This window comes from Streptomyces sp. AgN23 (assembly GCF_001598115.1).
Lineage (GTDB): Bacteria > Actinomycetota > Actinomycetes > Streptomycetales > Streptomycetaceae > Streptomyces > Streptomyces antimycoticus.
In genome coordinates, this window is sequence record NZ_CP007153.1 from 2,925,556 (window position 1) to 2,983,226 (window position 57,671).

47 protein-coding genes and 3 rRNA genes (2 of these 50 only partly in view) are annotated in these 57,671 nt (G+C 70.5%); 12 read left to right on the forward strand and 38 right to left on the reverse strand.

Features of this window, described 5'->3' with window-relative positions:
- The 10 genes from aroH to AS97_RS12835 all read right to left on the reverse strand — a co-directional run.
- Positions 1-44, reverse strand: partial view of a chorismate mutase gene (aroH, locus tag AS97_RS12790; protein ID WP_059146885.1) — the start only. The gene continues 319 nt to the left of window position 1, outside the view; only the first 44 of its 363 coding nucleotides appear in the window; its start codon is at positions 42-44; its stop codon lies beyond the left edge, outside the window.
- A gap of 183 nt (positions 45-227) precedes the next feature.
- Positions 228-1,340 (reverse strand): pseudouridine synthase, encoded by a 1,113-nt coding sequence (locus tag AS97_RS12795; RefSeq protein ID WP_125761097.1) that lies wholly within the window; start codon positions 1,338-1,340, stop codon positions 228-230.
- On the reverse strand, positions 1,340-2,020 hold the full coding sequence (gene scpB / locus AS97_RS12800) for an SMC-Scp complex subunit ScpB (RefSeq protein WP_059146883.1): 681 nt from the start codon (positions 2,018-2,020) through the stop codon (positions 1,340-1,342). Before scpB ends, AS97_RS12795 begins: the two co-directional genes overlap by 1 nt.
- Entirely contained in the window at positions 2,017-3,162 is a 1,146-nt protein-coding gene (locus AS97_RS12805) for a ScpA family protein (protein WP_312847024.1), read from the reverse strand. The genes scpB and AS97_RS12805 overlap by 4 nt, the downstream gene beginning before the upstream one ends.
- A 515-nt stretch (positions 3,163-3,677) precedes the next feature.
- Entirely contained in the window at positions 3,678-4,256 is a 579-nt protein-coding gene (locus AS97_RS12810; protein ID WP_079059635.1) for a hypothetical protein, read from the reverse strand.
- Positions 4,241-5,407 carry a ParA family protein gene (locus AS97_RS12815; protein WP_079059634.1) on the reverse strand — a complete coding sequence of 389 codons (1,167 nt, stop codon included), beginning with the start codon at positions 5,405-5,407 and terminating at the stop codon, positions 4,241-4,243. The genes AS97_RS12810 and AS97_RS12815 overlap by 16 nt, the downstream gene beginning before the upstream one ends.
- 408 nt (positions 5,408-5,815) lie before the next feature.
- Positions 5,816-6,931 (reverse strand): alanine dehydrogenase, encoded by a 1,116-nt coding sequence (ald, locus tag AS97_RS12820; RefSeq protein WP_125760355.1) that lies wholly within the window; start codon positions 6,929-6,931, stop codon positions 5,816-5,818.
- 199 nt (positions 6,932-7,130) lie between these two features.
- On the reverse strand, positions 7,131-9,167 hold the full coding sequence (locus AS97_RS12825) for a tetratricopeptide repeat protein (protein WP_247204802.1): 2,037 nt from the start codon (positions 9,165-9,167) through the stop codon (positions 7,131-7,133).
- A gap of 489 nt (positions 9,168-9,656) precedes the next feature.
- The gene (locus AS97_RS12830; protein ID WP_059146879.1) at positions 9,657-10,283 is read right to left on the reverse strand and encodes an NUDIX hydrolase; all 627 of its coding nucleotides are present in this window, start codon (positions 10,281-10,283) and stop codon (positions 9,657-9,659) included.
- Positions 10,284-10,361: 78 nt separating this feature from the next.
- On the reverse strand, positions 10,362-12,017 hold the full coding sequence (locus tag AS97_RS12835) for a CTP synthase (RefSeq protein WP_059146878.1): 1,656 nt from the start codon (positions 12,015-12,017) through the stop codon (positions 10,362-10,364).
- 418 nt (positions 12,018-12,435) lie between these two features.
- Here AS97_RS12835 and AS97_RS12840 point away from each other — a divergent pair, with 418 nt between their 5' ends.
- Positions 12,436-14,244, forward strand: a complete 1,809-nt coding sequence (locus AS97_RS12840) for a glycoside hydrolase family 15 protein (RefSeq protein ID WP_059146877.1) — start codon at positions 12,436-12,438, stop codon at positions 14,242-14,244.
- A gap of 45 nt (positions 14,245-14,289) precedes the next feature.
- On the forward strand, positions 14,290-16,029 hold the full coding sequence (locus AS97_RS12845) for a PucR family transcriptional regulator (protein WP_247204346.1): 1,740 nt from the start codon (positions 14,290-14,292) through the stop codon (positions 16,027-16,029).
- A 339-nt stretch (positions 16,030-16,368) separates the two neighbouring features.
- On the opposite strand, the gene AS97_RS12850 is transcribed toward AS97_RS12845, so the two are convergent.
- The 6 genes from AS97_RS12850 to AS97_RS12875 all read right to left on the reverse strand — a co-directional run bounded on the left by AS97_RS12850 (position 16,369) and on the right by AS97_RS12875 (position 23,525).
- Complete coding sequence (locus AS97_RS12850) at positions 16,369-17,541, reverse strand: glycoside hydrolase family 64 protein (RefSeq protein ID WP_059146876.1); 1,173 nt, start codon at positions 17,539-17,541, stop codon at positions 16,369-16,371.
- 110 nt (positions 17,542-17,651) lie between these two features.
- A complete protein-coding gene (locus AS97_RS12855) occupies positions 17,652-18,812 on the reverse strand; it encodes a glycosyltransferase family 4 protein (RefSeq protein ID WP_086710527.1) in 1,161 nt (386 codons plus the stop codon).
- Between the two features lie 149 nt (positions 18,813-18,961).
- The gene (gene recN, locus AS97_RS12860; protein WP_210564913.1) at positions 18,962-20,707 is read right to left on the reverse strand and encodes a DNA repair protein RecN; all 1,746 of its coding nucleotides are present in this window, start codon (positions 20,705-20,707) and stop codon (positions 18,962-18,964) included.
- Positions 20,708-21,235: 528 nt separating this feature from the next.
- Positions 21,236-22,147: an NAD kinase gene (locus AS97_RS12865; RefSeq protein ID WP_059147011.1), complete on the reverse strand. Its 912-nt coding sequence runs from the start codon at positions 22,145-22,147 to the stop codon at positions 21,236-21,238.
- 125 nt (positions 22,148-22,272) lie between these two features.
- Entirely contained in the window at positions 22,273-23,163 is an 891-nt protein-coding gene (locus tag AS97_RS12870; RefSeq protein WP_059146874.1) for a TlyA family RNA methyltransferase, read from the reverse strand.
- A 113-nt stretch (positions 23,164-23,276) separates the two neighbouring features.
- On the reverse strand, positions 23,277-23,525 hold the full coding sequence (locus AS97_RS12875; protein ID WP_247204803.1) for a hypothetical protein: 249 nt from the start codon (positions 23,523-23,525) through the stop codon (positions 23,277-23,279).
- 302 nt (positions 23,526-23,827) lie between these two features.
- Between AS97_RS12875 and AS97_RS12880 the strand changes: the two genes are divergently transcribed.
- The gene (locus AS97_RS12880) at positions 23,828-24,175 is read left to right on the forward strand and encodes a sterol-binding protein (protein WP_125760629.1); all 348 of its coding nucleotides are present in this window, start codon (positions 23,828-23,830) and stop codon (positions 24,173-24,175) included.
- Between the two features lie 48 nt (positions 24,176-24,223).
- Here the strand turns inward: AS97_RS12880 and AS97_RS12885 are convergent, their stop codons facing one another.
- From AS97_RS12885 to AS97_RS12900, 4 genes are all read right to left on the reverse strand, one after another.
- The gene (locus AS97_RS12885; protein ID WP_185930178.1) at positions 24,224-25,051 is read right to left on the reverse strand and encodes an ABC transporter ATP-binding protein; all 828 of its coding nucleotides are present in this window, start codon (positions 25,049-25,051) and stop codon (positions 24,224-24,226) included.
- Positions 25,052-25,228: 177 nt separating this feature from the next.
- Positions 25,229-26,293, reverse strand: coding sequence for an iron chelate uptake ABC transporter family permease subunit (locus tag AS97_RS12890; protein ID WP_059146871.1), 1,065 nt, complete (start codon positions 26,291-26,293; stop codon positions 25,229-25,231).
- Entirely contained in the window at positions 26,290-27,339 is a 1,050-nt protein-coding gene (locus AS97_RS12895) for an iron chelate uptake ABC transporter family permease subunit (protein WP_125760633.1), read from the reverse strand. The genes AS97_RS12890 and AS97_RS12895 overlap by 4 nt, the downstream gene beginning before the upstream one ends.
- A gap of 106 nt (positions 27,340-27,445) precedes the next feature.
- Positions 27,446-28,483: an HAD-IIA family hydrolase gene (locus AS97_RS12900; RefSeq protein ID WP_059146869.1), complete on the reverse strand. Its 1,038-nt coding sequence runs from the start codon at positions 28,481-28,483 to the stop codon at positions 27,446-27,448.
- Between the two features lie 76 nt (positions 28,484-28,559).
- Between AS97_RS12900 and AS97_RS12905 the strand changes: the two genes are divergently transcribed.
- On the forward strand, positions 28,560-29,921 hold the full coding sequence (locus AS97_RS12905) for a DUF1015 domain-containing protein (RefSeq protein ID WP_125760637.1): 1,362 nt from the start codon (positions 28,560-28,562) through the stop codon (positions 29,919-29,921).
- A gap of 72 nt (positions 29,922-29,993) precedes the next feature.
- Here the strand turns inward: AS97_RS12905 and AS97_RS12910 are convergent, their stop codons facing one another.
- From AS97_RS12910 to AS97_RS12935, 6 genes are all read right to left on the reverse strand, one after another.
- Positions 29,994-30,947, reverse strand: coding sequence for a tetratricopeptide repeat protein (locus AS97_RS12910; RefSeq protein ID WP_247204347.1), 954 nt, complete (start codon positions 30,945-30,947; stop codon positions 29,994-29,996).
- Positions 30,932-32,239 carry a hypothetical protein gene (locus AS97_RS12915; RefSeq protein WP_247204348.1) on the reverse strand — a complete coding sequence of 436 codons (1,308 nt, stop codon included), beginning with the start codon at positions 32,237-32,239 and terminating at the stop codon, positions 30,932-30,934. Before AS97_RS12915 ends, AS97_RS12910 begins: the two co-directional genes overlap by 16 nt.
- Positions 32,240-32,420: 181 nt before the next feature.
- Positions 32,421-32,537 (reverse strand): 5S ribosomal RNA (rrf, locus tag AS97_RS12920).
- A 110-nt stretch (positions 32,538-32,647) separates the two neighbouring features.
- Positions 32,648-35,768 (reverse strand): 23S ribosomal RNA (locus AS97_RS12925).
- A 259-nt stretch (positions 35,769-36,027) separates the two neighbouring features.
- Positions 36,028-37,554 (reverse strand): 16S ribosomal RNA (locus AS97_RS12930).
- Together the 16S, 23S and 5S rRNA genes form the textbook arrangement of a ribosomal RNA operon.
- Positions 37,555-38,081: 527 nt before the next feature.
- Positions 38,082-38,744 carry a DNA-3-methyladenine glycosylase gene (locus tag AS97_RS12935; protein WP_086711168.1) on the reverse strand — a complete coding sequence of 221 codons (663 nt, stop codon included), beginning with the start codon at positions 38,742-38,744 and terminating at the stop codon, positions 38,082-38,084.
- A gap of 168 nt (positions 38,745-38,912) precedes the next feature.
- Here AS97_RS12935 and AS97_RS12940 point away from each other — a divergent pair, with 168 nt between their 5' ends.
- Positions 38,913-39,695 (forward strand): sporulation protein, encoded by a 783-nt coding sequence (locus AS97_RS12940; RefSeq protein WP_059147120.1) that lies wholly within the window; start codon positions 38,913-38,915, stop codon positions 39,693-39,695.
- A gap of 99 nt (positions 39,696-39,794) precedes the next feature.
- Here AS97_RS12940 and AS97_RS12945 read toward each other — a convergent pair whose 3' ends face one another.
- Positions 39,795-40,121, reverse strand: coding sequence for a barstar family protein (locus tag AS97_RS12945; RefSeq protein WP_236670345.1), 327 nt, complete (start codon positions 40,119-40,121; stop codon positions 39,795-39,797).
- Between the two features lie 86 nt (positions 40,122-40,207).
- On the opposite strand from AS97_RS12945, the gene AS97_RS12950 reads away from it, so the two are divergent.
- Both AS97_RS12950 and AS97_RS12955 read left to right on the forward strand, forming a co-directional pair.
- Positions 40,208-40,747: a YbhB/YbcL family Raf kinase inhibitor-like protein gene (locus AS97_RS12950; protein WP_210564914.1), complete on the forward strand. Its 540-nt coding sequence runs from the start codon at positions 40,208-40,210 to the stop codon at positions 40,745-40,747.
- A gap of 106 nt (positions 40,748-40,853) precedes the next feature.
- Positions 40,854-41,357: an HNH endonuclease gene (locus AS97_RS12955; protein WP_059147123.1), complete on the forward strand. Its 504-nt coding sequence runs from the start codon at positions 40,854-40,856 to the stop codon at positions 41,355-41,357.
- A 105-nt stretch (positions 41,358-41,462) separates the two neighbouring features.
- Here the strand turns inward: AS97_RS12955 and AS97_RS12960 are convergent, their stop codons facing one another.
- From AS97_RS12960 to AS97_RS12970, 3 genes are all read right to left on the reverse strand, one after another.
- Complete coding sequence (locus AS97_RS12960) at positions 41,463-42,422, reverse strand: SPFH domain-containing protein (RefSeq protein ID WP_059147117.1); 960 nt, start codon at positions 42,420-42,422, stop codon at positions 41,463-41,465.
- A 152-nt stretch (positions 42,423-42,574) separates the two neighbouring features.
- Positions 42,575-43,048, reverse strand: a complete 474-nt coding sequence (locus AS97_RS12965) for an NfeD family protein (RefSeq protein WP_236670344.1) — start codon at positions 43,046-43,048, stop codon at positions 42,575-42,577.
- Positions 43,049-43,082: 34 nt separating this feature from the next.
- Positions 43,083-43,892 carry an ABC transporter ATP-binding protein gene (locus AS97_RS12970; RefSeq protein ID WP_059147116.1) on the reverse strand — a complete coding sequence of 270 codons (810 nt, stop codon included), beginning with the start codon at positions 43,890-43,892 and terminating at the stop codon, positions 43,083-43,085.
- 92 nt (positions 43,893-43,984) lie between these two features.
- Here AS97_RS12970 and AS97_RS12975 point away from each other — a divergent pair, with 92 nt between their 5' ends.
- Positions 43,985-44,788 (forward strand): hypothetical protein, encoded by an 804-nt coding sequence (locus AS97_RS12975; RefSeq protein ID WP_059147115.1) that lies wholly within the window; start codon positions 43,985-43,987, stop codon positions 44,786-44,788.
- A 289-nt stretch (positions 44,789-45,077) separates the two neighbouring features.
- Here AS97_RS12975 and AS97_RS12980 read toward each other — a convergent pair whose 3' ends face one another.
- The 3 genes from AS97_RS12980 to AS97_RS12990 form a co-directional block, all read right to left on the reverse strand.
- Positions 45,078-45,317 (reverse strand): chaplin, encoded by a 240-nt coding sequence (locus AS97_RS12980; RefSeq protein WP_059147114.1) that lies wholly within the window; start codon positions 45,315-45,317, stop codon positions 45,078-45,080.
- Positions 45,318-45,455: 138 nt separating this feature from the next.
- Positions 45,456-46,100 carry a response regulator transcription factor gene (locus AS97_RS12985; RefSeq protein WP_086710824.1) on the reverse strand — a complete coding sequence of 215 codons (645 nt, stop codon included), beginning with the start codon at positions 46,098-46,100 and terminating at the stop codon, positions 45,456-45,458.
- Positions 46,093-47,256, reverse strand: coding sequence for a GAF domain-containing sensor histidine kinase (locus tag AS97_RS12990; RefSeq protein WP_197049196.1), 1,164 nt, complete (start codon positions 47,254-47,256; stop codon positions 46,093-46,095). Before AS97_RS12990 ends, AS97_RS12985 begins: the two co-directional genes overlap by 8 nt.
- A gap of 442 nt (positions 47,257-47,698) precedes the next feature.
- Here AS97_RS12990 and AS97_RS12995 point away from each other — a divergent pair, with 442 nt between their 5' ends.
- Complete coding sequence (locus tag AS97_RS12995) at positions 47,699-48,466, forward strand: transglycosylase SLT domain-containing protein (RefSeq protein ID WP_059147111.1); 768 nt, start codon at positions 47,699-47,701, stop codon at positions 48,464-48,466.
- 190 nt (positions 48,467-48,656) lie between these two features.
- Here the strand turns inward: AS97_RS12995 and AS97_RS13000 are convergent, their stop codons facing one another.
- Positions 48,657-51,359, reverse strand: coding sequence for an FHA domain-containing protein (locus AS97_RS13000; RefSeq protein WP_210564916.1), 2,703 nt, complete (start codon positions 51,357-51,359; stop codon positions 48,657-48,659).
- Positions 51,360-51,582: 223 nt separating this feature from the next.
- Here AS97_RS13000 and AS97_RS13005 point away from each other — a divergent pair, with 223 nt between their 5' ends.
- On the forward strand, positions 51,583-53,043 hold the full coding sequence (locus AS97_RS13005) for a streptophobe family protein (RefSeq protein ID WP_210564917.1): 1,461 nt from the start codon (positions 51,583-51,585) through the stop codon (positions 53,041-53,043).
- A 124-nt stretch (positions 53,044-53,167) separates the two neighbouring features.
- Positions 53,168-54,403 (forward strand): phosphoserine phosphatase SerB, encoded by a 1,236-nt coding sequence (gene serB / locus AS97_RS13010; RefSeq protein WP_059147108.1) that lies wholly within the window; start codon positions 53,168-53,170, stop codon positions 54,401-54,403.
- A 138-nt stretch (positions 54,404-54,541) separates the two neighbouring features.
- On the opposite strand, the gene AS97_RS13015 is transcribed toward serB, so the two are convergent.
- The 4 genes from AS97_RS13015 to AS97_RS13025 form a co-directional block, all read right to left on the reverse strand.
- Positions 54,542-55,060, reverse strand: coding sequence for a histidine phosphatase family protein (locus tag AS97_RS13015; protein ID WP_059147107.1), 519 nt, complete (start codon positions 55,058-55,060; stop codon positions 54,542-54,544).
- Between the two features lie 116 nt (positions 55,061-55,176).
- Positions 55,177-55,395 (reverse strand): hypothetical protein, encoded by a 219-nt coding sequence (locus AS97_RS13020; protein WP_059147106.1) that lies wholly within the window; start codon positions 55,393-55,395, stop codon positions 55,177-55,179.
- Between the two features lie 151 nt (positions 55,396-55,546).
- Entirely contained in the window at positions 55,547-55,663 is a 117-nt protein-coding gene (locus AS97_RS48560; RefSeq protein WP_014059746.1) for an SGM_5486 family transporter-associated protein, read from the reverse strand.
- A gap of 101 nt (positions 55,664-55,764) precedes the next feature.
- Positions 55,765-57,183: a CynX/NimT family MFS transporter gene (locus tag AS97_RS13025; protein WP_247204349.1), complete on the reverse strand. Its 1,419-nt coding sequence runs from the start codon at positions 57,181-57,183 to the stop codon at positions 55,765-55,767.
- A 140-nt stretch (positions 57,184-57,323) separates the two neighbouring features.
- Between AS97_RS13025 and AS97_RS13030 the strand changes: the two genes are divergently transcribed.
- Positions 57,324-57,671 carry the 5' portion of a FadR/GntR family transcriptional regulator gene (locus AS97_RS13030; protein ID WP_086705664.1) on the forward strand. It continues 327 nt past the right edge of the window, so 348 of the gene's 675 nt are visible here — the first part of the coding sequence; its start codon is at positions 57,324-57,326; its stop codon lies off the right edge, out of view.

The following is a 57,671-nucleotide window of genomic DNA, read 5'->3' on the forward strand; positions in this document are numbered from 1 at the left end:
TCCCGCTCCAGCTGGACCGCCCCGCGGACCGCTCGTACCGCCACGTCTCGCTCCCTGTGCGCGCTGTGCCTGTCGTGCGTCGGGCGCGGCCGCGTCGTCGGCCGCACTCCCGATCAGCGTAACGAGCGGGTCCGACAGGCTCCCGGGGCGACCGCTGGGCGAGACGCGGCGGGCCGCCGACGGCCGGGGCCGTCAGCGCTCCCGGGCCTCAAAGGGGCCCGCAGTCCTCAGAGGTCGACCTCGCGCATCAGCATGCCGACCTCGGTGTTGGTCATCCGGCGCAGCCAGCCGGACTTCTGGTCGCCGAGCGCGATCGGGCCGAAGGCCGTCCGCACCAGCTTGTCGACCGGGAAGCCGGCCTCGGCGAGCATCCGCCGCACGATGTGCTTGCGGCCCTCGTGCAGGCTCACCTCGACCAGATAGTTCTTGCCGGTGTTCTGCACCACACGGAAGTGGTCGGCGCGGGCGTAGCCGTCCTCCAGCTCGATGCCGCTCTTGAGCCGCTTGCCGAGGTCGCGCGGGAGCGGGCCCTGGATGGCGGCGAGATAGGTCTTCTTCACGCCGTAGCGGGGGTGGGTGAGGCGGTGGGCCAGCTCACCGTGGTTGGTGAGCAGGATGATGCCCTCGGTCTCGGTGTCGAGCCGGCCGACGTGGAAGAGCCGGGTCTCGCGGTTGGTCACATAGTCGCCCAGGCACTGGCGGCCGTCGGGGTCCTCCATGGTGGAGACGACACCGGCGGGCTTGTTCAGCGCGAAGAAGAGGTACGACTGGGTGGCCACGGTCAGCCCGTCGACCTTGATCTCGTCCTTCTCGGGGTCGACGCGCAGCCCCTGCTCGGTCACGATCTTGCCGTTGACCTCGACCCGGGCCTGGTCGATCAGCTCCTCACAGGCGCGGCGCGAGCCCATCCCGGCGCGGGCGAGGACCTTCTGCAGCCGCTCACCCTCCACCTCGCCGAAGGTCTTGGGCAGCGCGACCCGCGGCTTGTCGTGGCGGGCGCGGTTGCGCTCCTCCATCTGCGCCTCGTACTCGCGCGGGCGGGCCGGGGCGTTCGGCTTGCGGCCGCGGCCGCCGACGCCCTTGGGGGCACCGCTCTTGGCCGCGCCGCCCTTGGGGCCTCCCTTGGGGCCTCCCTTGGGGCCGCCCTGGGAGCCTCCCTTGGGACCCGCCTTGGGGCCGGGGCCCGCCTGGGAGCCGCCGCCCACGTCGTAGCGGCGCTCCTCGGGGCGGGGGCGGCCGGCGCGCGGCTGCTGCTCGTCGCGCCGGTTCCCCGCGCCCCGGTAGTTGTTGCCGCCGCTACCGCTGCCGCTGCCCCTGCTGTTCCTGCCGCTGCTTCGCATCAAGTTTCCGTCTGAGAGTGGCCGCTACGGGCTCGGTGTTCTACGTCGTCGTGCGCGTCATCGCTGTCGATGGCGTCCGGATCGAACGACGGCACGCCCTCCTGGGACTCGCCCTCGACCGCGTCCGCCTCGGGGAGGAACGGCGCGAGCTCCGGAAGCTCGTCCAGCCCTCGCAGGCCCATCCGCTCCAGGAAGTAGTTCGTCGTCCTGTACAGGATCGCACCTGTTTCGGGTTCCGTGCCCGCCTCCTCGACCAGTCCCCGCTGCAGGAGGGTCCGCATCACGCCGTCGCAGTTGACACCGCGGACGGCCGAGACACGGGAACGGCTGACCGGCTGACGGTACGCGACCACCGCGAGGGTTTCCAAAGCGGCCTGGGTGAGCCGGGCCTGCTGGCCGTCCAGGACGAACCCCTCGACGGCGGCGGCGTAGGCCGGGCGCGTGTAGTAGCGCCAGCCGCCCGCGACCAGCCGCAGCTCGAAGCCCCGGCCCTGTGTCGCGTACTCGTCGGCCAGCTCGCGCAGCGCGTCCGCGACGGCGCGGCGCGGCCGCGCCAGCACCTTGGCGAGGTGTTCCTCGGTGGCGGGCTCGTCGACGACCATGAGGACGGCCTCCAGGGCGGGCTTGAGGTCCAGCTCGGCGACCTCGGAGAGCCCGGCGGGTGTCCGTTGCTCGCTCAACTCGGTACCTCCTCCTTCTCCTTCTCCGGCTCCGGCGTGGCCGTCTCCTTACGGGGCTCGTCCTGGGACTCCGCCTGGGGTTTGGCCTGGGCCTCCTGGTCGAACTCGTCGGTGACCAGCGGCTCCCGCCCCGCCTCGCCCGTCCAGCGGACCATGAGCGACCCGAGCGCCTCCGGCTGATCGAGCAGGACCGCGCGCTCGCGGTAGAGCTCCAGGAGCGCCAGGAAGCGCGCGACGACCGTAAGGACGTCGGGAGCGTCCTCGGTGAGCGTGCCGAAGGTGGCCTCCCCCAGTTCCCGCAGCCGCGCGACCACCACCTCGGCCTGCTCCCGGACGCTGACCAGCGGGGCGTGGATGTGGTCGATGTAGACCTGCGGCTTGGGCTTGGCCTGCATCGCCTTGACGGCCAGCTTGGCGAAGCCCTCGGGACCGATGCTGATGACGACGTCGGGGAGCAGCTCGGCGTGGTGCGGCTCCAGACCGACCGTACGGGGGTAACGGGCGGCCTCGGCGATCAGCCGGTCATTGAAGATGTCCGCGATCTGCTTGTACGCGCGGTACTGGAGCAGCCGCGCGAAAAGCAGGTCGCGCGCATCCAGCAGGGCCAGGTCCGCCTCGTCCTCGACCTCGGCGGCCGGCAGCAGGCGGGCCGCCTTGAGGTCCAGCAAGGTCGCCGCGACGACGAGGAACTCGGTGGTCTGGTCGAGGTCCCAGTCCGGCCCCATGGCGCGGATATAGGCCATGAACTCGTCGGTGACCTTGGACAGGGCGACCTCGGTGACGTCCAGCTTGTGCTTGGAGATCAGCTGGAGGAGGAGGTCGAAGGGCCCCTCGAAGTTGTCCAGCCGCACGGTGAACCGATTGCCGCCGTCCTCGGCCTGCGCCTCGCTACCTTGCGCCTCACCCCGGCCGGACCCGCCACCGGTGTCACTCCCGCCGCTCGCCTCGATCCCGTCACCCGCGTCGCTCCCGGCCCCGGACCCGGACCCGGCCGCGTCGCCACCGTGCCCGCCCCCGGAGGGCGCCCCATCGAGGTCGGCCCGCGCATGCACCGGCTCCGGCTCGCCCCTCGGCACGGCCTGCTCTTCCGGGACGGCGGGCACGGTGACCACCGGGGCCGGGACGGCGGACTCGGTGACCACCGGGACCGGGGCAGCGGACTCGGTGACCGCCGGGGGCGGCTCGGGCTCGGCGTCCGGCGCGGCGCTTCGCTCCGGTACCGCCTCATGTGCCCCGGGCTCCGCGTCCGGCGCGGCGCGTCTCTCACGAGCCCTCTCGTCTGCCTCAGGCTCGGCCTCCGGCTCAGCGGTGCCCGGCGCCGCCTCGCGTGCCCCAGGCTCGACGGACGGCTCAGCAGTAGCCCCACGCGCCGCGTGAGCGCCTCCCTGCGGCTCTCCGGGCGCCAGGGGTGAGGTCGGCTCGGGCGGCGGCGGCGCGGGACGCTGAGAGGCCGTCTGCGGCCGCGGGGGCGCGGGGGGACGCTCCGAGGGACGGTCCGGGCCCGTGTCGGGGAGCGCCGCGCCGGGGCCTCGGCCGAGGGTGCGGCGAGGGGGGCGGGGCGGCGGGGCGGAGTCGTCGTTCGTCGGCATCGCGGTCCAGGGTGCTCAGGGCCGGGCGGGGCAGCCCGTACGACCGGGCAGGCTATCGCCCGGCCCGGTCAACGGCCGCGGAGGCGGCGCACCAGGATGCTCGCGTCGCCGCGCGACTCGAGGTCGGCGAGGACGACCGCGACCGCCTCGCGGACGATCCGGCCGCGGTCGACGGCGAGCCCGTGCTCGCCGCGGAGCACCAGCCGCGCGTGCTCGAGGTCCATCAGCTCCTCGGCGGAGACATAGACCGTGATCTTCTCGTCGTGGCGCTCGCGCCCGCTGGGCCGGCGGTTCGCCGCCCGGGCGCGGCGGCGGGCCTGGCCGCTCGGTTCGGCCGCGGCCGAACCGCCCTGCGCCTGGCGGCCCTTGGGCCGGTCCCCGGCCCCGGGGCGCCGCTCGCCCACCGCGTCCTGGGAGGCCGCCGTCTCGCGTCCCGTGTGTTCGCCCGAGCCGGACTGCTCACCGTCCGGGCGCTGCTCCTGCCCTTCCCGAGGCTCGGCGTCGGGGTCGGCGGCGGGCGGCGGCACCCGGGGGCCCTCGCCGTTCGCCTGGCGGCGCCCGGAGGCGGGAGCGGAGGACTGGAGCCCCATCCCTCCGGTGGTGCGGAACAGTTCGTCGGCTCCCGGCAGACTCACTCGGCGTGACACCGGGCGAGCACCTCCCTGGCGAGCTGGCGATAGGCGGCGGCACCGACGGAGTTGGACGCGTACGTGGTGATCGGCTCGCCCGCGACCGTGGTCTCGGGGAAGCGGACCGTGCGGCCGATGACCGTGTGGTAGACGTGATCGTCGAACGCCTCGACCACACGGGCGAGGACCTCACGGCTGTGCACGGTGCGCGAGTCGTACATCGTGGCGAGGATGCCGTCCAGCTCCAGGTCGGGGTTGAGCCGCTCCTGGACCTTCTCGATCGTCTCCGTGAGCAACGCCACACCGCGCAGCGCGAAGAACTCGCACTCCAGCGGCACGATCACCTTGTGCGCCGCGGTGAGCGCGTTGACGGTGAGCAGACCGAGCGAGGGCTGGCAGTCGATGACGATGTAGTCGTAGTCGGCCATCAGCGGCTTGAGGGCGCGCTGCAGGGTCGACTCCCGGGCGACCTCGCTCACCAGCTGCACCTCGGCGGCCGACAAGTCGATATTGCTGGGGAGCAGGTCCATGTTGGGCACGGCCGTCTTCAGCAGCACCTCGTCGGCCGACATGCCCCGCTCCATGAGCAGGTTGTAGACCGTGAGGTCGAGCTCCATCGGGTTGACCCCGAGGCCGACCGACAGGGCGCCCTGCGGGTCGAAGTCGACGAGCAGCACCCGGCGGCCGTATTCGGCCAGGGCCGCGCCCAGGTTGATGGTGGAGGTGGTCTTACCGACCCCGCCCTTCTGGTTGCACATCGCGATGATCTTCGCTGGACCGTGATCGGTCAGCGGCCCCGGGATCGGGAAGTACGGCAGCGGGCGCCCGGTGGGGCCGATCCGCTCGCGGCGCTGGCGGGCAGCGTCGGGCGCGAGCGTGGCCGCGTATTCGGGATCTGGCTCGTACTCCGCGTCCGGGTCGTAGAAGTGCCCGTCGGGGAGGTCGTCGTAGTCGGCGAAGCGGGCGGGATCCGTGCCCCCCTGGTCGCCGGCCATGGCGTTCACGTGATGGCCGTCCATGCTGTGGCTCTGGTGGGCTGTCGTCGGGCTCTGGTGGGTTGCGAAGGTACGGACAGCGACGGAGCCGACAGCCTCGAGCCCCGAGGGGCCCTGGCCCCGCGCAGCCGGTCCTGGTTGACCACCCCCGGGAGAAAATGTCGACTCATTCACAAGTCGTCCTACCTCCTTGGTGACCAGGAAATTTCTCTATAGGTCAGCGTGACACCATGCCGACGGTTGGCGACTCTATGGCGTGTCGGCGGTCCTCAGCAACACAATCCACCGGACACGGCATGATGTGTCGGCAATCAAACACCCCGATGTCAAGGGCGTGTGAACGGCGCCGCGGAGATTTCACCGCCGGATAAAGCGTCTGAATAGGTACAATGAGGGCGAGTTGGTCGAGCTGTGGGCCGCACGCGATACGGGGCGCAGCGGACACACCTTCGGCCGGGCCTCATCCTTCGACAAGACCCGGCCGGATGCCCATGGTTGACATGTGGTTGACGGTTCGGGTTGACCGTCCGGCAACCGGAGTTCACCGCCCCGGCGGCCGGGCCGGTGAACTCCGAGCGTCATTCAGCCGATCAGCGAGCTCAGTTCGACCGTGGGCAGGTCGTGCGCCTCGGCGACCGGGCCGTAGACGACCTGTCCCTCATGGGTGTTGAGCCCCTTGGCCAGCGCGGCGTCCCGGCGCAGCGCGTCCCGCCAGCCGCGGTTGGCCAGTTCCACGATGTACGGGAGCGTCGCGTTGGTGAGCGCGTGGGTGGAGGTGTTCGGCACCGCGCCGGGCATGTTCGCGACGCAGTAGAAGACCGAGTCGTGGACCGCGAAGGTCGGCTCGGCGTGGGTGGTGGGGCGGGAGTCCTCGAAGCAGCCGCCCTGGTCGATCGCGATGTCGACAAGGACACTTCCCGGCTTCATCCGGGACACCAGCTCGTTGGTGACCAGCTTGGGCGCCTTGGCGCCCGGGATCAGCACCGCGCCGATGACCAGGTCGGCCTCGAGGACGGCCTTCTCCAGCTCGAAGGCGTTGGAGGCGATGGTCTGCACCCGGGTGCCGAAGATCCGGTCGGCCTCGCGCAGCTTGTTGATGTCCTTGTCCAGCAGGGTGACGTGGAAGCCCATGCCGATGGCGATCTGGGCGGCGTTCCACCCGGAGACGCCACCGCCGATGACCACGGCCCGCGCGGCGGCCACACCCGGCACCCCGGCGGGCAGCACACCACGGCCGCCGGCCGAGCGCATCAGGTGGTACGCGCCGACCTGCGGCGCGATCCGGCCCGCGACCTCGGACATCGGCGCGAGCAGCGGCAGGGCGCGGTTCGCGGTCTCGACGGTCTCGTAGGCGATGGCGGTGGTGCCGGACTCCAGCAGCGCGTCCGTGCAGGCCCGGGAGGCGGCCAGATGCAGATAGGTGAAGAGCGTCTGGCCCTTGCGCATCCGGTGGTACTCCTCCGCGACGGGCTCCTTGACCTTCAGCAGCAGGTCGGCGGTGGCCCAGACCTCGTCGGCGGTGTCGAGGATGCGCGCACCGGCGGCGGTGTACTCCTCGTCCGTGATGGAGGAGCCGAGGCCCGCGCTCTGCTCCACGACGACCTCATGGCCGCCTCGGACCAGCTCGTGCACACCGGCGGGGGTGATGGCCACACGGAACTCGTTGTTCTTGACCTCGCGGGGGATACCGACCTTCACGTCGATCACGGTCCTTGAATGGGGGGGGGAAAGGAACATATCGCCATAGCTGGCCACGGTCGCTACACCATCGACCATAGACAGGCAAACCGGAACGCGTCCGCATGCCGGAGACGACCGCAACAATCGCGGTACGGCCAGTCTAATGAAGGACGTCGCGCTGTCTAGCCTTGCAATGCATCAATCTTTTGGAAGACCACTACCGATTTCGTAGGTCAGCGGGGGTTCCTTCGCCACTCCGAGGTGTCGGACGCGTGTCCTCCGCTCCCTCCGTGGCCCTCTTACGGGCGGTGCGCCGCAGCGACCGAGCCACTGCCGGGTCCCCACCGAGCCGGTCCATCGCGTCCGCCGCGTGGTGCGCCAGATCGGCGTGCAGGCCGGTGTCACCGCAGGTCCGGGCGGCCGCGGCGGCCTCCGTCCAGGTGCGCAGCGCATCCCTCGGCCGCCCGGTGCGCTCCTGGGCGCCCGCGGCGCCGCTGAGTGCCCGTGCGTACCCCGGCCGGTCCCCCGCCCGGCGGCAGGCGGCCGCGGCGGCGCGCCAGTCGCGCAACGCCTCGCCCCACTGCCCGGCGTAGCCGTGGACGGTGCCGAGCCGTGCGTACATCCGGGCGGCCGCGGACAGATCGCGACGGCTCAGCCGCAGCTCCAGGGCGCGTCCGTACCAGTCGGCCGCCCGGTGCCAGTCCTCCAGCTCCTGGTACATGCCGCCGATCGACTCCAGCGCCCGCCCGGTCGTATACGGATCGCCCGACGCGCGGGCGGCCTCCAGGGCGCTCTTGTACCGCGCGAGGGCCTGGTCCACCCGGCCCGCCCCGCCGTCCAGATCGCCCAGATTCAGCAGCGCGGCCGCCCGCTCCACCGGCAGGTCGCGGCGCCGGGCCACGTCCAGTACCAGCTCATGCAGCCCGTACAGCTCCACCGCGGCGCCCTCGGCACCCCGGTGAGCGGTGAGGGCGTGGGTGAGCGCGGCCACCAACCGCCGTGCCAGGGTGTCGAGTTCACCGGTCTGCACGGCCAGCCGGGCGGCCTCGATCAGCGTGGGCAGCCGGGCCTCGAGCCACTGCGCCGCCTGGACCGACGACGAAAAGCGCAGCGGCTTCGGCATCCCGGCCAGCTTCTTGCGGCCCGGCGAACCGGCGGGCTCGGCGGCCAGTCGGCACGCGTGCAGCTGCCGTACGGCGCGCTCCAGCATCCGCGCCCGCGCCAGCTCCACCTCCGCCGGGCGCTCCTCGGCAGCCAGCCGCTCCCGCAGCAGCGGATCGAGACAGCCGGGCACCTGGTAGTCGCCCGGCCCGCGCGGACGCAGCATCCCGTACGCGGCGAAGCCCTCCAGCGCCGCCTCGCCGTCCGCCACCGAGCATCCGGCCAGCGCGGAGGCGGTCTGGGCGTCGGTCGATCCGCCGGGCGCCAGCACCAGCAGCCGCAGCATCCGGGCGGCGGCGGACGGCAGCGCGGCATAGGCCAGCCGGAAGGCGCGGATCAGCGGGCGGGCGCCATGGTCGAGATCACCGTCGTCCGGCGGCAGTTCGCGCAGCCGGGCGAGCGCGTCGGCGACCGACGCCTGAGGGCGGGCGGCGAGCCAGCCGCCGACCAGGACGAGCGCGGCGGGCTGGCCCGCGCACTCCTCGACGAGGGATTGCGCGGCCACCGGATCGCAGGTGATCCGGGTGGGGCCGGTGTACTGCGCCAGCAGCCCGACCGCCGCGCTCACATCCAGCCCGCCCACCGTGCACGGCCGCACATCCGGCACCCCGGTCAGCGGGCCGCGCGAGACGGCGACCACCAGGCAGTCGGGCTCGTCGGGCAGTAAGGCGTCCACCTGCCCGGCACCGGCCACGTCGTCGAGCAGCAACAGCACCCGCTTGCCGTCCAGCGCCGTGCGCAGCGCCTCGCTCAGGTCGTCCTCATCCGCGCCCGGCGGGGCGGTCACGCCGAGCCGTCCGAGCAGCTCACGGGCGGTGCGCTCGGTGGGTACGGGGTCTCCGGCGGAGGTCGTCAGCCGAGCGCTGAGCACGCCGTCGGGGTAGTCGTCGGCGAGCCGCCGGGCGAGTTCCTCGGCCAGCGCCGTACGGCCCCAGCCGGGGCGGCCCGCGATCAGCAGCACCCGGCTGCGGGCGGCCTTACGTCCTGCGAGGGTGTCCAGGCCCGCGCGCTCGATATCGGCCCGCAGCGAGAGCAGCTCCCGCCGCCGCCCGGCGAACCCCCGCCCCACGGTCGCCGCCGCCGCGAACAGCACGGCCCGGGTCGCCCCGCTCCACACCCCGCCGTCCCGGGCGTCCGCGCGCCCGGCCGCGGAGCGCTGCCGCGGCGGGGTGTCGGACGAGGGCACCGGGTCCTCCGGCGAACGGTGGGGGCGGTCCTCCGGTGAACGATCGGGACGGGCCTCCGCCGGACGGCCGGAAGCGGACGAAGCGGGCGTGGCGGACGGCGGTTGCCGCTTCCTTGGGGCCGTCGGCTCCCCCTCGGTGTCGACCGCCTGCTCCGCCACGGGCCCACTCCCGTCCACCTGCGCTTACGAGCCCGCCGCGCCACTGCGGCCGGGGTCACTATGAGCGTAGTTCACTCCGCGTCAGGTACCCGGCACTCCAGACCCATGGCACGTACCGAAAATCACTCCATCGGATCTTCTTCGCCGGGACCGGGTGGAGCGTATGCGTCACATCAGTGGGTCTGCGCCATTCCATGGGCACGCGCCGTTCAGCGGGCACGCGCCGTTCAGGCGGGTCTACGCCGCGAAGGGGCGGGCCGGCCAGGAGGCGTCAGCCGGGCGGAGGGCGTCGATACCGTCGCCGGAGAGCGCGGCCTGCAGCGCCAGCGCGCCCATCGCGAGGCAGGTGTTGTGCAGCTCGCCCGCGAGCGCGCCGCGCACCAGCTCCTCCAGGGACACCCGGGCCAGCTCCATGTCGGCCTCCTCCTCGGAGACCTCGAACCGCTCGCCCTCGGCCGCGGAGATCTCCCGGGCCAGGAAGATCCGTACGGCCTCGTCGGAGCCGCCGGGCGAGGTGTAGACGTCGATCAGGACACGCCAGTCCTCGGCCTTGACGTGCGCCTCCTCGTACAACTCCCGCTGAGCGGCGTGCAGCGGGTTCTCACCCGGGATGTCAAGGAGACCGGCCGGGATCTCCCACAGCCGCTGACGGACCGGGTGCCGGTACTGCCGCAGCACGATCACGCGGCCGTCCTCGTCCAGGGCGAGGATGGCGACGGAGCCGGGGTGGACCTGGTAGTCGCGGTTGACCCGGCTGCCGTCGGGCATCTCCACCTCGTCGGTGCGCACGCTCGTCTTGTTGCCGGTGAACGGCGTGGCGGTGGCGGTGACCGGCCATTCCTCGGGAGTGTCCTGGATACGCATGCTTGCCTCAGCGTCCTTTCCGCGTGCGGTTGACGGGGGCGGGCCGCGCCGGCCGCCCGCCCCCGTCAACCGTATCGGTCAGGCCCCGGCGGTACGCGTCTGACCAGCGGTCTGTCGCTCGACCGCCGCCTTCACCAGGCCCGCAAAGAGCGGGTGCGGACGGGTCGGGCGGGAGCGCAGCTCGGGGTGCGCCTGGGTGCCGACCAGATAGGGGTGGACCTCGCGCGGGTACTCCACGTACTCGACGAGCTTGTTGTCCGGAGAGGTGCCGGAGAAGACGATCCCGGCCTTCTTCTCCAGCTCACCGCGGTAGGAGTTGTTGACCTCGTAGCGGTGGCGGTGGCGCTCCTCGACGTACGGCTGGTTGTCGTAGACCTCGCGGACGATCGAGCCCTCGGCCAGCTTGGCCGGGTACATGCCCAGCCGCATGGTGCCGCCCATGTCGCCCTCGCCCGCGACGATGTCGAGCTGCTCGGCCATGGTGGAGATCACCGGGTCGGTGGTGGCGGGCTCGAACTCGGTGGAGTTGGCGCCCTCGATGCCCGCGAGGTTACGCGCGGCCTCGATGACGATGCACTGCAGCCCGAGACAGAGGCCCAGCAGCGGGAGCTTGTTCTCCCGGGCGTAGGTGATCGCGCCGACCTTGCCGATCACTCCGCGGTCGCCGAAGCCGCCGGGGATGCAGACCGCGTCCACGCCGTCGAGCTGGTCCCGGGCGCCGGCGGCCGTCTTGCAGTCGTCGGAGGTGACCCACTTGATCTTGACGCGGGCGTTGTTGGCGAAGCCGCCGGCGCGCAGCGCCTCGGTGACCGAGAGGTAGGCGTCGGGCAGGTCGATGTACTTGCCGACCAGTGCCACGGTGACCTCGTGGTCGGGCTGGTGGACCCGCCGCAGCAGATCGTCCCACTGGGTCCAGTCCACGTCGCGGAAGGGCAGGTCCAGCTTGCGGACGACATAGGCGTCCAGGCCCTCGGAGTGCAGCACCTTCGGGATGTCGTAGATCGACTTGGCGTCGATGGCGGCGACGACGGCCGCGTCGTCCACGTCACACATCAGCGAGACCTTGCGCTTGATGGAGGTCGGGACGTCGCGGTCGGCTCGCAGCACGATCGCGTCCGGCTGGATACCGATGTTGCGCAGTGCGGCCACCGAGTGCTGGGTGGGCTTGGTCTTCAGCTCACCGGACGGGCCGATGTAGGGCAGCAGCGAAATGTGCACCACGAAGACGTTGTCCCGGCCGACCTCGTGCCGGACCTGGCGGACGGCCTCCAGGAAGGGCAGCGACTCGATGTCGCCGACGGTGCCGCCGACCTCGGTGATGACGACGTCCACCTCATCGGTGGCCATGCGCCGGATCCGGTGCTTGATCTCGTTGGTGATGTGCGGGATGACCTGCACGGTGTCACCGAGGTACTCACCGCGCCGCTCCTTGGCGATTACGGTGGAATACACCTGTCCGGTGGTCACATTGGCCGAGCCGTCGAGGTCGACGTCGAGGAAGCGCTCGTAGTGGCCGATGTCCAGGTCGGTCTCGGCGCCGTCGTTGGTGACGAACACCTCACCGTGCTGGAAGGGGTTCATCGTGCCCGGGTCGACGTTCAGATACGGATCGAGCTTCTGCATGGTGACGCGCAGACCGCGCGCCTTCAGCAAGGCCCCCAGACTGGAGGCGGTCAGACCCTTGCCGAGCGAGGAGGCGACACCCCCGGTGACGAAGAGGTGCTTGGTCGTCATGGGCTTAGCGGCAATGGCCAAGAGGGGGCTCCCGTGGTCGCGTGGTGAGGGTGCGTACGGCAGCCGCTCCACATTCGGGGGGTGCCGCCGCTGATGGTTCGGGGGTTTGTGCCCGCCGCTCCACGGGCTACCAGGGTATCAGCGCCTCGGAGCGGCCGGTGATGACCTGGTTCCCGCGTTCGGTCTGCGCAACCGCCCGAACACCATGCGTGACCTGGCCACCCGATCGGCCGCGAGATGCGAGCCACGATGTGGACGGGCTCAAGCGGATCACCGTTGTCCGTCGTATCCTCATCGGACGCACGCATGCGAGCCACCCGGCACGGCACCACCAGCACGCCCCCGGAACAAGAGCTCGTCAGAATTTCCGAGACCGTAAGAAGCGCCCTCCGGGGTGGTACGGCCGTTCGAATGGGGAATGCACGTGGCCGGGCGTATCGAGGATTACGCACTGATTGGTGATATGCAGACCGCCGCCCTCGTCTGCAGGGACGGCACGGTCGACTGGCTGTGCCTGCCGCGGTTCGACTCCCATGCCGTCTTCGCCGGTCTGCTGGGCACTGAGGAACATGGTTTCTGGCGCCTCGGGCCCGCCTCCCCCTCGGGGAGCCAGCCGCCCGCCGCCGACCGCCGCCGCTACCGCGGCGACTCGCTGGTGCTGGAATCGGAGTGGGACACTCCGCGCGGCACGGTCCGTGTGATCGACTTCATGCCGCCCCGTGACGGCGCCCCGCAACTGGTGCGGATCGTCGAGGGGGTCAGCGGCCGGGTGCCGATGCGCTCCGCGCTGCGGATGCGGTTCTCCTACGGCTGGGTCGTGCCGTGGGTGCACCGGGTGGACACCCGCACCGTCGCCGTCGCCGGCCCGGACTCCGTCTGGCTGGACACCGAGGCCGACACCTACGGCAAGGACCTCACCACCTACTCCGACTTCACGGTGGGCCCCGGCGACCGGATCGCCTTCACCATCAGCTGGCAGCCCTCGCACAACGAGCCGCCCGCGCTGCCCGAGCCGGAGGTCGCCCTGGAGGCCACCGAGGCGTTCTGGCGGGAGTGGGTCGAGCACTGCACGTACCACGGCCCCTACCGGGACGCGGTGGTCCGCTCGCTGATCACGCTCAAGGCGCTGACCTACGCCCCCACCGGCGGCATCGTCGCGGCGCCCACCACCTCGCTGCCCGAGGAGATCGGCGGCGTCCGGAACTGGGACTACCGCTTCACCTGGCTGCGGGACGCCGCGATCACCCTCTCCTCGCTGCTGCGCACCGGCTACCGCGAGGAAGCGCGCGCCTGGCGCGAATGGCTGCTGCGCGCGGTCGCGGGCGACCCGGAGAACCTGCAGATCATGTACGGCATCGCGGGCGAGCGGGAGTTGGCCGAGGCCGAGCTGACCTGGCTGCCCGGCTATGAGAACTCCCAGCCGGTCCGGGTCGGCAACGGCGCGGCGGGCCAGCTCCAGCTCGACGTCTACGGCGAGGTCACCGAGGCGCTGCACCTGGCCCATATGACGGGCCTGGCGCGCAACGACTACGCGAGCGTGCTGCAGCTCAAGCTGATCCGCTATCTCGAAGAGCACTGGGACGAGCCGGACGAGGGCATCTGGGAGGTGCGCGGGCCGCGCCGCCACTTCGTGCACTCCAAGGTGATGGCCTGGGTCGCGGTCGACCGCACCGTCAAACTCATCGAATCCGGCGATGTGGACGGGCCGTTGGAGCGCTGGCGGGAGCTGCGCGACGAGATCCACCGGGACGTCTGCCAGCGGGGCTACGACGCCGAGCGCAACACCTTCACCCAGTCCTACGGCTCCAAGGAGCTGGACGCCTCGCTGCTGCTCATCCCGCAGATGGGCTTTCTGCCGCCGGACGACAAGCGGGTCATCGGCACCATCGAGGCGATCCAGCGGGAGCTGTCGACCGAGGACGGCTTCGTCATGCGCTACCCGACGGCGGGCGAGGACGCCGGGGTGGACGGTCTCGAGGGCGACGAAGGGGCCTTCCTGGCCTGCTCGTTCTGGCTCGCCGACGACCTGGCGATGATCGGCCGGGTGGACGAGGCCCGGAAGCTCTTCGAGAAGCTGCTCGGGCTCCGCAACGACCTCGGGCTGCTGGCCGAGGAGTGGGACCCGAAGAACCAGCGCCAGGTGGGCAACTTCCCGCAGGCGTTCAGCCATGTGCCGCTGATCGACACCGCGCTGCGGCTGACGGCGTCCGGCGCGTACGGAGGCTAGCGCGCTGACCGGCGAAGAGGGCCCCGCCCGGGGAGCGTCCTGACCATGGAACCGCAGGAACCGCACAAGCCGCAGGAGTCGCGGGAACCGCAGGAGTCGCGGGTGCCCGGCGAACCACAGGAGCAGCGGGTGCCTCGGGAGCCGCATGGGACGATCACCGTGGCGCGGGCCCTCGGCCTTCCCGCCCTGCGCCGCGGGCTCCCCGAGGTGGTGGCCGGGCAAGAGCTGCTGGAGCGCCCGGTGCGCTGGGTGCACGCGGGCGAGGTGCCCCATATCGCCGCGCTGCTCAAGGGCGGCGAACTGCTGCTGACCACCGGCCTCGGGGTCGGCTCGCGCCCCGCCGAGCAGCGCGCCTTCGTCCGCCGGCTCGCCGAGCGGGGCATCGCGGCGCTGGTGGTGGAGCTGGGGGCCCGGTTCCGCACGCTGCCGGGACCGGTCGTGGACACGGCGCGCTCGTGCGGGCTGCCGCTGGTGCAACTCCATCGCGAGGTGCCGTTCGTGACGGTCACCGAGGAGATCCACACCGAGATCGTCCATGCGCACTACGCCCTGCTGCGCCAGGCCGATGTGGTGCACCGGCAGGCCACCGAGGTGCTGCTGCGCGGCGGCGGGGTGCCGGAGATCCTGTGCCACTTCGCCGCCTTCGCGGCCAATCCGGTCTTCCTGGAGACCCCCGACGGGCACCTGCTGTACGCGGCGGGGCCCGGCGGTACGCCCCCGGCGGGCGCGGCCGATCCGCTGCAGGTGTGGGAGGGGCTGCGGGCGCGGCGCGCGGCCGAGCGGCCCGAACCGCCGGCGGGCAGTGTGATGGCGGACATCCCGGGCGGCGGGCCCGGTCCCGGCTCCGTACGGGCGCGGCTGACGGTCCTTCCGGTGGCCGGGCCGCTGGGGCCGGTGCACAAGATCGCTGCCGAGCGGACGGCGGATCTGCTGGCGGTGGTGCTGCTGCGGACGCGTCAGGAGGAGGAACTGGCGGCGCGCGGGCGCGGGGACTTCCTCACCGATCTCGCGGAGGGCCGCGTCGAGCCCTCGGACGCCCCCGCTCAGGCCCGGGTGCTGGGGTTCCGGCCGGGCGCGGACGGGCCGCTGCTGCCGGTGGTGATGCGGCTGGAGGAGGATCCGCGTCCGCTGGCCGGGGGCGGGGAGAGCTGGGCGGCGCTGGCCCACGCCCTGCAGGAGGAGCTGGCGGCGGTCGGGGTGCCGGTGCTGCTCGGCGTACGACTTCCGGAGGGCCGGGTTCCGCTGCTGGCGGGGCTGCGCGGCGCGACCGAGCGCGGCGCGGTCGCCGAGCGGATCGCGGCGGCGCTGCGGGCCGGGGTGGAGCGGGCCTGGCCGGACCGGGCCGGTGCCCGGCCGCCGGTGGTGATCGCCGGGCTCGCGGTCGGCTGGGATGCGGCCGGCACCGAACTGCGGCATGCGGCGGAGGCGGCGAACGCGGCGCGCGGGCTGACCGACCGGGACTGGTACGACGTACGGAGCCTGGATGTCGACCTGTTGCTGTGGCGACTGCGGGAGCACGGCGATCTGGCCGCCTTTGTCGACCGGGTGCTCGGTCCGCTGCTCACGCATGACCGCACCGCCCGTCCGCCGCTGGTGCCGACACTGGAGACGTATCTGCGCCATGCGGGCCGTAAGGCGGAGACGGCCCGCGCGCTGCACCTCAACCGCCAGACGTTGTACGACCGGCTGGCCCGGATCTCCCGGCTGCTGGGCAGCGATCTGGAGGATCCCCAGACGGTTCTGGCCCTGGGGGTGGCCCTCCAGGCCCGCCGCCATGTGCGGTGACGCGTTCGCGGGCGGTCTCCCCGCCCGGCTTCCCGCCCGGCGTCCCCCCGTGCCGCCGGGCGGGCCGCCAGACGAGTAGCCGGGCGGGGAGAGGCTCCCTCACCGTCCACCGCGCCGCCCCGCCGTGCGCCGCGGACACCTCCCCGCCCGGCCGCCTGTGCCGAACCTCAGCCGGCCCTGCCCGGTCCCGCGGATCTTTCCCCTCCCCGCCCCTTCCCGTTACCAGGGGCCTCGCCCCTGGACCCCGGGTCCGGGGGCGCAGCCCCGCCACCCGGGGGAGCCGCACATCGATGCTGCGGGAAGGGGCGGGACGGGATCAGCCCGCCCCGCCGCACGCCTCTAGAACGGCGTCAGGGTGAGCGTGATCCCCTTGGGGGCGGTGTCCTGGATGTAGGACGCGAACTCGGCCACGTCATCGAAGGCGAAGCCGTACGCCTTGCCGTCCACGGTCGCCGCGTGCATGGCCTTGGCGTAGTGGTTGGTGACCTCCTCGCCGTAGAAGGCGGCCGGGTCGGTGGTCGGCTGGGCGTCGGTGTTGTGCAGCGTGGTGCGGTTGAAGCCCGCGCCGAGGATCGCCGCGACCGGGCCCGTCGTCCCGTCGTTGGGCGCGGCCAGGGCGCCGTCGCAGAACAGCACGTCCTTGGTGGAGGGCTTGTCGAAGGAGACCGAAGCCGGGCCGGTGAAGGCGAACTTCCCGCCGCTCACCCGGCCGGTGAAGGTGCCCGCGTTGGTGGTGACCTTGAGGTCCTTCGATCCGTAGGCGTCCCAGACCTGGTCGATGTAGGACGCGAAGTAGTCCTCCGCGAACAGCCCCGCGCCCATGCCATGGCCCGGAGCGATCACCCGCAGATTGTCGCCGACGATCAGCTTCTTGTAGGCGTCGACGCCGGCGAGGTCGGAGAAGACCTTGGCGCGTGCGCCGTCCTTGAGGGTGCCGGTCGTCTGGTCCTGGGCACCGGTGAGGTGGATCGACAGCGGGACGCTGAACATGTCCACCATGGTGGTGTTGCAGAACATCCCGGAGTCGTTGTACGTGAACTCCGCGCAGTCGTGCATGATGTCGTAGTTCGGGTCGCCGGACACCCAGCCGGCCGGGTACTGCAGCGCGGCCTTGCCCGCCCCGTCCTCGACCACCTTCAGCTTGAGCTTCGAGCCGAGCGCGACATAGATCCGGCCCGACATCTGCGGCAGGTTCAGCTTGGTCTCGCCGCTTCCGGCCAGCGGGATCGCGTAATCGGTGAAGCCGTCCGAGCCGTTGTCGGACATCGCGACGGGGGCGATGGTGCCGTCGGGGGTGACGTGGACCTGCCGGTCGCCCTCGTTGCCGACGATGTAGAGCCAGACCGATGCGTTGTCGTACTGCCCCGTCTTGTTGACGACGGTCAGGGGCAGGGAGGCGGCGGCCTTCGCACCCGGTGCTCCGCTGGCTCGGCCGCCGGCGAACGCGAGGCCGGTACCCGCGGCGGCGGCGGAGGCGGCTATGCCACCCAGCAGCTTCCTGCGACTGATCATGATGATGGTGCTCCTCGGCGTAGTGGGGGTTGCCGGGAAAATGGCGTGGGGGGTAACGGGAGGAGCGAATTGAGAGCGCTCTCTCGTTCCTCTGTCCAGCACCCTGCCGATCAACGACCGGGCCCGTCAACCCCTTCACGCAGAAAGGTCTGCACCAACTCATCGTAGACGCTGAGGACATGGGCGACGGTGTCGTCCTCGGTCGGCCAGCCGGCCGTCCGCGCCCGCCCCGCCGCAGCCAGCTCCACCCGGCGCACCGGATCGGCGAGCAGCCCGGTCACCGCCTCTGCCAGCGCCTCCGGATCGCCGTAAGGGACGAGTTCGGCCGCGTCCCCGACCAGCTCCGGCACCCCGCCCACCGCCGTCGCCACCAGCGGCACCCCCGCGTGCAGCGCCTCCTGGGCCAGCAGCGAGCGCGCCTCCCAGCGGCTGGAAAGCACCGCTACATCGGCCGCGGAGAGCAGCCCCGGCACATCCTCACGCCGGCCGAGCAGCCGCACCGGCAGCCCCTCCAGATCGATCCGGCGCTGCAGCATCGCACGGTCCGGCCCCTCCCCCGCCACCGCCAGCAGCGGCTGCGGATCCAGCCCGCGCCAGCGCCGCGCCGCGTCCAGCAGCGGGCCGTGTCCGGCCACCGCCTCCAGCCGGCCCGCCGTGACCAGCAACGGCCGCTCCACCACGCCCAGTTCGGCCCGCGCCTTCTGGCGGCGGCCATCGCCCGGCTCCGGCGCCCGGCGCGGGGCGGGCACCGCGACCGGGGCCAGCCGCGCGTCGCGGGCGCCGCTGGCCCGGGCCCGCTCCACCAGATCCGAGGAGGCCCCCAGCACGATCGCGGCGGCCCGTGCCACCCGGCGCTCCATCAGCCCGACGAGGCGGGCCCGCGCTCCCTCGGCGTCCACACGGGTGTGCCAGGTGACGATCAGCGGCACATTCCGGCCACGCAGCGCCACCGCGGCCAGCAGCCCCGAACGCAGCCCGTGGGCGTGCACCAGGGCCGCCCCGTGGGTGGCCCTGCGCAGCGAGGCCATGCTTCCGGCGCCCGTCAGGGCGTCGAGCCCGGTGAACCGCGCTCCTGTCCGGGCGAAGCCGTAGCCCCGCTCGGCGCTCCAGGGCCCGCAGACGGTCACCCGCAGCCCGCGCGCCACCAGCCCGGCCGACAGCGACCGCACATGCACCCCGCTGCCCGAACTCCCCCCGCCCAGCACCTGAACGGCGTGCAGCGACGGCTGCCCGTGCGGCGGGACCGGGGTGCTACTCGCGGTACTGCTCACGCGGGCGGAACTCCTGAGACGGTGTCGGGGCGAAAAGGAGGGACCGCCCAAGGATGCCAGCACTCGCCGGACCCTCGTCGCAACGCTCCCCCGCGACGTCTACCCCGAGCTCGCCCCTACGTCCGCGGTACCACCCTTTCGGGTGAAGGTCAGCGTCCCGCGCGTGCCGCCTCCAGGAGCTCTTCGGCATGCGCCCGCGCGAGTTCGGAGTCCTCCTGGCCCGCGAGCATCCGCGACAGCTCCCGTACGCGGTCCTCGCCTTCCATGGCCTTCACCCCGCTGCGTGTCACCGACCCGTCGTTGGTCTTCTCGACCACCAGATGCCGGTCGGCGAACGCCGCGACCTGGGGCAGATGGGTGACCACCACGACCTGCGCGGAGCGCGCGAGCCGGGCCAGCCGGCGGCCCACCTCGACCGCCGCCTTACCGCCGACGCCCGCGTCCACCTCGTCGAAGAGATACGTCGGCACGGGGTCGGAGCCCGCGAACACGACCTCCACCGCGAGCATCACCCGGGACAGCTCGCCCCCGGAGGCGCCCTTGGCGATCGGCCGGGGCGGGGCGCCCGGATGCGGGGCGAGCCGCAGCTCGACCTCGTCGGCGCCATGCGGCCCGAAAACGACCGTGCGGCCGCCCACCTCGATGCCGTCCGCCTCCGTCTCGGTCTGGCTGATCGCGAACGTGACCCGGGCATGCGGCATCGCCAGCGAGGCCAGCTCGGCCGTGACCGCCTCCGCGAAACGCCCCGCCGCCTCCGTACGGGCGTCGGTGAGCGTCTGCGCCAGCTCGCCCAGCTCGGCGCGGAGCGCGTCGCGCTCGGCGGCCAGCTCGCCGATGCGGTCGTCGTCGCCGTCGAGTTCGGCCAGCCGGGCGGCACCCTGCTCCGCCCAGGCCAGCACGTCCGTGATGGTCTCGCCGTACTTACGGGTCAACTGCGCCAGCGCGGCGCGGCGCTCCTCGACGGCCCCCAGGCGGATCGGGTCGGCGTCGAGGTTGTCGGCGTACCCCGCGAGGTCCCCGGCCACATCGGACACCAGGATGCCGATCTCGCCGATCCGGTCGGCGAGCCCGGCCAGCGCCGAGTCATGGGAGCGCACGGCCTCCACGGCGCGTTGGGCGCCCGCGACCAGGGTCGCCGCGTCCACGCCCTCCGGGTCCTCCGGGTTCCCGGCGAGGGCGGCGTGCGCGAGGGCGGCGGCGGACGCCAGGGCCTCGGCGTGCCCCAGCCGTTCGGCCTCGGCCGCCAGCTCGGCGTCCTCTCCGGGCAGGGGCTCGGCGTCCGCGACCTCTTCGAGCCCGAACCGCAGCAGATCCGCCTCCTGCTCGCGCTCGCGGGCCCGCGTGGTCAATTCCTCCCACTCGGCCGAGACGGCGCGCAGCCGGCGATAGGCCCCCGCGTACTTCTCCAGGGGCCCGGCCACGGCGGCCCCCGCGTACCGGTCCAGCGCCTGCCGCTGCCGGGCGGGCCGCAGCAGGCCCTGCTGATCGGTCTGGCCGTGCACGGCCACCAGATCGTCGGCCAGCTCGCCCAGCAGCCCCACGGGCACCGACCGGCCGCCCACATGCGCGCGCGACCGCCCCTCGGCGGAGAGCGTACGGCTGATCAGCAGCACGCCGTCCTCGAGCTCGGCCCCCGCTTCCTCGGCCCTTACGGCCGCCGCCGAACGGGCGTCGACCCTCATGCGCCCCTCGACGACCGCCGCCTTGGCCCCGATCCGCACCAGGGCGGCATCGGCCCGGCCGCCCAGCAGCAGCCCGAGGCTGGTGACGACCATGGTCTTGCCCGCGCCGGTCTCACCGGTCACCGCGGTGAAGCCGGGCGACAGCTCGACGACCGCGTCGTCGATGACGCCCAGCGCACGTATCCGCATCTCCTCCAGCACGTGCACGACCATACGAGGTTTGGCCGGTGCGATGCGACGAAGGGGCGCCACTTGTGGGGTCGACCCGCACACATGCCCGGTGCGGACCGTGGGCGCCTCCGGCGGAAAGCCCCCGCCCCGCCCCTTCCCACAGCATCAATATGCGGCTCCGCCGCGTGGGGGGCTCCGCCCCCACGCCCCCACCGGGGCTCCGCCCCGGACCCCGCTCCTCAAACGCCGGAGGGGCTGAATTGTCCGCCCCGGAACGGCACACCACCCGTGTCACCGACGGGCAGCCGCGAGACCACGGGAGGGGGCGGGGGCCTGGGGCACCGGGGCGCGGACACCGACGAGGCGGGAGGGGCGGGGACGGGGGCGGAGGGGTGGTGTCCTGGACGCTCACGTGTCTGTGTGGCGCCCATCCCCGGCCAACCCAACACCCCCGGCCAATGGCGCCGAAACCATACGGTCCAGGGCCCCTCCGGAGGCCCCGCACCCACCACACACCCCACCGCGCACCCCGGCAACCACCACCGCACCCGCACCCCAGCAGCCACTCAACTAGTGCGGCGCCCCCCGCCACCCCGCCACCGGCAGCGCGAACTTGGCGACCAAGCGGTCCGTGAACGACGCATGGTGGAGCCGGGCCAGCCGCACCGGTACCGCGCCCCGCCGTACCTCCACCCGCGCCCCCGCCGGCAGCTCCACCGTGCGGCGGCCGTCGCACCACAGCACCCCATGCGGAGTCTGCGGCTGCACCTCCACCGCGAGCACCGACTTCGGCGACGTCACCAGCGGCTTGGCGAACAGCGCATGGGCGCTGATCGGCACCATCAGCAGCGCCTCCACCTCGGGCCACACCACCGGCCCGCCCGCCGAGAACGCGTAGGCCGTCGAGCCGGTCGGGGTCGCGCAGACCACGCCGTCGCCGCCGAAGCGCGACACCGGCCGGTTGTCGACCTCCGTAACGACCTCGAGCAGCCGCTCACGCGCCGCCTTCTCGACCGACGCCTCGTTCAGCGCCCAGTCCGTGTGCACGATGTGCCCGTCGTTGCGGACGATCACATCGATCGTCATCCGCTCCTCGACCTCGTACTGCCGGGTCACCACCCGGTCCACGACCTTGTCGAGGTCGTCCCGCTCGGCCTCGGCCAGGAAGCCCACCCGCCCGAGGTTCACGCCGAGCATCGGCACGCCCGAGACCCGGGCGAACTCCGCTCCGCGCAGCAGCGTCCCGTCCCCGCCGAGCACGATCAGCAGCTCACAGCTGTTCAGCACGTCACGGCCCGCGTCGACGCGCTCGACAGCCGGTGGCAGCGGCAGGTCCGCGGCCTCGGCGGCGAGCACCCGTACCCCGATACCGCTGCGCAGCAGCCCCTGAACGACCAGTTCGGCGCTGCGGATGGCCGCCGGGCGGCCGGTGTGCGCAAGCAGGAAGACAGTGCGGTCCGCCGTCGGCTCGGCCGCCGGCATCGACGGCACATGCTCCGTCACAGACCTCGCCGCACCGGCCACGCCCGCCCCGACCGCACCCGTCCCGGGCACAGCCGTCTCGGACACGGGCGCTGCTTCCTTCTCCTGCGCTGCTTCTGAAGTGGTCAACTGGGCCCCTCCGCCACTGCACGGTCAACATCCGCCGGGTCCAGTGCCGGCGCCCCGGCGCGCATCCACAAAAAGTACTCGACATTGCCCGACGGCCCCGGGAGCGGGCTGGCGGTCACGCCCAGCACGCCCAGTCCGAGTTCCGCCGCCCGCCCGGCCACCGTGCGCACCGCTTCGGCGCGCAGGTCGGCGCTGCGGACCACTCCTCCGCTGCCCAGCCGCTCCTTGCCGACCTCGAACTGTGGTTTGACCATCAGCACCAGATCGGCGTCGGGCGCCGCGCACCGCACGAGGGCGGGCAGTACCAGCCCGAGCGGGATGAAGGAGAGGTCACCGACCACCAGGTCCACCGGCTTCCCACCAATCCCCTCAAGTGTCAGCTCGCGTACGTTTGTACGGTCATAAACACTGACGCGTTCATCGCTCTGCAGCGACCAGGCGAGCTGGCCGTAGCCGACGTCGACGGCGAGCACCTGCGCGACGCCCGCGCGCAGCAGGACGTCCGTGAAGCCTCCGGTCGACGCGCCCGCGTCCAGCGCCCGCCGCCCGGCGACCTTCAACCCGGCTCCGGTATCAGCGCCCGCTCCCGGGGCCGGGCGGACCCCGGAGTTCTGACCCGCGCCCGCGCCCTCCCGGTACTCCTCGCTGAACGCGTACAGCGCGCCCGCGAGCTTGTGGCCACCGCGCGAGACGTAATCCGGATCGCTGTCGTCCTCGATCACGACGACGGCCGCGCTGGTCTCCACCTGCGTGGCCGGTTTGGTCGCCACCGCCCCGCCGACGGTGACCCGGCCCGCGGCGATCAGCTGGCTCGCATGCTCACGCGAACGCGCCAGCTTGCGGCGCACCAGCTCCGCGTCGAGTCGTACGCGTCGTGGGCGGGTCACTGCCACGGGTGGTTCAGCTCCTGAGGTCGTTCATATAGCGGATGAGGTCTTCGCGTAGCGGACGACGTCGTTTGGGTAACGGACGGGGTCACGTGCCCAGCCGACGGTGTCGTCTACGCAGCGGACGGGGGCCGTGGGCCGGGCGCGGGGGGTCCGGGCCGCCGGTCGAGTGCTGTCAGCGTGTCGCGAAGACCCCCGTGGACATCCTCGTACACCTCCAGATGCCCGCTCGTCTCGAGGTGGTCGGCGTCGGCCAGCCGGTCGAGCAGGGCATCCACCTCGGGGACGCCGGTGGGTGTACGGTCCACGCCGAGCGGCGCCGGTTCAGCGGGGCCGGGCGGCTCCGGCACGGACCCGGGCACCGGCTCCGGTACCCCCTCCGGCACGGGCCCCTCCGACACCGGCTCCGGCGCCTGTTCCCGCCCCGTCCCGGGCCCGGGACCACCCCCCGCGACCTCACCCGGAACCGTGGACGGTCCCGCCTGCCCACCTGGCTCCACACCAGCCCCCGGGAACGGCTCGACCGTGGCTTCCTGGGCCCGCTCGGCCGCCGTATCGGGCTGTGGGCCGGGCCATCCGGCCGACATCGGCTCGCTCATGGCCCCGACGCTACCGCGAATCCCTCGTTCTCCGACGTACGAGACCTGGGGTAACGTCATCCGCGATGGCGACTTTGGAACAGTGCCGCAGTGCACTCGACAAACTGGCGCAGAACCTCGCGAGCGCGAACGGGCACCTGCGCAGCGCTGCCGCGCTCGATCGCTCCGTCAGCTGCTGGATCACCGACCTGGACACCACCTTCGGCGGCCGTCTCGTGAACAGCCGGATCGAGGATGTGACGACCGAGCCGGGGCCGCCCGCCGAGCGTGCGCAGATCCGGCTGGCGATGACCGGCGACGACCTGGTGGCCCTGGTCGACGGTGAGCTGCACTTCGCACGGGCGTGGGGCAGCGGACGGATCAAGCTCGAGGCCGGGCTGCGCGACCTGCTGCGACTGCGGAAGCTGCTCTAGTCCGCGACATCGCACCCCACCGCGCCCCCGCCGCGAGGCTCACGCCCCTCAGGACTCGCTCACCGCACCCGCCAGCGGCGAAGGCGCCTCGCCCCGTGCCGTACGGGACCGGCGGGCGGCCGGGATGACCAGCGGCGTCCCCGTCTCCGGGTCGTCGATCACCTGGCACGGCAGCCCGAAGACCCGCTCCACCAGCTCCGCCGTGACCACGTCCCCCGGCGCCCCCTCGGCGACGACCTCGCCGCCCCGCATCGCGATCAGATGGGTGGCGTAGCGGGCGGCGTGGTTCAGGTCGTGCAGAACGGCGACGAGGGTGCGGCCCTGCTCCTCGTGGAGCTGGGCGCACAGGTCCAGCACATCGATCTGGTGCTGGATGTCCAGATAGGTCGTGGGCTCGTCGAGGAGCAGCAGCGGGGTCTGCTGGGCGATGGCCATCGCGATCCATACCCGCTGGCGCTGACCGCCGGACAATTCGTCGACATAGCGATCCGCGAGTTCCGCCACCCCGGTCGCCGCCATCGATTCGTCGACGATCCGCTCGTCCGTCTCCGACCACTGCCGCAGCAGCCCCTGGTGCGGATAGCGGCCGCGAGCGACCAGATCGGCGACGGTGATCCCGTCCGGGGCGATCGAGGACTGGGGCAGCAGCCCGAGGGTGCGGGCGACCTTCTTGGCGGGCATCGCGCCGATCGCCTGCCCGTCCAGCAGCACCGATCCGGCCACCGGCTTCAGCATCCGGGACAGGGCGCGCAGCAGGGTCGACTTGCCGCAGGCGTTCGGCCCGACGATCACCGTGAAGGAGTGGTCGGGGATGGTCACGGACAGTTCCTCGGCCACGGTGCGCCGGTCGTAGGCGAGGGTCAGCCCCTCCGCCATGAGCCGCTGCCGCCCTCGGGCGCTACCGTCCTCGCCGCCACTCCCGCTGCCGCCGTCGGCCACGGTCTGCCGGGTGTCCTTGTCCATGTCGCCTTCCGTCCGGGTCGTGCCCACAGTCGTCATATCCGCCCCAGCGTCATACCGGGCCCCAGCATCGCCCTGTCCCTCCACGCACCCTCATATCCGCCCCGCCCTGCGCTCAGTCACCAGCAGCCACAGCAGATAGGCCCCGCCCAGCATCCCCGTCAGCACCCCGACCGGAAGCTGGTCGGCGCCAAAGGCCCGCTGGGCCGCCCAGTCGGCGGTGACCAGCAGGGCGGCGCCCATCCAGGCCGCGGGGAGCAGGTTGGGCCCGGACGAGCGGGTGAGCCTGCGGGCGAGTTGCGGGGCGACGAGTGCCACGAAGGCGACGGGCCCGGCGGCGGCCGTGGCGGCGGCGGTGAGCACGACGGCCGCGAACATGAGCATCAGCCGGGTTCGCTCGACCCGCACCCCGAGGGCGTACGCGCTGTCGTCGCCCATCTCCAGCATCCGCAGGTTCCGCGCCTGCCCGAGGGCCACGGGCAGGAGCACCGCGCAGACGCACGCCAGCGGCCACACCTGGGCCCAGTCCCGCCCGTTGAGCGATCCGGCGATCCACACCACCGCGCGGGTCGCGTCCGGGAGGTCGGCCCTGGTGAGCAGATAGCCGTTGACGGCGGTGAGCATCGCGGACGTGCCGATGCCCACCAGCACCAGCCGGTATCCGTGCACACCACGCCGCCAGGCCAGCGTGTAGACCGCGAGCCCGGTCAGCAGGCCGCCGCCGAGCGCGCCGATGGCGACCTCGGTCGGATCGCCCTGGACGAGGACGATCACGGCGAGCGCCCCGGCCGCCGACCCCTGGCCGAGGCCGATCACGTCCGGACTGCCCAGCGGATTGCGGGAGATGGACTGGAAGATCGCCCCGGCCATCCCGAGGGCCGCCCCCACCAGCAGCCCCACCAGGATCCGCGGCAGCCGCAGTTCGTTGACGATGAAGTCCTGGGCCACGGTGCCGTTTCCGGCCAGGGTGCGCAGAACATCGGCGGGGGCGAGGGGGAAGTCGCCGGTGCCGATCAGGACCACGCTCATCGCCAGTGCCACGACGAGCAGCAGCAGCCCCACGACCGCGCCGCGGACGTCCAGGCGCAGCGAGAGGCCGGCGGTGCGCAGCGTGACCGCGCGCGTCCCGCGCTTGCTGATGCGCTTGCTCGCGTTCACAGTTGGGCCATCCTTCGGCGGCGTACGAGGTAGATGAACAGGGGCCCGCCGATGAACGCGGTGACGATGCCGACCTGCAGTTCGGCGGGCCGGGTGACCAGCCGCCCCAGCACATCGGAGCCCAGCAGGAGAACGGGCGAGAGCACGGCGGCGTACGGCAGGATCCAGCGCATGTCGGGCCCGGTGATCGCGCGGACCAGATGCGGCACGATCAGCCCGACGAACGCGATCGGCCCGCACGCGGCGGTCGCGGCCCCGCACAGCAGGGTGACTGCGGCCATCGAGAGCGCCCGGGTGCGGTGGAGATTGGTGCCGAGCGCGCGGGCCGTGTCGTCGCCGAGCGCCACGGCGTTGAGCGAACGGCCGAGTGCGAGCGCGAGCACCGCGCCGATCAGGAGGAACGGGGTCACCTGCCGGACCACGGTCATATTGGCGGAGGCGAGCGAACCGACCGTCCAGAAGCGCATCTTGTCGAGCGCCGCGCTGTCCAGCAGCTGAACGGCGTTGATGTAGCCGTAGAGCGCCGCGTAGACCGCCGTACCGGCGAGCGCGAGCCGCACCGGGGTGGCGCTCCGGCTGCCGCCGAGGGCGTACACCAGCACGGAGACGACGGCAGTGCCGAGGAAGGCGAACCACACATAGCCGGTCAGGGAGGTGACGCCGAGAAAGCTGATGGCCGAGACCACGGCGGCGGACGCGCCCGCGTTCAGCCCCAGCAGCCCGGGGTCGGCGAGCGGGTTGCGGGTGAGGGCCTGGATGACCGCGCCCGCGAGGCCGAGGCCGACGCCGACGAGCAGCCCGAGGATGGTCCGCGGCAGCCGTACGTCCCGGATCACCACATCGGTGTCGCTGCCGGTGTAGTGGAAGAGCCCGTGCCACACCTGGTCCAGCGGAATGGGCTTGGCACCGATCGCGATGGACGCCGCGGCGAACGCCAGCAGCACGCCCAGGGAGGCGATCAATCCGGTCGCACGACGCGCGGTGCGCCGCCGGGGCGGCGCGCTCGCTGTCTCGGTCCCGGATTTCGCCGGACTGACCACGGTCACGGGGAACTCCACCTCACAGCACGGCCGATCAGGACTCAGGTTAAGTTAGGTTACCCTAAGTCCCACTGGTCGCCTGCGCACGGGTTCCCTGGAGCGCGAGCCCGGCTCACAGCCCCAGCCGCGCCAGTGCCTTTCCCGCATCCGCCTCGCTCACACCGTCCCCCGCCTCGGACCACGCCGCCGCGCACAGCGCCCGCAGACCGTCCAGCGGCTCCTTGCCCTCGCTCTCCAGCACCAGCGCGCGCTGGGCGACCCGCGCCGTCCACCCCCCGCACCGGAAACCGCCGGAGGCCTCATCGTGCGCCACCTCCGGCTGCGGGGCGAGCAGCCCCCGCAGGTCGCGGTCCACATACGTCGGCCGGTGCCCGGGCTCGGCGGCCAGCAGCTGTGCGGGCGTGGTCACCCCGGTCAGCACCAGCAGCGAGTCCACCCCGCCCGCGTACGCGCCCTCGATATCGGTGTCCAGCCGGTCCCCGACCACCAGCGGCCGCTGGGCGCCGGTCCGCAGCACCGTCTCCCGGTGCATCGGCGGCAGCGGCTTTCCCGCGGCCTGCGGGGTCTTGCCCGTGACGATGCGCACGACCTCCACCGCCGCGCCGTTGCCCGGGGCGATGCCCCGCCCGCTGGGAATCGTCAGATCCAGGTTGGAGGCGAACCACGGCACCCCGCGCGCCACCGCGTACCCCGCCTCCGCCAGCCGCGCCCACGGCATGTCCGGCCCCCCGTACCCCTGCACCACCGCCGCCGGGCCGTCGTCCGCCGAGTCCACCGGCGTCAGCCCGCGCTCGCGCAGCGCCACCCGCAGCCCCTCCCCGCCGATCACCAGCACCCGCGCCCCCTGGGGCAACTGCTCGGAGATCAGCCGGGCGACCGCCTGCGCGGAGGTGATCACATCGTCGGGGGCGGCGGGCATCCCCAGCCGCGTCAGATGCTCGGCCACCGCCTCCGGCGTCCGCAGCGCGTTATTGGTCACATACGCCAGCCGCATCCCGGCGTCCCGCGCGGTGACCAGCGACTCCACGGCATGGTCAATGGCCTCGCCGCCCGCGTACACCACCCCGTCGAGGTCCAGCAGGGCCGTGTCGTACGCCTCGTTCAGCGACTGCCGGCTGGACTCGGGCCGGGTGCGGACGGGCTGGTTCATGGGGACAACTCCTCGCTGATCTGTGCGCTTCTTCCCCGATCATCGCGTATCGCCGCGCGGGGCATAACATTCACTGATGAGCATTCCAGGGCCTGGCGGACAAGGTCTGCAGCTCACCCCTTTTCGGGGGCTGCGCTACGTCGCGGAGCGCGTCGGCAGTCTCGCCGCCGTCACCTCACCCCCCTACGACGTGGTCGTACGGCCCGATGGCCTGCGCGAGCTGGAGACGGCAGACCCCCACAACATCGTCCGGCTGATCCTGCCGCAGGCCGACTCCCCGGAGGCCCGCCACCGTCAGGCCGCCGAGACGCTGCGCCGCTGGCAGGCGGACGGCGTGCTCGCCCCGGACCCCGAACCCGCGCTCTACGTCTACGAACAGCGCGACGGCCCCACCCTCCAGCGCGGGCTGATCGGCGCACTGCGGCTGAGCCCCCGTGAGGAGGGCATCGTCCTCCCCCACGAGGAGGTCATGCCGCATGTCGTCGAGGACCGAGCCGATCTGATGCGCGCCACCGCCGCCCATCTGGAGCCGCTGCTCCTCGCCTACCGCGGCAACGGCAACGGGAACGGCACTTCGGGGACTTCGGGGAACGGAGCCACCGGGCCGGGCACCGGCGGGGCGGGCACCGGCGGGGCCGCGCGGGTCATCGAAAGCGCCATCCGGCGCGAGCCGTTGCTCTCCACGACCACCGAAGACGGCGTCGACCACCGTCTGTGGCGGGTCACGGACCCCGCCGACCTCGTGGCGGTCTCCGCCGACCTCCGCCACCACCAGGCCCTCATCGCCGACGGCCACCACCGCTGGGCCACCTATCTGCGGCTGCGCGAGGAGCGCCGCGAGCCCGGCCCCTGGGACTTCGGGCTCGTCCTGCTCGTCGACACCGCCCGCTATCCCCTCCGCGTCCGGGCCATCCACCGGCTACTCCGCCAACTGTCACCGGACGACGCTCTTACGGCGGCGCAGCGTGCCTTCCGGGTACAGACGATCGACGGCCCGCTCCCGCGCGCCCTGGAAACACTCGCCGAGGCCACCGAGGCGGCCCGCGCCGAGCCCGGCGCGCCGAACGCCTTCCTGCTGGCCGGGGACGGCCGCTTCCACCTCCTGGACCGGCCGGATCCGGGACTGCTGGCCCGTACGGTCCCCGAGGGACGACCCGAGGCATGGCGGACGCTGGACGCGACGGTGCTCCACCACGCCCTGCTGGACCATCTGTGGAACGTCCCGGACACGCCCGAGCACATCGGCTACATCCACGACTCGGCGGCGGCCGTCGAACAGGCGGAGCGGCTGGGCGGTACGGCGGTGCTGATGCATGCGGTGGGCGAGGACATCGTGCACGAGCTGGCGCGGCAGGGCATCGCGATGCCGCACAAGTCGACGTCCTTCGGGCCGAAGCCGGCGACGGGCCTGGTGCTACGGAGCCTGACGCTGGGCTGAGCCCTTGCCCTTGAGCCGCGGACATACGAGTGGGGCGGAACCCCGAACCGGGATCCCGCCCCACTCATGACGTCAGCTGTCGTCGCCGTCCTTCTCGGGCAGCCCGGCCCGGTCCTCGGACCTCGCCTCCGCCGCCGACTCGGCGTCCTCGGCCAAGTCTTCGGCGTCGTCGTCCTGGACCTCGTCCTCGACGAGGTCGGCCTCGGGCTCGACGGCCTCGGCGTCCTCGGGCTCGATCTCGGACTCGACGGCCTCGGGCTCCTCGTCGTCCTCGACGTCTTCGTCCTCGACGTCTTCGATCTCGACGTCTTCGGCCTTGGACTCGTCGGCCCTGGACTCCTCGACCGTGGACTCCGCCACCGGCTTGAGGGCGTCGTCCGCCTCCTGCTCGGGGTCGAGGGCGTCCACGAACTCGACCCCGTCCAGCTCGGCGAGCCGGTCTGACGCGTCCGTGGTCCCGCCCTGATCCGCCTCGAGCGCCTTGGCGAACCACTCGCGGGCCTCGTCCTCGCGGCCGACCGCCAGCAGCGCGTCGGCGTACGCATAGCGCAGCCGGGCGGTCCACGGCTGGATGGAATGCGAGGCCAACTCCGGGCTCTGCAGGGTGACCACGGCGGCGTCCGCCTGGCCCATATCCCGCCGGGCACCGGCGGCCACCATCCGCATCTCGACCTGACCGGCCCGGTCCAGCTTCTGCACCTCCGGCTCACCGGCCATGGCCAGCGCCCGCTCGGGACGGCCCATGCCGCGCTCGCAGTCGGCCATCACCGGCCACAGGTCGGAGTTGCCGGTCATCCGGCGCGCGGCACGGAACTCCGCGAGCGCCTCGGAGTACTTCCCGACGGCGTACGAGGCGAAGCCCGCGGCCTCGCGCACGGCGGCCACCCGGGAGGCTAGCCGCAGGGCGACGCGCGCGTACTGGTACGCCTGCTCGGGCTCGTCATCCAGCAACTTGGCGACCATGACGAGGTTCCTGGCGACGTCCTCGGCGAGGGTCTTCGGCAGGCTCATCAGCTCCTGCCGCACGCTCTTGTCGATCTCCTCGCCGGTGACGTCGTCGGGGATCGGCAGCCGCTTGATCGGCTCGCGGTCGCGGTCCCTGCCGCGCTCATCCCGGCGCCCGTAGCCGCCCGTGCGGTCGTCACGGCGTCCGTAGCCCCCGCCGCGGTCGTCACGGCGCTTGAAACCACCGCCGCCGGAGCGACGGTCGTCACGGCCCCCGCCCTGACCGTAAGGACGACGCGGCCCGCTGTCGTCCCGACCACCCCGGAAGCCACCGGCCCGGTCGTCGCGCCGCGGCCCACGGGGCCGCTCATCACGCCGGTCGTCCCGGCGGAACCCGCCGCGGTCGTCGTCGCGGCGCGGCCCGCTCGACCGCTCGTCGCGACGGTCATCACGGCGGTCGTCACGGCGGAACCCACCACGATCGTCCGTACGACGGTCTCCACCACGGAACCCGCCGCGGTCGTCGTCACGGCGGTACGAAGGCCGCTCGTCCCGACGGTCGTCACGACGCTCATCCCGGCGGTCGTCACGACGGAACCCGCCGCGGTCGTCCTCACGGCGGTACGAAGGCCGGTCGTCCCGGCGCTCGTAGCCGCCCCGGCCACCACGGTCACGGTCATCGCGACGGAACCCGCCGCGATCGTCATCCCGACGCGGGCCACCCGGCCGCTCATCCCGGCGGTCATCCCGGCGGAACCCGCCGCGGTCGTCGTCCCTGCGCGGGCCACCCGACCGGTCGTCACGGCGGTCATCGCGGCGGAACCCACCACGATCGTCATCCCGACGCGGGCCACCCGGCCGCTCATCTCGGCGGTCATCACGGCGGAACCCGCCGCGATCGTCGTCCCGGCGGAAGCCCGGTCGATCGTCACGGTCCCGGCGGAAACCGCCCTGCCCCTGACGGGACCCACCACGATCGTCACGGCGGAACCCGCCGCGGTCGTCATCCCTGCGCGGGCCACCCGGGCGCTCGTCCCGACGGTCATCGCGCCGGTCGTCCCGGCGCTCGTAACCACCGGTGGGACGGCCGCCCCCGCCCCGGTCGTCGCGGCGCACATAGCCGCCGGGGCGGCCTCCGCGGTCATCGTCCCGACGCGGCCCACGCGGCCGGTCATCCCGGCGATCGTCGCGTCGATCGCCTCGGCGGTCATCGCGGCGGTCATCGCGGCGGAACCCACCACGGTCATCATCGCGGCGCGGCCCGCGCGGACGGTCATCACGCCGCTCGTCACGGCGGTCATCACGCCGGAAACCACCGCGATCAGCATCGCGGCGCGGTCCCGAGCCGCGAACGTCCCGCCGGTCGCCGGCATCCCGGCGCCGCGGCTCGCGGCCCGACCGGTCGTCGGGAGAGTTGGTGGACATCGGCGTGACTCCTGTCTTCATGTACTGCAGCCATTCTCCCGCACCAGTCACACCGATACGGGCCCAGCAAAAACAAAAAGGACCCTTGGTCCCAGCATGCACGCTGGGACCAAGGGTCCTTGAAAGATTGTTCGGCGGCGTCCTACTCTCCCACAGGGTCCCCCCTGCAGTACCATCGGCGCTGAAAGGCTTAGCTTCCGGGTTCGGAATGTAACCGGGCGTTTCCCTAACGCAATGACCACCGAAACCCTATCGGGTTCTAGCGAACAAGCACACTCTTCAATTAAGTCAAGTGGAACTGATTCACCGGTGCGACTGTTCGCAACCCGGGAACCACACAGTGGACGCGAGCATCTGAGGACAAGCCCTCGGCCTATTAGTACCAGTCAACTCCACCAGTTACCCGGCTTCCATATCTGGCCTATCAACCCAGTCGTCTACTGGGAGCCTTAACCCATCAAGTGGGTGGGAGTCCTCATCTCGAAGCAGGCTTCCCGCTTAGATGCTTTCAGCGGTTATCCCTCCCGAACGTAGCCAACCAGCCATGCCCTTGGCAGAACAACTGGCACACCAGAGGTTCGTCCGTCCCGGTCCTCTCGTACTAGGGACAGCCCTTCTCAAGACTCCTACGCGCACAGCGGATAGGGACCGAACTGTCTCACGACGTTCTAAACCCAGCTCGCGTACCGCTTTAATGGGCGAACAGCCCAACCCTTGGGACCGACTCCAGCCCCAGGATGCGACGAGCCGACATCGAGGTGCCAAACCATCCCGTCGATATGGACTCTTGGGGAAGATCAGCCTGTTATCCCCGGGGTACCTTTTATCCGTTGAGCGACGGCGCTTCCACAAGCCACCGCCGGATCACTAGTCCCGACTTTCGTCCCTGCTCGACCCGTCGGTCTCACAGTCAAGCTCCCTTGTGCACTTACACTCAACACCTGATTGCCAACCAGGCTGAGGGAACCTTTGGGCGCCTCCGTTACCCTTTAGGAGGCAACCGCCCCAGTTAAACTACCCACCAGACACTGTCCCTGATCCGGATCACGGACCCAGGTTAGACATCCAGCACGACCAGAGTGGTATTTCAACAATGACTCCACACTAACTGGCGTTAATGCTTCACAGTCTCCCACCTATCCTACACAAGCCGAACCGAACACCAATATCAAGCTATAGTAAAGGTCCCGGGGTCTTTCCGTCCTGCTGCGCGAAACGAGCATCTTTACTCGTAGTGCAATTTCACCGGGCCTATGGTTGAGACAGTCGAGAAGTCGTTACGCCATTCGTGCAGGTCGGAACTTACCCGACAAGGAATTTCGCTACCTTAGGATGGTTATAGTTACCACCGCCGTTTACTGGCGCTTAAGTTCTCAGCTTCGCCACACCGAAATGTGACTAACCGGTCCCCTTAACGTTCCAGCACCGGGCAGGCGTCAGTCCGTATACATCGCCTTACGGCTTCGCACGGACCTGTGTTTTTAGTAAACAGTCGCTTCTCGCTGGTCTCTGCGGCCACCACCAGCTCACCGAGTAAATCGGATCACCAACAATGGCCCCCCTTCTCCCGAAGTTACGGGGGCATTTTGCCGAGTTCCTTAACCATAGTTCACCCGAACGCCTCGGTATTCTCTACCTGACCACCTGAGTCGGTTTAGGGTACGGGCCGCCATGAAACTCGCTAGAGGCTTTTCTCGACAGCATAGGATCATCCACTTCACCACAATCGGCTCGGCATCAGGTCTCACCCACAACAAGGAACGGATTTACCTACTCCTCGGGCTACACCCTTACCCCGGGACAACCACCGCCCGGGCTGGACTACCTTCCTGCGTCACCCCATCACTCACCTACTACAGGTCTGGACCGTCGGCTCCACCACTCCCCTCAACTCCGAAGAGATCAGGGCGGCTTCACGGACTTAGCATCGCCTGGTTCGACGTTGGCGCTTCAAAGCGGGTACCGGAATATCAACCGGTTGTCCATCGACTACGCCTGTCGGCCTCGCCTTAGGTCCCGACTTACCCTGGGCAGATCAGCTTGACCCAGGAACCCTTAGTCAATCGGCGCACACGTTTCCCACGTGTGTATCGCTACTCATGCCTGCATTCTCACTCGTGAACCATCCACAACTCGCTTACACGGCTGCTTCACCCGGCACACGACGCTCCCCTACCCATCACAGCGATCGTTGGACCACATGCTGCAATGACACGACTTCGGCGGTACGCTTGAGCCCCGCTACATTGTCGGCGCGGAATCACTTGACCAGTGAGCTATTACGCACTCTTTCAAGGATGGCTGCTTCTAAGCCAACCTCCTGGTTGTCTCTGCGACTCCACATCCTTTCCCACTTAGCGTACGCTTAGGGGCCTTAGTCGATGCTCTGGGCTGTTTCCCTCTCGACCATGGAGCTTATCCCCCACAGTCTCACTGCCGCGCTCTCACTTACCGGCATTCGGAGTTTGGCTAAGGTCAGTAACCCGGTAGGGCCCATCGCCTATCCAGTGCTCTACCTCCGGCAAGAAACACACGACGCTGCACCTAAATGCATTTCGGGGAGAACCAGCTATCACGGAGTTTGATTGGCCTTTCACCCCTAACCACAGGTCATCCCCCAGGTTTTCAACCCTGGTGGGTTCGGTCCTCCACGAAGTCTTACCTCCGCTTCAACCTGCCCATGGCTAGATCACTCCGCTTCGGGTCTTGAGCGCGCTACTAAACCGCCCTATTCGGACTCGCTTTCGCTACGGCTTCCCCACACGGGTTAACCTCGCAACACACCGCAAACTCGCAGGCTCATTCTTCAAAAGGCACGCAGTCACGACCGTGCTCCGAAGAACACGGCGACGCTCCCACGGCTTGTAGGCACACGGTTTCAGGTACTATTTCACTCCGCTCCCGCGGTACTTTTCACCATTCCCTCACGGTACTATCCGCTATCGGTCACCAGGGAATATTTAGGCTTAGCGGGTGGTCCCGCCAGATTCACACGGGATTTCTCGGGCCCCGTGCTACTTGGGAAATGAACAAGCAAGCCACTACGATTTCAGCTACGGGGGTCTTACCCTCTACGCCGGACCTTTCGCATGTCCTTCGCCTACCGCAATGGTTTCTGACTCACCCAGCCGCCGGCAGACGACTGAAGTTCACTCCCACAACCCCGTACGCGCAACCCCTGCCGGGTATCACACACATACGGTTTAGCCTCATCCAGTTTCGCTCGCCACTACTCCCGGAATCACGGTTGTTTTCTCTTCCTGCGGGTACTGAGATGTTTCACTTCCCCGCGTTCCCTCCACATACCCTATGTGTTCAGGTATGGGTGACAGCCCATGACGACTGCCGGGTTTCCCCATTCGGACACCCCCGGATCAAAGCTCGGTTGACAGCTCCCCGGGGCCTATCGCGGCCTCCCACGTCCTTCATCGGTTCCTGGTGCCAAGGCATCCACCGTGCGCCCTTAAAAACTTGGCCACAGATGCTCGCGTCCACTGTGCAGTTCTCAAGCAACGACCAGTCATCCACAACCTGCATGGACTCCGGCCTGTCGAGGGTTCATTCCCTCAGACACCCAACAGCGTGCCCGACACCGTCCTCTGCTCCGAGCCGCGTTCCACGCCCCGGAGGGCAGTACTAGCGGTCATCACACGAAAGACTGTGTCGAATAGTCAACGTTCCACCCATGAGCAAACCGTGCGAGACATGCGCTCGCAGTCGGCTATGCGCTCCTTAGAAAGGAGGTGATCCAGCCGCACCTTCCGGTACGGCTACCTTGTTACGACTTCGTCCCAATCGCCAGTCCCACCTTCGACGGCTCCCCCCACAAGGGTTGGGCCACCGGCTTCGGGTGTTACCGACTTTCGTGACGTGACGGGCGGTGTGTACAAGGCCCGGGAACGTATTCACCGCAGCAATGCTGATCTGCGATTACTAGCGACTCCGACTTCATGGGGTCGAGTTGCAGACCCCAATCCGAACTGAGACCGGCTTTTTGAGATTCGCTCCACCTCACGGCTTCGCAGCTCATTGTACCGGCCATTGTAGCACGTGTGCAGCCCAAGACATAAGGGGCATGATGACTTGACGTCGTCCCCACCTTCCTCCGAGTTGACCCCGGCAGTCTCCTGTGAGTCCCCATCACCCCGAAAGGCATGCTGGCAACACAGAACAAGGGTTGCGCTCGTTGCGGGACTTAACCCAACATCTCACGACACGAGCTGACGACAGCCATGCACCACCTGTACACCGACCACAAGGGGGCCCCTGTCTCCAGAGGTTTCCGGTGTATGTCAAGCCTTGGTAAGGTTCTTCGCGTTGCGTCGAATTAAGCCACATGCTCCGCCGCTTGTGCGGGCCCCCGTCAATTCCTTTGAGTTTTAGCCTTGCGGCCGTACTCCCCAGGCGGGGAACTTAATGCGTTAGCTGCGGCGCGGACGACGTGGAATGTCGCCCACACCTAGTTCCCAACGTTTACGGCGTGGACTACCAGGGTATCTAATCCTGTTCGCTCCCCACGCTTTCGCTCCTCAGCGTCAGTATCGGCCCAGAGATCCGCCTTCGCCACCGGTGTTCCTCCTGATATCTGCGCATTTCACCGCTACACCAGGAATTCCGATCTCCCCTACCGAACTCTAGCCTGCCCGTATCGAATGCAGACCCGGGGTTAAGCCCCGGGCTTTCACATCCGACGCGACAAGCCGCCTACGAGCTCTTTACGCCCAATAATTCCGGACAACGCTTGCGCCCTACGTATTACCGCGGCTGCTGGCACGTAGTTAGCCGGCGCTTCTTCTGCAGGTACCGTCACTCTCGCTTCTTCCCTGCTGAAAGAGGTTTACAACCCGAAGGCCGTCATCCCTCACGCGGCGTCGCTGCATCAGGCTTTCGCCCATTGTGCAATATTCCCCACTGCTGCCTCCCGTAGGAGTCTGGGCCGTGTCTCAGTCCCAGTGTGGCCGGTCGCCCTCTCAGGCCGGCTACCCGTCGTCGCCTTGGTAGGCCATCACCCCACCAACAAGCTGATAGGCCGCGGGCTCATCCTGCACCGCCGGAGCTTTCCACACGCATCCCATGCGGGAGCGTGTCATATCCGGTATTAGACCCCGTTTCCAGGGCTTGTCCCAGAGTGCAGGGCAGATTGCCCACGTGTTACTCACCCGTTCGCCACTAATCCCCGGCCGAAACCGGTTCATCGTTCGACTTGCATGTGTTAAGCACGCCGCCAGCGTTCGTCCTGAGCCAGGATCAAACTCTCCGTGAATGCTTCCGGGATATCCCGGCAACACATCACGAGAGCGGAGCAGACCGGAGGAATAATCCAGTCCGCTCACAGCGTCCTCGCTGTGTATTTTTCCAAAGGAACCTCGTCCGAGATGGACGGGGTATCAACATATCTGGCGTTGACTTTTGGCACGCTGTTGAGTTCTCAAGGAACGGACGCTTCCTTCGTAACCGTTTCACCGGTTTCTCCGGGCGCTTCCCTTCGGTGTTTCCAACCTTACCAGATCCGTTTCCCGTTCCGTTTCCGGTCCGAATTCCGTTTCCGGCCCCCTGCTGGAGCGGGGTCTTTCGCGCCTTCCGGCGTGTCCACTACTTTAACCAATTTCCCGCTCAGCTCCTAATCGGAGCCCCGGGTTCTGATTTCGCGCAGCGAAATAGGACCCTGTTCGGGAGTTGTCGTTAGTGGTTGGCCGCTCCGGGGCCGCGGTGACTCGATCTTGCGATCGTGCCGACAGCGCTGCCCGTCTCAAGCGGCTCGGGCTACGTTAGGCGTCCCGTCCAGCAGAGTCAAGTTCCGACCTGACGGCGCGTCGAATCCCGGCGACGCGGGGTGTGCGCCCGGTAGGGGCTGACCGAGGGCTCGCCGTCGATCCAGAAGCGCCAGGGGTGAGTTGCGCCCTCGCCGCCCACCCCGGTGCGCGGACCGCTGAGGATCTGCTCGGGCCGGGCGGGGTGGCCGGTGAGTATGGACAGCGGGGCATCGGCGCCCGCGCAGACATCGCTGCCGTCCAGCCGGCGGTCCACGCCCAGGGCCGTGGCCAGCCGGGCCGGGCCCTTGGCCAGCTCATGGTCGTTACGCGCCTTCGGCCTGCGCTGATGGGCCCACTCATGACCGTGCCGTACCTCGCCCGCGCGCAGCAGCACCCCGCTGGCATGGTCCTCCGGTCCGCAGACCAGGTTGAGGCAGTGCCACATGCCGTAGGTGAAGTAGACATACGCATGCCCCGGGGGGCCGAACATCACGGCGTTGCGGTCGGTGCGGCCACGGTAGGCATGCGAGCCGGGGTCGGCCGGGCCCGCGTATGCCTCGACCTCGGTCAGGCGCAATTCGATCGGCCCGTCCGGGGTGCGCCGCACCAGGAGGCGGCCCAGGAGGTCGGGCGCGACCTCCAGAACGGGTCGGTCGAAGAAGGAACGGTCGAGGGGCTCGCGGTCAGGTCCTGCTGTCACGCGGCCCGAGCGTAGTGGAAGAGATATGGACCGGTGGTTGGAGGCGGCACCGGTCCGCTGGAAGGGTATGAGCTGCGGAACCGCCCACGGCTGTTTCGCGTTCCTAGGTGTCAACAGTGATCGAGTGCGATCAAGTCAAGACGCAGTCGCGTCCTTGAGAGGGAGAACATGGGCTTCAAGAAGCTGCTCGCGAGTCTGGGTGCCGGTGGCGCTTCGGTGGAGACGGTACTGACCGAGGAGAATGTCGTCCCGGGCGGCATTGTGCAGGGCGAGGTCCGGATCCAGGGCGGCTCGGTCGCGCAGCAGATCGAGGCGCTCTCGGTCGGCCTGCAGGCGCGGGTCGAGGTGGAGCGGGACGACCAGGAGTACAAGCAGAACGTGGAGTTCACCCGGCAGCAGCTGGGCGGCGCGTTCGAGGTGCAGCCGGGTGCGGTGCACGCGGTGCAGTTCGGCCTGGAGATCCCGTGGGAGACCCCGATCACCATGTTCATGGGCCGGCACCTGACCGGTATGAACGTGGGGGTGACCACGGAGCTGGCGATCGCGCGCGCGGTGGACTCGGGCGATCTGGACCCGGTCAATGTGCATCCGCTCCCCGCCCAGCAGGCGATCCTGGACGCCTTCGGCTCGCTCGGCTTCCGGTTCAAGGGCGCCGACCTGGAGCAGGGGCACATCCGTGGGACCCGGCAGCGGCTGCCGTTCTACCAGGAGATCGAGTTCTACGCCCCGGAGCAGTACCGGGGGCTGAACCAGGTGGAGTTGTCCTTCGTCGCGGACGACCGCGAGATGGACGTGGTGCTGGAGATGGACAAGAAGCCGGGGCTGTTCACCGAGGGCAGTGACACCTACCGGTCGTTCACGATGAACCTGGCGACCTTCCAGGACACCGACTGGGCGGCGTATCTGAACCAGTGGCTCGCCCAGGTCGGCGGCAAGCGCAACTGGTTCTGAGGTTCCCCCTCCGCTGAGCCGGACTTCCGCGCGGGGCGTGCACCGACGGTATACCGGCGCACGCCCCGTGTCGTATGTCGGCGTGTGGTGCGTCGTGCGTCAGGGGCCCTCGTCGTAGCGCACCACCAGGGGCCGTCCCTGCGTCGCCCAGTACGCCTCCGCGTCGGCCAGGATGTCCGCCGCGATCGCGGCGGCGTCGGGGTCCGCGTCGCGGAAGGCAAGCCAGCCCTGGATGTCCAGCAGGCAGCCGCTGGGCTCGCGGCCCTCGGCCCACCAGGACAGATCCGTGAGGCAGTCGGCCAGAGCGTCCCAGTTACGCCCGTACCAGTCGGGAAAGCGCAGGTCCCGGGCGCAGCGGTCGAGGAAGTCGTCCTTGTCCGTCACGCCGTCGAGGCGCAGGTGGAGGGCGAGGGTGGGGCCGGTCATGGGCGCCATGGTGCCAGCCCGCCGTCTGGCGGTCTCGTTAGGCTGGCCGCGGAGATGATCCACCGCAACCTCAGGAGGTTCTCGACGTGTCCGAGCAGAACCGGCCGCCGCTCCCCCATGACTTCCATCCGCCGGTGCCGTCGTTCACGGTGGTGAGCGACGATGTGCAACCGGGCGGCACGCTCAAGTCCGCCCAGGTGCAGGCGGAGGGGAACACCTCTCCGCAGTTGCGCTGGGAGGGATTCCCGGAGGGTACGAAGAGCTTCGCCGTCACCTGCTTCGACCCGGACGCGCCGACCGGCAGCGGCTTCTGGCACTGGGTGTTGTTCGACATCCCGGCCACGGTCACCGAGCTTCCGGCGGGTGCGGGCAGCGGCGGCTTCACGGGCCTGCCCGAGGGTGCCGTGCAGTCGCGCAACGACTACGGGACCCGTGATTTCGGCGGGGCCGCGCCGCCGCCCGGGGACGGTCCGCACCGCTATGTGTTCACCGTGTACGCGGTGGACGCGGAGAAGCTGGGCCCGGACGCGGACGCCTCGCCCGCGGTGGTCGGCTTCAATCTGCGGTTCCACACACTGGGGCGTGCCCAGTTGATCGCGGAGTACGAGGTGCCGGCCGCGGGCTGACGCGGCGAAATTGCGTTGTTCTCGGCCAGGCTCCCGGCCAGAGTTGATCCCGGTCCCGCCCATTCCGGGCGCGGGGCCGGGACACCGGGATGCGGGGGTGGTCGGGATGCGCGAGACGCTGGTTCTGAACGCGAGCTTCGAGCCGCTGGCGACGGTGACGCTGCGGCGCGCCGTGGTGCTGGTCCTCCAGGACAAGGCCGTCGTCGAACACGCCCACCCGGGGCTGCGGGTGCGGGCCGCGGACATCGATCTGCCGCTGCCACGGGTGATCCGGCTGTGCCGCTATGTGCGGGTGCCGTTCCGAAGACGTGCCCCGTGGTCGCGGCGCGGGGTGCTGGTCCGGGACCAGCACCGGTGCGGGTACTGCGGCCGCCGGGCGACAACCGTGGACCATGTGGTGCCGCGGTCGCGCGGGGGCGGGGACACCTGGCTGAATACGGTGGCCTCCTGCGCGGAGGACAACCACCGTAAGGCGGACCGGACTCCGGAGCAGGCGGGGATGCGGCTGCTCAAGGCGCCGTTCGAACCGACGCCTTCGGATGCGCTGCTGCTGGCCCTGGGGGCGGCGGAGCGGGACGCTCTGCCGGAGTGGCTGGCGCTTCCCGCCTAGCCCCGGGTTCGTCCCGCCTAGCCCCCGGGTTCGTCCCGCAGGGGCCCGGCAGGGAGCACCGGCCGGCCACCCCAGGCGCTGCGGGGCCCATCCCACCGCCGTCCGTCAGTCGATCGTGGGCTGTTCGCGGCGCGGGGCGGGCTCCTTGCCGGTGGCGGCGGGGGTGCCGCCGCCGTTTCCGCCGCCGGTCAGCGGGCCGAAGTTGCCCATGGCCCCGCCGAGGCCCTTGAGGGCGTCGCCGATCTCGCTGGGCACGATCCAGAGCTTGTTGGCGTCGCCCTCGGCGATCTTCGGCAGCATCTGGAGGTACTGGTACGAGAGCAGCTTCTGGTCCGGGTCTCCGGCGTGGATGGACTCGAAGACCGTACGGATCGCCTGGGCCTCGCCCTCGGCGCGCAGCGCGGCGGCCTTGGACTCACCCTCGGCCCGCAGGATCGCGGACTGCTTCTCGCCCTCCGCCCGCAGGATCTCGGACTGCCGGACACCTTCGGCCTGGAGGATCGCGGCGCGCTTGTCACGGTCGGCGCGCATCTGCTTCTCCATCGAGTCCTGGATGGAGGTGGGCGGCTCGATGGCCTTGAGCTCGACGCGGTTGACGCGGATGCCCCACTTGCCGGTGGCCTCGTCGAGGACGCCGCGCAGCGCCGCGTTGATCTCCTCGCGGGAGGTCAGGGTGCGCTCGAGGTCCATGCCACCGATGATGTTCCGCAGGGTGGTGACGGTGAGCTGCTCGATCGCCTGGATGTAGCTGGCGACTTCGTAGGTGGCGGCGCGGGCGTCGGTCACCTGGTAGTAGATGACGGTGTCGATGTTCACGACCAGGTTGTCCTGGGTGATCACCGGCTGCGGGGGGAAGGGCACGACCTGTTCACGGAGGTCGACGCGGTTGCGGATCGAGTCGATGAACGGGACGACGATGTTGAGGCCCGCGTTGAGGGTGCGGGTGTAGCGCCCGAAGCGCTCCACGATGGCCGCACTGGCCTGTGGGATGACCTGGATCGTCTTGATCAGTGCGATGAACACCAGCACCACGAGGATGATCAGGACGATGATGATCGGTTCCACAGCGGCTCCCCGTGCCCTTCATGCGGTGATTCGGATGGTCGGGATGATCAGGTCTGGCGGTTCCCGAAAGTGGAGTCTGTCAGATTCATGGTCGACTCCGCAGCTCAACCGGGGCGCCCTCAACTCTTGGTAGGACACTCCCGGTACGGCGTCTACATGACGACGGCCGTCGCACCGTCGATCTCCACCACGTCGACCTGCTGCCCGGGTTCGTACGCCTGGCCGGGGTCGAGCGAGCGCGCGGACCACACTTCGCCCGCGAGTTTGATGCGGCCGCCACCGCTGTCGTCGACGCGTGCGAGGACGACGGCCTGACGCCCCTTCAGCGCCTCGATGCCGCTGCGCAGCTCGGGTTGCTGACGGCGGCTGCGGACCGCCATCGGACGTACGACCGCGACCAGCGCGACCGAGACGGCGCAGAAGACGACGACCTGGAGCACGATGCCGCCGCCGAGCGCGTCGGTGATGGCACCGGCCACGGCACCGACGGCGACCATCCCGAATTCGGGCATCGCGGTCAGTACGAGCGGGATGCCCAGTCCTACGGCGGCGATCAGCCACCACACCCATGGATCCACATGGTCATGGTAGTTGTCGCCGGTCTCCGGGGACAGTGCGCGGATCACCTGCCGGTGGCACGGCGGGCGCAGGGGGCGGACATCAGGCCAGCGGCAGGCCGTGGGCGGTCCAGCGCTCGCCGTAGCGCTCGACGATCAGCGGGAGTCCGAAACAGCGGGAGAGGTTACGGGAGGTCAGTTCGGTCTCGACCGGGCCGGCGGTGAGCACCTTGCCCTGGCGGATCATCAGAACATGGGTGAAGCCGGGGGGGATTTCCTCGACATGATGTGTCACCATGATCATCGACGGGGCGAGCGGGTCGCGGGCGAGCCGTCCGAGGCGGCGGACGAGGTCCTCGCGGCCGCCGAGGTCGAGTCCGGCCGCGGGCTCGTCGAGGAGCAGCAGCTCGGGGTCGGTCATCATGGCGCGGGCGATGAGCGTGCGCTTGCGCTCGCCCTCGGAGAGAGTGCCGAACTTCCGGTCGAGGTAGTCGTTCATGCCGAGGCGGTCGAGGAAGGCGCGGGCGCGGGTCTCGTCGACCGCGTCGTAGTCCTCCTGCCAGTGGGCCGTCATGCCGTACGCGGCGGTGAGGACGGTCTGCAGGACGGTCTGGCTGCGCGGCAGCTTCTCGGCCATGGCGATGCCCGCCATGCCGATGCGCGGGCGCAGTTCGAAGACGTCGACGCGGCCGAGTCGCTCGCCGAGGATCCGGGCGTTTCCGGCGCTCGGGAAGAGGTAGCTCGAGGCGAGGTTGAGGAGAGTGGTCTTACCGGCTCCGTTGGGACCGAGGATGACCCAGCGCTCGCCTTCTTTGATCGACCAGGAGACCTCGTCCACCAGAGCCCGCCCATCGCGGACCACCGATACGTCCAGCAGCTCCAGAACCTCGCTCATGAGCGCGTTGTCTCCCATTGCAGTCTCGAGTCGTGCGTGCGCCTGTGGGCGCAGCCCCCTGAGGAAAACCTACGCCACACGTTGTCGGTGCCAGTCCTTAGGCTGGTGCCATGCTCGATGAACCACGTTCAGGGCGCCTCGCGGCTTGGGGAAATGCCCTTATCGCCGGACTTGTCTCTCCGGACGAGGCGGCGCATCGCATCGCGGATGAGGACGCGTCGCACCGGGTGGCCGGACTTCCGGGGGAGTCCGGGCCGGTGGGGCTCACGCTGGCGCTGGGACGGCTGCGGGCGCTCGGAGCCAAGGGGCTGCGGGTGGCGCTGCCCATAGCGGGGCATCCCCTGGGGCTGAGCGGTCCACCGGAGTTCAACGCCCATGCCCTCGACGCGGGTGAGGCGGTGATCGCGACGGGCGCGGCGCTCGGCCTGGTGCCCGAGGTGTCGGCGGCCGGGCCCGAGGGCGATCAGCACATCGAGGTGGTGTGGCGGTGCCAGAGCGTGCGGGAGGCTCCGCCGGCCGATGTGCCGTCGCTGGGCGAGGCCGAACGGGAGCTGGCCGAGGCGCTGCGGGAGGCCACGGAGGTGCTCTCGCGGCTGAATGTGGCCGGATCGGGCCCGGTGGCCGAGGCGGCCCTGGAGGCGTATCGGGCGCGGGCCGAGCGGGGGCGCGAGGTGCTGGCCCCGGGCTATCCGCCGCGGGCCATCCGGGTGCTGGAGCTGGCACAGCGGGTGGGTGCGCTGGTGGACATCGCCTATATGGCGGGCGGGGACGGCCGGGAGCACGGCGGTGCGGTGAGTGCGTCGGAGATCACAGCGCGGGCCGAGGCGCTACGGCCGGTGGAGCGCACCTCGCGGCGGGCGCAGGTGGCGGCGTACAACGCGTATGTGGAGGAGCGGGAGCGGGGCGGCCGCTGATTCCCCGGGAAGGTCTCTGAGCTTCCCGGGGGTCCTGGCGTTCCCGGGGGATCTCTGAGCCTCCCGGGAAGGCCCTGGCGTTCCCGGGAAGGGCGCTGGCGTTCCCGGGAAGGGCGCTGGCGTTCCCGGGAAGGGCGCTGGCGTTCCCGGGAAGGTTTCTGACGCTGCCCGGAGGGCCTCCGCGCTTCCCTGGCGGTCTCCGGCTTTCTCCGGACGCACGGGACCGGCCCCGAAGGCGGGCGCCTCCGGGGCCGGTCGGCAGTGCGTCCTGTATGCGCCAGGGCGGCGGTCAGCCGCCGCAGGGGGTGCCGAGCGCCGGGTTCATGGACCCGATGACCGAGACGGTGTTGCCGCAGAAGTTCACGGGCACGTGAATGGGCGCCTGAATGTTGTTGCCGGAGACGACACCCGGGGACATCGTGGCCCCACCGTCGGCCCAGGGGCTCTGGGCGGTGGCGACACCGGCACCGGCGACGGCGAGTCCGCCGGCCGTGATGGTGATGGCAGCGAACCTCTTGATGTTCTTCACTTGGCAAGACCCTTCATTCATCAGCGCGTCACCGCGGCGGTACGCCGCGGTACGCCGTGGAAAACGGCCCGGCTGATGGCGAGTTGCGCTGTTCGAGTGATAGCCACCCGTTGGTGTGATTTCACGGAGAACCGCTGTTCATGCCCCAATCCCATGTCGTACGGCCCAGAGCGCGGCCTGAGTACGGTCGGCGAGGTCCAATTTCATAAGAATATTGGACACATGGGTCTTCACGGTCTTTTCGGACAGCACCAGCGCTCGCGCGATCTCCCGGTTGGACCGGCCGTCCGCGATCAGCGCGAGCACCTCGCGCTCCCGCTCGGTGAGTGAGCCGCCGCGCCCCTGGCCGCCGCCCTCGTCCTGGGAGAGCAGCGCGAGGGCCACCTCGGGCTGGAGCAGCACATGTCCGGAGTGGACGGACCGGACGGCACGGGCGAGCGCCTCGGGGTCCACGTCCTTGTAGACATAGCCCGCGGCGCCCGCACGCAGGGCCGGGACCACAGTGCGCTTCTCGGTGAAGCTGGTCACGATCAGCACCCGGGCGGGGTTGTCGAGGTCGCGCAGGGTACGCAGCGCCTCGATGCCGTCGAGGCCGGGCATCTTCACGTCCATGAGGACGACGTCGGGGCGCAGCTCCTCGGCGCGGGCGACGCCCTCCTCGCCGTCCGACGCCTCGCCGACCACCTCGATGTCGTCCTGGACCTGGAGAAAGGTCCGCAGGCCGCGCCGGACCACCTGGTGGTCGTCGACGAGCAGCACCCGAATCCGTCCGGGGTCAGCCACCGGGCACCTCCATCTCGATCACGGTGCCCCCGCCGGGCGCCGACTCCACGGTCAGACGGCCACCGACGCCGCCGGCCCGGTCCCGCATCGACACCAGCCCGAGGTGGCGCCCGGCGCGCCGTACGGCCGAGGGGTCGAAACCCGTGCCGTCGTCGGCGACGCGCAGCCGGGCGCCCTGGCCGTGCCGGGTCAGCGTGACGTCGACCTGCCGCGCGTCGGCGTGACGCAGCGCGTTGTGCAGGGCCTCCTGGGCCACCCGCAGCACCGCCCCCTCCTGGGCGGCGGGCAGCGCCCGTACGCCGTGGCAGGCGAAGGTGACCTGGGCGGAGTGGGCCCGGTCGAGCACCTGCACCTGCGTCCTCAGCGTCGCCACGAGGCCGTCCTCGTCGAGGGCCGCGGGGCGCAGTTCCACGACGGCGGAGCGCAGCTCGTCGGTGGCCTCGGCGGCGAGGAGGGCGATCTGCTGGAGCTCGTCCTTGGCCCGGTCGGGGTCGCGGTCCACCAGGGCCGTGGCCGCCTGGGCGGTCAGCCGCAGCGAGAAGAGCTTCTGGGAGACCGCGTCGTGCAGCTCATGGGCGAGCCTGGCCCGCTCCCCGGCGATGGTGAGCTCGCGGCTGCGCTCGTAGAGGCGGGCGTTGGTCAGGGCGATGGCGGCGTGCTGGGCCAGGATGGACAGCAGCTCCTCGTCCTCGGCGGTGAAACCGCAGCCGCCCTCGGGCTTGGGGCATCGTTTGTTGGCGAGGAATACCGCGCCGAGAACTTCATCGCCATCGGCAATGGGAAGACCCAGGAAATCCGACATTTCCGGATGAGCTGATGGCCATCCCTCAAAACGGACATCACGCCGCACATCGGCGAGTCGCTGTGGGGTGGCGTCCTTGAGCATGGCGGCGAGAATGCCATGCTGCCGGGGCAGCGGCCCGATGGCCTTCCACTGCTCGTCGCTCACCCCATCTACTACGAACTGGGCGAAACCTCCGTGATCATCGGAGACCCCCAGGGCGGCATACTCCGCATCGAGCAGCTCACGGGCGGACACAACGATGGTCTTTAGGACATCACGGACTTCCAGATGTCGGCTCATGGCGAGCAGCGCACCGCTCACCCGAATCAGCCCGGCCCCGGGTCCACCGCCCCGTCCTTTCGTCATGGCCATTACCGTACCCACCCGCCACCCGGCGGGTATATCGGCCGGTCGGCGGCCACCTGATAAGACCTGAGCCCTAGGTCGAACGGCGCACACGGGCCCCCCAAAGGGGGCTGTCGCAGGGGTGAAAAAAACAAACACCCTGAGCATTTGCGTGGGCACAGCGCGCAATATGAGAAGCTCCGCGATGTGAGCCCGGACACACGACCTAAATCACTTACGAACGTGCTTAGTGGACGTTTCATAGGCGACTGAGCGGGGATGACGGCCGTTCGCATGGGCATGAGCGGCCTACTTATCCACTAAGCAGCATCGTATGTCACACCTTTGCGACAACTTTTTGCGGCAGCTAAGAATTTCCCCCAGTCGCACGGCGCCGTAGATCCAGGAACGGCGCTCTGCGCGCCGATTTGGCCTGCGACTCAAGCGATTGGAAGAGGTCTACTCCGCCATGCCCCTGCCCAACATCCCCGGCTACGCCCGTCTCAACAAGACGCACAAGTACTCCGCCGCCGGAATCGCTGCCGCCGGTGCGGCCGCCATAGCCTTCGCAGTCGTCCCCGGTGGCAACGCGGACGCCAAGACGACGGCCCAGGACCTGCCGAACAAGCCCGTCGCCCTCACGTCCCAGAAGGCCGACGCCCAGGCCCACCACGAGGCCCTGGTGAAGCAGTCCGCGCTCGCCGACCAGCAGGCCAAGCAAGAGGCTGCCGAGAAGAAGGCCGCGGCGGAGGCCGCGAAGAAGAAGGCCGCGGAAGAGGCCGCCGCCAAAAAGGCCGCGGAAGAGGCCGCCGCGAAGAAGGCCGCCGAGGCCAAGGCCGCCAAGGAGCGCGCCGTCAAGCAGGCTGCGAGCCGCTCCGCCACGCGTATCGAGACGGTCGCCGCCGAGAAGACCTACCCGGACAACCTCGACGGCTGGATCCGGGAGTCCCTCGACATCATGAAGAAGAAGGGCATCCCCGGCACCTACGAGGGCATTCACCGCAACATCATCCGGGAGTCCGGCGGCGACCCGCGCGCCATCAACAACTGGGACATCAACGCCCAGAACGGCGTGCCCTCCAAGGGCCTGCTCCAGGTGATAGCCCCGACCTTCAAGGCCTACCACGTCGAGGGCACCGCCTGGGACGCCTACGACCCGGTCGCGAACATCACCGCGGCCTGCAACTACGCGGCCGACCGGTACGGCTCGATGGACAACGTGAACGGCCCGTACTAAGCCTGTACGGCTGTCCCGAACCCGGCGTTACGACGCCGAAGGGCGACGGCACCCCCTGTGTGCGAGGGATGCCGTCGCCCGTGTGCGTGACGGTGACGGAGGCTGCTTGCGCCGGACCACCGGGGGCGCGGCTACGTGCGCCTGACCACCGAGGGCCGCGACTACGTGCGCATGGCCTCCGGGGCCGCGGCTACTTGCGCATGACCTCCGGCTCATGGCGGCGCAGCAGCCGCGCGACCACGAAGCCGCAGGCGATGCCGAGGACGATCAGCACGATGATGTCGATGCCCCACTGGGTCGTGGTGTGCTCCCACAGTGGGTCGGTGTCCAGGGGCTTCTTGCTGTCCCACGGCGCCATCATGTGGCCGACGCCCGGGCCCAGGTCCAGCGTGGCACCGGCCGCGCCGACCGCCCAGCGGGACGGCATCAGCCAGGCGAACTGCTCCACACCGAGCGATCCGTAGATCTTGAACAGGACGCCGGTGAAGACGACCTGGACGATCGCGAACATGACCAGCAGCGGCATGGTCTTCTCAGCGGTCTTCACCAGGGACGAGATGACCAGGCCGACCATCATCGAGGTGAAGCCGATCGCGATGACGGCCAGGCAGAGCTCGGCGGCCGGCGGCATCAGCAGACCTTCGTCGGGCATCTTGCGCGTCGAGAGACCGATGGCGGAGATGATGACGCCCTGGCAGGCGGTGATCACGCCGAGCACGATCACCTTGGACATCAGATACGCGGAGCGGGACAGGCCGACCGCCCGTTCCCGTTCGTAGATGACCCGTTCCTTGATCAATTCTCGTACGGAATTGGCCGCGCCGGTGAAGCACATACCGACCACGAGAATCAGCAGAACCGTCCCGGCGGCCTGGTTGAAACTGCCCTTCGGGGCCAGCTGAAGGCCGAACTTCGCCGGGATGACGACGCTCACCGAGCCCAGCACGGCGGGCAGGATCACCATCAGCCCCATGAAGCCCTTGTCGGAGCCGATCACCGACAGATAGCGGCGGATCAGCGTCCACAGCTGCGAGCCCCAGCTCTGTGGCTTCTGCATCCGGGTCGGCGGGGCCTGGACATGGACGGACTGCGGGGCGACGGAGTCGAGGTCCGCCGCGTACATCTGGTAGTGCTGCGAACCGCGCCAGCGGCCCGCCCAGTCGTAGTCGCGGTAGTTCTCGAACGACGAGAAGACATCCGCCCAGCTGTCGTAGCCGAAGAAGTTGAGCGCCTCGTCCGGCGGGCCGAAGTAGGCCACCGAGCCGCCCGGCGCCATCACCAGGAGCTTGTCGCACAGCGCCAGCTCGGCGACCGAGTGGGTGACCACCAGCACGGTGCGGCCGTCGTCGGCGAGACCGCGCAGCAGCTGCATGACATCGCGGTCCATGCCCGGGTCGAGACCGGAGGTCGGCTCGTCCAGGAAGATCAGCGACGGCTTGGTGAGCAGCTCCAGCGCGACGGAGACCCGCTTGCGCTGACCGCCGGAGAGGGCGGTGACCTTCTTCTCCCGGTGGATGTCCAGCTTGAGCTCGCGCAGCACCTCGTCGATCCGGGCCTCGCGCTCGGCCTCGGCGGTGTCACCGGGGAAGCGGAGCTTGGCGGCGTAGCGCAGGGCCTTCTGGACGGTCAGCTCCTTGTGCAGGATGTCGTCCTGGGGCACCAGACCGATGCGCTGGCGCAGCTCGGCGAACTGCTTGTAGAGGTTCCGGTTGTCGTAGAGGACATCGCCCTGGTTGGCCGGGCGGTAGCCGGTGAGCGCCTTCAGCAGCGTGGACTTACCGGAGCCGGACGGGCCGATGACCGCGACGAGGGACTTCTCCGGGACGCCGAAGGAGACGTCCTTGAGGATCTGCTTGCCGCCGTCGACCGTCACCGTCAGATGACGGGCCGAGAAGGAGACCTCACCGGTGTCGACGAACTCTTCGAGGCGGTCGCCGACCAGCCGGAAGGTGGAGTGACCGACGCCGACGGTGTCGGTGGGGCCGATGATCTGCTGCCGGACCGGCTGACCGTTGACATAGGTGCCGTTGTGGCTGCCGAGGTCACGTATCTCGAAACGGCCGTCGGGCAGCGCCCGGAACTCGGCGTGGTGGCGCGAGACCTGCAGATCGGAGACGACCAGCTCGTTCTCCAGCGCACGACCGATGCGCATCACCCGGCCGGCGGCGAGCTGATGGAAGGTGGTCGGGCTGCGGTCGCCCTGGGCGGGCGGGCCGTCGGCCGGGCCGGAGGGGCCGGTGCCGGGAACGTTCTGCGCGAGATTGTTCAGCGGGGCCTGGGGCTGCTGCTGCGGAGGCTGGGGTGCCTGCTGGTGCTGCGGCTGTTGATGGGGCGCCTGCTGCTGCGGGATGAACGGCTGCTGCTGGTGCGGGGCCTGGGGCTGCTGCTGGTGCGGGGCCTGGGGCTGCTGCTGGGGCTGTGGCCAGCCTTGGGGCTGCGGCGCACCCTGCTGCGGCCCGCCCTGCTGCGGCCAGCCGGGGCCGGGCTGCGGCTGCTGCTGGGCGGGGGGCTGCTGAGCCTGGTGGGGCTGCTGGGGCATGCCCATCGCCGCCTGCTGGCCGTACGCGCCCGCGGCGCCCATCGAGGCACCGCCGCCGGAGACGCTGAGCCGAGGGCCATCGGTGGCATTGCCGAGGTGGACGGCCGAACCAGGGCCGATTTCCACCTGTTGGATTCTCCGGCCCTGCACATAGGTGCCGTTGGTGGAGCCCTGATCCTCGATGACCCAACTGTGCCCACCCCAGCGCACCGTGGCATGCCGCCAGGAGACCCTGGCGTCGTCCAGCACCATGTCGCCCTGTGGGTCGCGCCCCAGGCTGTACGACCTGGACGGATCAAGTGTCCAGGTCTGTCCGTTCAATTCCAGTACGAGTTCCGGCACTCCATGCCCCACTACTTGTCCCCCGAGTTACCCCCTGACAGAGGGAGTCTAGGGATGGCGAACATCCTGAGGAACTATTTCAGGCTCAGTCCCTTAACCGGAAGTCGGGCTTTGACAAGAGCGCGACTCGGGCGTCATTGACTCATCCGAAAGGCCCTCGGAAAGTGGTAAGCGCTGACGGATAGTGCGGATCATGGTTAATCCGGGCAACTCGCGACGATCGGGAGTCGGCGATATGAGCGCGAGCGGTGGCGGACGAGTGCCCTGGGGGCCCGCGCTGCTCGCCGCAATCGCGGCGGTGAGCTGGGCGTTTCTGGCTATGGTGGGGATCGCCGCGCTCGGCATGCATCTGATCGGCGCCGACCGTGCGGGGGCGCTCGGGCCGATGACCGCCGCGGTGACGGTGCTGGCGGTCGGCGGTTCCGTCACCCCCTCCGGCGAGGTGGGCGTCTTCGGGCTGGAGGGCGCCCAGGCCCGCGCCGCCATCGATATCGCGCCACTCGGGGTGAGCCTGGTCGGCGCGCTGCTGCTGGGGTGGCTGTTCGTACGGTCGCTGCGGGCCGCGGGGGCCGTGATCGGCCGGGCCGAACTCGCCGTGCGCGCGGGCCTCGTGGCCGTGCTCTTCCTGCTGCTGCTCGCCGGGCTGACCTGGGTGGGCAACGATACGGTCACGATCGACGGCGCCACGCTCGTCCCGCCCGGCCTCGGCAGACAGCGCACCGGGCACGATCTGCTGAGTCGGCTCCCCGAGCAGCTGGGCGATATCGCGGACATCGGCGCCGGGCTGCTGCCGGACCGGCTGGCCGAACTCGTCGACGCCAAGGCGTCCGTCGGCTTCACCGTGGCGGCCGGCCGCTCGCTGCTGGGCGGCGCGGTGTGGGTCGTCGCCGTCCTGCTGCTCGCGCTGCTGGCCTCGCGCCGTACCCCGCTGCCGCCCGGCGGGCAGGCGCTGCACCGCACGGTCCGGCCGGCGGTGTCCGCGCTGTGCGGGGTGCTGGTGCTCGCGGTCGGCGCGGGTCTGGTGGCCGGGATCTACGCGGCGGTCGGGGACGACCATCCGGGGCTGGTGCTCGGGTCGGCGCTGCTCGGCGCCCCGAACGGGGTGTGGATCGGCGTACCGCTGGGGCTGTTCGTGCCCTGGTACGGCAGGGCGAGCGGTGCGCTGCGGCAGGTGCTGCCCGACCCCGTGGACGATCTGCTCGCCGGGACGGGCGGGGAGCCGTTCACGGTGGGGCGGCTGGCCGAGTTCGACGGCCGGGTCTGGCTGCTGGTGGTCGCGAGTGTGCTGCTGATGCTCGCCGCCGGGGTACTCACCGCGGCCCGTACGCCCGTGGGGAGCTCCCGGCCGTTCGCCTTCGCGGGGTGGTGTGCGCTGCGGCTGGGCGTGGTGACCGCGCTCGCGCTGCCGCTGCTGGTGCGGCTGACCCGGGTCTCGGCGGGGGCGAGCCTGTCCGTGCTCGGCTTCGACGCCTTCGGGGCGGGTCTCGAGCTGTACGGAAGCGCTCCGCCGGCGTGTGCGCTGGGCGCGGGGTGGGGCGCGGCGGCGGGGGCCGCCGGGGCGCTCGCGGCATGGGCCACGGGCGCGGCGGGCCGCCGGGCCGCGGCGCTCGCGCGGCGGGACGACGGGGAGCGGGGAGGCGAGGGAGGCGCGGGTCACGGCGGGGGCGAAGGGCGCGGCGGCGGAGGTGGCGCGTGAAGCCGCCGATCATGCGAGGGGTGACGCCGCGGCGACCGGGACATGAACGTTCCGCCTCAGGCGGCCGTCCACGGTGCGGGCTGCCGCGCGCGCCGCGGGAAGGGCCGGATACGGTGGGAAGACCATGAGCACATCGCGGATCTCCCCTGTCACCGCCGTCCCGGACGACGACGATGTCCCGACCCTCCTTGTCAAGATCTTCGGCAAGGACCGCCCCGGTATCACCGCCGGGCTCTGCGACACCCTCGCCGCCTACGGCGTGCACATAGTGGACATAGAGCAGGTCGTCACCCGGGGCCGCATCGTGCTGTGTGTCCTGGTCACGGCCCCGAAGGCCGACGGCGCCGAGGGCGATCTGCGGGCCACCGTGCACAGCTGGGCGGAGTCGATGCGGCTCCAGGCCGAGATCATCTCCGGCCGGGGCGACAACCGGCCGCGTGGCACCGGCCGGTCGCATGTGACCGTGCTGGGGAATCCGCTGACCGCCGAGTCGACCGCCGCCATCGCCTCCCGGATCACCGGCACCGGCGGCAACATCGACCGGATCTTCCGGCTGGCGAAGTATCCGGTGACGGCCGTGGAGTTCGAGGTGTCCGGCGCCGAGACGGAGCCGCTGCGCACCGCGCTGGCCATCGAGGCCGCCGATATCGGCGTCGATGTGGCCGTGGTGGCGTCGGGGCTGCAGCGCCGGGCGCAGCGCCTGGTGGTCATGGATGTGGACTCCACCCTGATCCAGGACGAGGTGATCGAGCTCTTCGCCGCCCATGCGGGCTGTGAGGCCGAGGTCGCCGAGGTCACGGCGCGGGCGATGCGCGGTGAGCTGGACTTCGAGCAGTCGCTGCACGCGCGGGTCGCGCTGCTGGCGGGGATCGACGCGTCCGTGGTGGAGAAGGTGCGCGCCGAGGTCCGGCTCACGCCCGGCGCCCGTACGCTGATCCGCACCCTGAAGCGTCTCGGCTATCAGGTGGGCGTGGTCTCCGGTGGCTTTACGCAGGTCACCGACGATCTCAAGGAGCGGCTGGGGCTGGACTTCGCCTCCGCCAACACCCTGGAGGTCGTGGACGGCAAGCTGACCGGCCGGGTGGTCGGCGAGGTGGTGGACCGGGCGGGCAAGGCCCGGCTGCTGCGGCGCTTCGCGGCCGAGGCCGGGGTGCCGCTGGTGCAGACCGTCGCGATCGGCGACGGGGCCAACGACCTGGACATGCTGAACGCGGCCGGGCTGGGCGTCGCGTTCAACGCCAAGCCGGTGGTCCGGGAGGCCGCGCACACCGCCGTGAACGTGCCGTTCCTCGACACGGTGCTGTATCTGCTGGGCGTGACCCGCGAAGAGGTCGAGGCGGCGGACGCGCACGTGGACTGACGGATCCAGGGCTGACGGATCCCGGCCCGGAACGCGCACCGGCCCCCGCTCCCCGTACGACGGCGGAGCGGGGGCCGGTGCGCTGAGATCACGCCCGGGGGATCACCCGGGAATCCCAGCAATCCCGGGAATCGGCAATCACTCGTGGGGCGCCCAGAAGCCGGCGAGACGCCCGCAGCCGATCTCCACCGACTTCCATGAGCCGCTGAAGGTCACGACGGCGAACGCTGAGGTGGGGAAGGCACCACGCTCCATACGCTCCCTGACACCCTCGTCGGCCTCGCCCGCCAACGCGTCGGCGAGGCCGTGCATCCCGGGGTTGTGGCCGACGACCAGCAGATCGGTGACGTCGTCCGCGGTCTCATTGATCACCTCGATGAGCTGACCGACCGGGGCGTCGTACAAACGCTCCTCGTAGACGGTCTTGGGGCGGTGCGGCAACTCGTGGACCACCAGCTTCCAGGTCTCACGGGTGCGCAGCGCGGTGGAGCAGAGGGTGAGTTCGGGGGTGAGACCGGCCTCCGCGATCCGGCGCCCGGCGAGCGGGGCGTCATTGCGGCCGCGGTCCGCGAGCGGGCGCTCGTGGTCGGCCACCTGGGGCCAGTCGGCCTTGGCGTGTCGAAGGAGGACAATCCTGCGGGGCACATCGACGCTCATGCGTCCCAGCTTCGCATGAATCGGTGCACGAGGCGCAGGGTGTTGGAACGACCTCGTCAAACGTGAGCACACCCGCGATATGGCGGACACGGCTGATCACCACCGCCTACGGTGGGTCACGGTGCCGCGCCCCCGAAGGTCCGGTGCAGCAACTCCACGACCTGCGAGACCGGTCCGGAGACGCCGCTCTCGGCATGGGCGTCGGTGGGCCCGGTGAGCAGAAGCAGCAGCGCCGCGAAGGCCACGGTCGGGAGAACGACGGCCCACCACGGGAGCCGCATGTCCATGCCACTGTCCACCGGACGTGCGGGCCGGGTACGGGTGCGGGCGGACATGGGATCGCCTCCGGGTCGCCGAACGTGTCGATGGTTCGACGGTACGGAGCGGGCGGGGCGGCTCCCATCCGGTGAGCCACCCACTTGCCCCTGAGCCCAGCCCCCTAGGGGATGGTGGGGCCGGCCCCACCATCCGGTCCCCCGCCCGGGGTCAGGGCGAGGCGAGGGTGGCGATCACGCCGACGACCACGGTGATGCCGAGCATCACACCGAGGATGATGAGGAGCTTCTTCTGGCCGTCCGGGGGGTTCTCATCGAGCACTGGCATGGCACCAGTCTCCCATCCCCCGTACGCGACTTTGAGCAGCCCTCGTACCCGACCCGGACCAGCCCGCGCGGACACGGATCAGCGCTCGTTCGCGACCTCGATCAGCGCTCGTCCTCGAGGGTGCGGTCGCGTCCGGCCAGCACGCCCGCGATGATCTGCGGCACCATGAACCCGGCCATCAGCGCGATGGGCTGTCCCCAGCCGCCGCTGTGCTGGTAGAGCACGCCGACCAGCAGCGGGCCCGGGATGGACAGCAGATAGCCGACGGACTGCGCGAAGGCCGACAGCCGGACCACTCCCGCATGGGTCCTCGTCCGCATGCCGATCATGGTGAGGGCGAGCGGGAAGGCGCAGTTGGCGATGCCGAGCAGCAGGGCCCAGGCCCAGGCGCCGCCGGCCGGGGCCAGCCACAGCCCGGCGTAACCGGTGAGGCCGAAGACGCCGAGGACGACGACCAGGACGCCCTGGTGCCGCAGCCGGGCGGCGATCCGCGGCAGGACGAAGGCGAGCGGCACGCCCATCGCCATCATCACGGCCAGCAGCAATCCGGAGGTGGAGGCGGAGACCCCCGCGTCCCGGAAGATCTGCGGCATCCAGCCCATGGAGATGTACGCGGCGGTGGCCTGGAAGCCGAAGAAGACGGCCATGGCCCAGGCGAGGGGGCTGCGGGTGATGCGGATCGCGGGCCCATCGGCCGGGGCGTCGGTCTCGGCCGCGGCGGCGCTCCCGGCCGCGGCCGATGCGTCCGCGTCCGTACGGCCCGCTTCCGTACGGCCCGCGCCGGTACCGGCCGCCTCGGTGCCGGCCGTCCCGGTACCGGCCGCCTCCGTACGAGTCACCTCGGCGCCAGCCGCCCTCGCGCCGGTCGTATGGTCGCGGGCGAGGAACAGCCACGCCACCAGCGCCACCGCGGCGAGCAGCGCCCACGCCCCGAGCCCGGTCCGCCAGGAGCCGCCCAGCGCGTCGGTCATCGGCACGGTGACCGCCGCGGAGGCGGCGGTGCCCAGCGACAGGCCCATCGAGTACAGCCCGGTCATCGAGCCGACCCGGTCGGGGAACCAGCGCTTGACGATCACCGGCATCAGGACGTTGCTCACCGCGATCCCGGCCAGGGCGAGCGCGCTGGCCGCCAGGAACGCCACGGTCCCGCCGGCCAGGGGGCGCAGCAGCAGACCGGCGGCGATGGCGGCGAGCCCGGCGCAGACGATGGCCACCGGCCCCCAGCGCCGGGCCAGCCGGGGTGCGGTGAACCCGAAGAGCGCGAAACACGCCGCGGGCACGGAGGTGAGCACGCCGGCGACGGTGCCGCTCATCCCGAGGTCGGCGCGGACCTCTTCGAGCAGCGGGCCGAGGCTGGTGACGGCGGGGCGGAGATTGAGCGCGGCGAGGATGAGCCCTGCCGCCATGACGCGGCCTCGCCAGGGCGAGGCGGCGCGGCGCGGGCCTCCCGGTTCCGCCGGGCGGGGCGCGGAGTCGGCGGTGTCGAGCGTCGCGAGATCGTCAGACAGGGGCGTGTGCATGCCGACCATCATAGAATGATGGGATGAATGCTGGTCCAGTGGTGAGCGACCGCCCGGTAACGGCCTGACGGCATCATGGGAGGGCCCGTTCGACGCGTTCGTTCACCTCGGGCCATATCCGCCCCACGCACAGGAGAGTCATGCCGCTGACCTCGCCCCGGCGCTCCGCCCTCGCCGACCAGGTGATCGCCCAGCTGCGCGCCCAGATCACGTCGGGCGAATGGCCGGTGGGCTCGCGGATCCCCACCGAGCCCGAGCTGGTCGAGCAGCTGGGGGTCGCGCGCAACACGGTGCGGGAGGCCGTACGCGCCCTCGCGCACAACGGGCTGCTGGACATCCGCCAGGGCTCGGGCACCTATGTCCTGGCGACCAGCGAACTGGCCGGGGTGATGCACCGGCGCTTCGCCGCCGCCGACCCCCGTCATGTGGCCGAGCTGCGCAGCGCCCTGGAGACCAAGGCCGCCCAGCTGGCCGCGGAGCACCGCACC

Bases quoted from the DNA above. Each gene is read 5' to 3' on its own strand.
- AS97_RS12975 (WP_059147115.1), top strand. From the start codon at position 43,985: ATGCTCGATGAACCACGTTCAGGGCGCCTCGCGGCTTGGGGAAATGCC.
- AS97_RS12945 (WP_236670345.1), bottom strand. From the start codon at position 40,121: ATGACCGGCCCCACCCTCGCCCTCCACCTGCGCCTCGACGGCGTGACG.
- serB (WP_059147108.1), top strand. From the start codon at position 53,168: ATGAGCACATCGCGGATCTCCCCTGTCACCGCCGTCCCGGACGACGAC.
- AS97_RS12915 (WP_247204348.1), bottom strand. From the start codon at position 32,239: ATGCCGGCGACCGGCGGGACGTTCGCGGCTCGGGACCGCGCCGCGATG.
- AS97_RS12970 (WP_059147116.1), bottom strand. From the start codon at position 43,892: ATGGGAGACAACGCGCTCATGAGCGAGGTTCTGGAGCTGCTGGACGTA.
- AS97_RS12845 (WP_247204346.1), top strand. From the start codon at position 14,290: ATGGAACCGCAGGAACCGCACAAGCCGCAGGAGTCGCGGGAACCGCAG.
- AS97_RS12885 (WP_185930178.1), bottom strand. From the start codon at position 25,051: ATGGCGGAGGGGCTGACCCTCGCCTACGACCGGCGCACCGTGGCCGAG.
- AS97_RS12865 (WP_059147011.1), bottom strand. From the start codon at position 22,147: ATGCCGGCGGCCGAGCCGACGGCGGACCGCACTGTCTTCCTGCTTGCG.
- AS97_RS12955 (WP_059147123.1), top strand. From the start codon at position 40,854: ATGCGCGAGACGCTGGTTCTGAACGCGAGCTTCGAGCCGCTGGCGACG.
- AS97_RS12795 (WP_125761097.1), bottom strand. From the start codon at position 1,340: ATGCGAAGCAGCGGCAGGAACAGCAGGGGCAGCGGCAGCGGTAGCGGC.
- AS97_RS12880 (WP_125760629.1), top strand. From the start codon at position 23,828: ATGGCGACTTTGGAACAGTGCCGCAGTGCACTCGACAAACTGGCGCAG.
- AS97_RS12995 (WP_059147111.1), top strand. From the start codon at position 47,699: ATGCCCCTGCCCAACATCCCCGGCTACGCCCGTCTCAACAAGACGCAC.
- AS97_RS12940 (WP_059147120.1), top strand. From the start codon at position 38,913: ATGGGCTTCAAGAAGCTGCTCGCGAGTCTGGGTGCCGGTGGCGCTTCG.
- AS97_RS12990 (WP_197049196.1), bottom strand. From the start codon at position 47,256: ATGGCCATGACGAAAGGACGGGGCGGTGGACCCGGGGCCGGGCTGATT.
- AS97_RS12840 (WP_059146877.1), top strand. From the start codon at position 12,436: ATGCACGTGGCCGGGCGTATCGAGGATTACGCACTGATTGGTGATATG.
- AS97_RS13025 (WP_247204349.1), bottom strand. From the start codon at position 57,183: ATGCACACGCCCCTGTCTGACGATCTCGCGACGCTCGACACCGCCGAC.
- AS97_RS12900 (WP_059146869.1), bottom strand. From the start codon at position 28,483: ATGAACCAGCCCGTCCGCACCCGGCCCGAGTCCAGCCGGCAGTCGCTG.
- AS97_RS13005 (WP_210564917.1), top strand. From the start codon at position 51,583: ATGAGCGCGAGCGGTGGCGGACGAGTGCCCTGGGGGCCCGCGCTGCTC.
- AS97_RS12830 (WP_059146879.1), bottom strand. From the start codon at position 10,283: ATGCGTATCCAGGACACTCCCGAGGAATGGCCGGTCACCGCCACCGCC.
- AS97_RS13020 (WP_059147106.1), bottom strand. From the start codon at position 55,395: ATGTCCGCCCGCACCCGTACCCGGCCCGCACGTCCGGTGGACAGTGGC.
- AS97_RS48560 (WP_014059746.1), bottom strand. From the start codon at position 55,663: ATGCCAGTGCTCGATGAGAACCCCCCGGACGGCCAGAAGAAGCTCCTC.
- recN (WP_210564913.1), bottom strand. From the start codon at position 20,707: ATGGTCGTGCACGTGCTGGAGGAGATGCGGATACGTGCGCTGGGCGTC.
- AS97_RS12835 (WP_059146878.1), bottom strand. From the start codon at position 12,017: ATGACGACCAAGCACCTCTTCGTCACCGGGGGTGTCGCCTCCTCGCTC.
- AS97_RS12850 (WP_059146876.1), bottom strand. From the start codon at position 17,541: ATGATCAGTCGCAGGAAGCTGCTGGGTGGCATAGCCGCCTCCGCCGCC.
- AS97_RS12905 (WP_125760637.1), top strand. From the start codon at position 28,560: ATGAGCATTCCAGGGCCTGGCGGACAAGGTCTGCAGCTCACCCCTTTT.
- AS97_RS13015 (WP_059147107.1), bottom strand. From the start codon at position 55,060: ATGAGCGTCGATGTGCCCCGCAGGATTGTCCTCCTTCGACACGCCAAG.